The sequence below is a fragment of the Gaoshiqia sediminis genome (assembly GCF_025907915.1).
GTDB classification, from domain to species: Bacteria; Bacteroidota; Bacteroidia; order Bacteroidales; family Prolixibacteraceae; genus Gaoshiqia; species Gaoshiqia sediminis.
Map to the genome: position 1 here is coordinate 345,633 of NZ_JAPAAF010000001.1, position 57,671 is coordinate 403,303.

General features: G+C 44.6%; 53 protein-coding genes and 2 tRNA genes (2 of these 55 cut by a window edge). 12 read left to right on the plus strand and 43 right to left on the minus strand.

The features are described from left to right. The 12 genes from N2K84_RS01400 to N2K84_RS01455 all read right to left on the minus strand — a co-directional run. A protein-coding gene (locus N2K84_RS01400; RefSeq protein WP_282589971.1) for a YWFCY domain-containing protein crosses the window boundary here: on the minus strand, positions 1 to 1,194 show its 5' portion. It extends 879 nt beyond the left edge of the window; 1,194 of the gene's 2,073 nt are visible here — the first part of the coding sequence; its start codon is at positions 1,192 to 1,194; its stop codon lies beyond the left edge, outside the window. A gap of 11 nt (positions 1,195 to 1,205) precedes the next feature. After that, a complete protein-coding gene (locus N2K84_RS01405) occupies positions 1,206 to 2,015 on the minus strand; it encodes a DUF4138 domain-containing protein (RefSeq protein WP_282589972.1) in 810 nt (269 codons plus the stop codon). A 5-nt stretch (positions 2,016 to 2,020) separates the two neighbouring features. After that, positions 2,021 to 3,181 carry a conjugative transposon protein TraM gene (gene traM / locus N2K84_RS01410; protein ID WP_282589973.1) on the minus strand — a complete coding sequence of 387 codons (1,161 nt, stop codon included), beginning with the start codon at positions 3,179 to 3,181 and terminating at the stop codon, positions 2,021 to 2,023. Further along, positions 3,147 to 3,500: a hypothetical protein gene (locus N2K84_RS01415; RefSeq protein ID WP_282589974.1), complete on the minus strand. Its 354-nt coding sequence runs from the start codon at positions 3,498 to 3,500 to the stop codon at positions 3,147 to 3,149. The genes traM and N2K84_RS01415 overlap by 35 nt, the downstream gene beginning before the upstream one ends. An 18-nt stretch (positions 3,501 to 3,518) precedes the next feature. After that, positions 3,519 to 4,145 carry a conjugative transposon protein TraK gene (gene traK, locus N2K84_RS01420; protein WP_282589975.1) on the minus strand — a complete coding sequence of 209 codons (627 nt, stop codon included), beginning with the start codon at positions 4,143 to 4,145 and terminating at the stop codon, positions 3,519 to 3,521. Between the two features lie 86 nt (positions 4,146 to 4,231). Next, positions 4,232 to 5,182, minus strand: a complete 951-nt coding sequence (locus N2K84_RS01425; RefSeq protein ID WP_282589976.1) for a TraJ family protein — start codon at positions 5,180 to 5,182, stop codon at positions 4,232 to 4,234. Between the two features lie 12 nt (positions 5,183 to 5,194). Beyond that, positions 5,195 to 5,920, minus strand: coding sequence for a hypothetical protein (locus N2K84_RS01430; RefSeq protein WP_282589977.1), 726 nt, complete (start codon positions 5,918 to 5,920; stop codon positions 5,195 to 5,197). A 22-nt stretch (positions 5,921 to 5,942) separates the two neighbouring features. Beyond that, positions 5,943 to 6,599: a hypothetical protein gene (locus N2K84_RS01435; RefSeq protein ID WP_282589978.1), complete on the minus strand. Its 657-nt coding sequence runs from the start codon at positions 6,597 to 6,599 to the stop codon at positions 5,943 to 5,945. Positions 6,600 to 6,699: 100 nt separating this feature from the next. Beyond that, positions 6,700 to 9,129 (minus strand): TraG family conjugative transposon ATPase, encoded by a 2,430-nt coding sequence (locus N2K84_RS01440; RefSeq protein WP_282589979.1) that lies wholly within the window; start codon positions 9,127 to 9,129, stop codon positions 6,700 to 6,702. A gap of 65 nt (positions 9,130 to 9,194) precedes the next feature. Next, positions 9,195 to 9,500, minus strand: a complete 306-nt coding sequence (locus N2K84_RS01445; RefSeq protein ID WP_282589980.1) for a DUF4133 domain-containing protein — start codon at positions 9,498 to 9,500, stop codon at positions 9,195 to 9,197. Beyond that, on the minus strand, positions 9,500 to 9,814 hold the full coding sequence (locus N2K84_RS01450) for a DUF4134 domain-containing protein (RefSeq protein ID WP_053183468.1): 315 nt from the start codon (positions 9,812 to 9,814) through the stop codon (positions 9,500 to 9,502). The genes N2K84_RS01445 and N2K84_RS01450 overlap by 1 nt, the downstream gene beginning before the upstream one ends. 20 nt (positions 9,815 to 9,834) lie before the next feature. Further along, positions 9,835 to 10,197 (minus strand): hypothetical protein, encoded by a 363-nt coding sequence (locus N2K84_RS01455; protein WP_282589981.1) that lies wholly within the window; start codon positions 10,195 to 10,197, stop codon positions 9,835 to 9,837. A 470-nt stretch (positions 10,198 to 10,667) separates the two neighbouring features. Between N2K84_RS01455 and N2K84_RS01460 the strand changes: the two genes are divergently transcribed. Beyond that, entirely contained in the window at positions 10,668 to 10,907 is a 240-nt protein-coding gene (locus N2K84_RS01460; protein ID WP_282589982.1) for a hypothetical protein, read from the plus strand. Between the two features lie 208 nt (positions 10,908 to 11,115). Here the strand turns inward: N2K84_RS01460 and N2K84_RS01465 are convergent, their stop codons facing one another. From N2K84_RS01465 to N2K84_RS01555, 19 genes are all read right to left on the minus strand, one after another. Next, on the minus strand, positions 11,116 to 11,793 hold the full coding sequence (locus N2K84_RS01465) for a P-loop NTPase family protein (RefSeq protein WP_282589983.1): 678 nt from the start codon (positions 11,791 to 11,793) through the stop codon (positions 11,116 to 11,118). Further along, positions 11,765 to 12,250, minus strand: a complete 486-nt coding sequence (locus N2K84_RS01470; RefSeq protein WP_282589984.1) for a hypothetical protein — start codon at positions 12,248 to 12,250, stop codon at positions 11,765 to 11,767. The genes N2K84_RS01465 and N2K84_RS01470 overlap by 29 nt, the downstream gene beginning before the upstream one ends. Further along, on the minus strand, positions 12,247 to 12,543 hold the full coding sequence (locus N2K84_RS01475; protein WP_282589985.1) for a helix-turn-helix domain-containing protein: 297 nt from the start codon (positions 12,541 to 12,543) through the stop codon (positions 12,247 to 12,249). Before N2K84_RS01475 ends, N2K84_RS01470 begins: the two co-directional genes overlap by 4 nt. Before the next feature lie 116 nt (positions 12,544 to 12,659). Then, positions 12,660 to 12,902, minus strand: a complete 243-nt coding sequence (locus N2K84_RS01480; RefSeq protein WP_282589986.1) for a hypothetical protein — start codon at positions 12,900 to 12,902, stop codon at positions 12,660 to 12,662. Between the two features lie 315 nt (positions 12,903 to 13,217). After that, positions 13,218 to 14,045, minus strand: coding sequence for an RteC domain-containing protein (locus N2K84_RS01485; RefSeq protein ID WP_282589987.1), 828 nt, complete (start codon positions 14,043 to 14,045; stop codon positions 13,218 to 13,220). Between the two features lie 534 nt (positions 14,046 to 14,579). Further along, positions 14,580 to 14,771 (minus strand): hypothetical protein, encoded by a 192-nt coding sequence (locus tag N2K84_RS01490; RefSeq protein WP_282589988.1) that lies wholly within the window; start codon positions 14,769 to 14,771, stop codon positions 14,580 to 14,582. A gap of 148 nt (positions 14,772 to 14,919) precedes the next feature. Beyond that, entirely contained in the window at positions 14,920 to 16,875 is a 1,956-nt protein-coding gene (locus N2K84_RS01495; protein ID WP_282589989.1) for a glycoside hydrolase family 127 protein, read from the minus strand. 42 nt (positions 16,876 to 16,917) lie between these two features. Continuing rightward, on the minus strand, positions 16,918 to 19,719 hold the full coding sequence (locus tag N2K84_RS01500; protein WP_282589990.1) for a DUF5695 domain-containing protein: 2,802 nt from the start codon (positions 19,717 to 19,719) through the stop codon (positions 16,918 to 16,920). Positions 19,720 to 19,840: 121 nt separating this feature from the next. Continuing rightward, positions 19,841 to 21,739 (minus strand): beta-L-arabinofuranosidase domain-containing protein, encoded by a 1,899-nt coding sequence (locus N2K84_RS01505; RefSeq protein ID WP_282589991.1) that lies wholly within the window; start codon positions 21,737 to 21,739, stop codon positions 19,841 to 19,843. Positions 21,740 to 22,058: 319 nt separating this feature from the next. Further along, the gene (locus N2K84_RS01510; RefSeq protein ID WP_282589992.1) at positions 22,059 to 23,678 is read right to left on the minus strand and encodes a RagB/SusD family nutrient uptake outer membrane protein; all 1,620 of its coding nucleotides are present in this window, start codon (positions 23,676 to 23,678) and stop codon (positions 22,059 to 22,061) included. 22 nt (positions 23,679 to 23,700) lie between these two features. Further along, entirely contained in the window at positions 23,701 to 26,895 is a 3,195-nt protein-coding gene (locus N2K84_RS01515; RefSeq protein ID WP_282589993.1) for a TonB-dependent receptor, read from the minus strand. Positions 26,896 to 27,124: 229 nt separating this feature from the next. Further along, positions 27,125 to 28,132, minus strand: a complete 1,008-nt coding sequence (locus N2K84_RS01520; protein ID WP_282589994.1) for a FecR family protein — start codon at positions 28,130 to 28,132, stop codon at positions 27,125 to 27,127. Positions 28,133 to 28,234: 102 nt separating this feature from the next. Further along, entirely contained in the window at positions 28,235 to 28,894 is a 660-nt protein-coding gene (locus tag N2K84_RS01525) for an RNA polymerase sigma-70 factor (RefSeq protein WP_282589995.1), read from the minus strand. A 111-nt stretch (positions 28,895 to 29,005) separates the two neighbouring features. Next, positions 29,006 to 30,223 carry a site-specific integrase gene (locus N2K84_RS01530; RefSeq protein ID WP_282589996.1) on the minus strand — a complete coding sequence of 406 codons (1,218 nt, stop codon included), beginning with the start codon at positions 30,221 to 30,223 and terminating at the stop codon, positions 29,006 to 29,008. Between the two features lie 310 nt (positions 30,224 to 30,533). Beyond that, a tRNA-Pro gene (locus N2K84_RS01535) sits at positions 30,534 to 30,608 on the minus strand. Between the two features lie 13 nt (positions 30,609 to 30,621). Beyond that, positions 30,622 to 30,708 (minus strand) — tRNA-Ser (locus N2K84_RS01540). Between the two features lie 555 nt (positions 30,709 to 31,263). After that, positions 31,264 to 32,871, minus strand: coding sequence for an apolipoprotein N-acyltransferase (lnt, locus tag N2K84_RS01545; protein ID WP_282589997.1), 1,608 nt, complete (start codon positions 32,869 to 32,871; stop codon positions 31,264 to 31,266). Continuing rightward, entirely contained in the window at positions 32,868 to 33,806 is a 939-nt protein-coding gene (locus N2K84_RS01550) for a bifunctional metallophosphatase/5'-nucleotidase (RefSeq protein ID WP_282589998.1), read from the minus strand. The genes lnt and N2K84_RS01550 overlap by 4 nt, the downstream gene beginning before the upstream one ends. Beyond that, complete coding sequence (locus N2K84_RS01555; protein WP_282589999.1) at positions 33,784 to 34,539, minus strand: 5'-nucleotidase C-terminal domain-containing protein; 756 nt, start codon at positions 34,537 to 34,539, stop codon at positions 33,784 to 33,786. The genes N2K84_RS01550 and N2K84_RS01555 overlap by 23 nt, the downstream gene beginning before the upstream one ends. A gap of 116 nt (positions 34,540 to 34,655) precedes the next feature. Here N2K84_RS01555 and N2K84_RS01560 point away from each other — a divergent pair, with 116 nt between their 5' ends. Together N2K84_RS01560 and N2K84_RS01565 are read left to right on the plus strand one after the other, a co-directional pair. Continuing rightward, positions 34,656 to 35,717 (plus strand): N-acetylmuramoyl-L-alanine amidase family protein, encoded by a 1,062-nt coding sequence (locus N2K84_RS01560; RefSeq protein ID WP_282590000.1) that lies wholly within the window; start codon positions 34,656 to 34,658, stop codon positions 35,715 to 35,717. Beyond that, complete coding sequence (locus N2K84_RS01565) at positions 35,717 to 36,121, plus strand: thiol-disulfide oxidoreductase DCC family protein (protein WP_282590001.1); 405 nt, start codon at positions 35,717 to 35,719, stop codon at positions 36,119 to 36,121. Before N2K84_RS01560 ends, N2K84_RS01565 begins: the two co-directional genes overlap by 1 nt. Here the strand turns inward: N2K84_RS01565 and N2K84_RS01570 are convergent. The 8 genes from N2K84_RS01570 to N2K84_RS01605 form a co-directional block, all read right to left on the minus strand. Continuing rightward, positions 36,118 to 36,660 carry a DUF4924 family protein gene (locus tag N2K84_RS01570; protein WP_282590002.1) on the minus strand — a complete coding sequence of 181 codons (543 nt, stop codon included), beginning with the start codon at positions 36,658 to 36,660 and terminating at the stop codon, positions 36,118 to 36,120. The genes N2K84_RS01565 and N2K84_RS01570 overlap by 4 nt on opposite strands. Positions 36,661 to 36,662: 2 nt before the next feature. Beyond that, a complete protein-coding gene (locus tag N2K84_RS01575; protein ID WP_282590003.1) occupies positions 36,663 to 37,043 on the minus strand; it encodes an RNA-binding S4 domain-containing protein in 381 nt (126 codons plus the stop codon). A 1-nt stretch (position 37,044) separates the two neighbouring features. Then, positions 37,045 to 37,611 carry an aminoacyl-tRNA hydrolase gene (gene pth, locus N2K84_RS01580; RefSeq protein WP_282590004.1) on the minus strand — a complete coding sequence of 189 codons (567 nt, stop codon included), beginning with the start codon at positions 37,609 to 37,611 and terminating at the stop codon, positions 37,045 to 37,047. A gap of 85 nt (positions 37,612 to 37,696) precedes the next feature. Next, positions 37,697 to 38,272: a 50S ribosomal protein L25/general stress protein Ctc gene (locus N2K84_RS01585; protein ID WP_282590005.1), complete on the minus strand. Its 576-nt coding sequence runs from the start codon at positions 38,270 to 38,272 to the stop codon at positions 37,697 to 37,699. A gap of 112 nt (positions 38,273 to 38,384) precedes the next feature. Continuing rightward, the gene (locus N2K84_RS01590; protein ID WP_282590006.1) at positions 38,385 to 39,323 is read right to left on the minus strand and encodes a ribose-phosphate pyrophosphokinase; all 939 of its coding nucleotides are present in this window, start codon (positions 39,321 to 39,323) and stop codon (positions 38,385 to 38,387) included. 146 nt (positions 39,324 to 39,469) lie between these two features. Then, a complete protein-coding gene (yihA, locus tag N2K84_RS01595) occupies positions 39,470 to 40,042 on the minus strand; it encodes a ribosome biogenesis GTP-binding protein YihA/YsxC (protein ID WP_282590007.1) in 573 nt (190 codons plus the stop codon). A 29-nt stretch (positions 40,043 to 40,071) separates the two neighbouring features. Continuing rightward, positions 40,072 to 41,052, minus strand: a complete 981-nt coding sequence (locus tag N2K84_RS01600) for a type I phosphomannose isomerase catalytic subunit (RefSeq protein ID WP_282590008.1) — start codon at positions 41,050 to 41,052, stop codon at positions 40,072 to 40,074. 15 nt (positions 41,053 to 41,067) lie between these two features. Then, the gene (locus tag N2K84_RS01605) at positions 41,068 to 41,367 is read right to left on the minus strand and encodes a Dabb family protein (RefSeq protein ID WP_282590009.1); all 300 of its coding nucleotides are present in this window, start codon (positions 41,365 to 41,367) and stop codon (positions 41,068 to 41,070) included. 128 nt (positions 41,368 to 41,495) lie between these two features. Here N2K84_RS01605 and udk point away from each other — a divergent pair, with 128 nt between their 5' ends. Next, a complete protein-coding gene (gene udk / locus N2K84_RS01610; RefSeq protein WP_282590010.1) occupies positions 41,496 to 42,101 on the plus strand; it encodes a uridine kinase in 606 nt (201 codons plus the stop codon). A 3-nt stretch (positions 42,102 to 42,104) separates the two neighbouring features. Next, entirely contained in the window at positions 42,105 to 42,827 is a 723-nt protein-coding gene (locus N2K84_RS01615; RefSeq protein WP_282590011.1) for a ribonuclease H-like domain-containing protein, read from the plus strand. A gap of 180 nt (positions 42,828 to 43,007) precedes the next feature. Here N2K84_RS01615 and N2K84_RS01620 read toward each other — a convergent pair whose 3' ends face one another. Then, on the minus strand, positions 43,008 to 43,982 hold the full coding sequence (locus N2K84_RS01620) for a DUF4412 domain-containing protein (protein WP_282590012.1): 975 nt from the start codon (positions 43,980 to 43,982) through the stop codon (positions 43,008 to 43,010). A 212-nt stretch (positions 43,983 to 44,194) separates the two neighbouring features. Then, the gene (locus N2K84_RS01625; RefSeq protein WP_282590013.1) at positions 44,195 to 45,244 is read right to left on the minus strand and encodes a glycoside hydrolase family 127 protein; all 1,050 of its coding nucleotides are present in this window, start codon (positions 45,242 to 45,244) and stop codon (positions 44,195 to 44,197) included. Positions 45,245 to 45,404: 160 nt separating this feature from the next. On the opposite strand from N2K84_RS01625, the gene N2K84_RS01630 reads away from it, so the two are divergent. After that, complete coding sequence (locus N2K84_RS01630; protein ID WP_282590014.1) at positions 45,405 to 46,154, plus strand: MBL fold metallo-hydrolase; 750 nt, start codon at positions 45,405 to 45,407, stop codon at positions 46,152 to 46,154. Positions 46,155 to 46,281: 127 nt separating this feature from the next. Beyond that, on the plus strand, positions 46,282 to 46,650 hold the full coding sequence (locus N2K84_RS01635) for a YccF domain-containing protein (protein WP_282590015.1): 369 nt from the start codon (positions 46,282 to 46,284) through the stop codon (positions 46,648 to 46,650). Between the two features lie 70 nt (positions 46,651 to 46,720). Here the strand turns inward: N2K84_RS01635 and N2K84_RS01640 are convergent, their stop codons facing one another. After that, positions 46,721 to 47,425: a phosphoadenylyl-sulfate reductase gene (locus N2K84_RS01640; RefSeq protein WP_282590016.1), complete on the minus strand. Its 705-nt coding sequence runs from the start codon at positions 47,423 to 47,425 to the stop codon at positions 46,721 to 46,723. 241 nt (positions 47,426 to 47,666) lie between these two features. Here N2K84_RS01640 and N2K84_RS01645 point away from each other — a divergent pair, with 241 nt between their 5' ends. The 4 genes from N2K84_RS01645 to N2K84_RS01660 all read left to right on the plus strand — a co-directional run bounded on the left by N2K84_RS01645 (position 47,667) and on the right by N2K84_RS01660 (position 53,996). Beyond that, complete coding sequence (locus tag N2K84_RS01645; protein WP_282590017.1) at positions 47,667 to 49,049, plus strand: methyltransferase RsmF C-terminal domain-like protein; 1,383 nt, start codon at positions 47,667 to 47,669, stop codon at positions 49,047 to 49,049. 211 nt (positions 49,050 to 49,260) lie between these two features. Further along, on the plus strand, positions 49,261 to 50,460 hold the full coding sequence (locus tag N2K84_RS01650; protein WP_282590018.1) for a saccharopine dehydrogenase family protein: 1,200 nt from the start codon (positions 49,261 to 49,263) through the stop codon (positions 50,458 to 50,460). A gap of 288 nt (positions 50,461 to 50,748) precedes the next feature. Further along, complete coding sequence (locus tag N2K84_RS01655) at positions 50,749 to 51,819, plus strand: substrate-binding domain-containing protein (RefSeq protein WP_282590019.1); 1,071 nt, start codon at positions 50,749 to 50,751, stop codon at positions 51,817 to 51,819. 11 nt (positions 51,820 to 51,830) lie between these two features. Beyond that, complete coding sequence (locus tag N2K84_RS01660; RefSeq protein WP_282590020.1) at positions 51,831 to 53,996, plus strand: glycoside hydrolase family 3 N-terminal domain-containing protein; 2,166 nt, start codon at positions 51,831 to 51,833, stop codon at positions 53,994 to 53,996. Between the two features lie 264 nt (positions 53,997 to 54,260). On the opposite strand, the gene gluP is transcribed toward N2K84_RS01660, so the two are convergent. Then, complete coding sequence (gluP, locus tag N2K84_RS01665) at positions 54,261 to 55,460, minus strand: glucose/galactose MFS transporter (RefSeq protein ID WP_282590021.1); 1,200 nt, start codon at positions 55,458 to 55,460, stop codon at positions 54,261 to 54,263. A 286-nt stretch (positions 55,461 to 55,746) separates the two neighbouring features. Here gluP and nagB point away from each other — a divergent pair, with 286 nt between their 5' ends. Beyond that, positions 55,747 to 57,671 carry the 5' portion of a glucosamine-6-phosphate deaminase gene (nagB, locus tag N2K84_RS01670; RefSeq protein WP_282590022.1) on the plus strand. The gene runs 22 nt beyond the window's last position, so only the first 1,925 of its 1,947 coding nucleotides appear in the window; its start codon is at positions 55,747 to 55,749; its stop codon lies beyond the right edge, outside the window.

A 57,671-nucleotide genomic window follows, 5' to 3' on the forward strand; every position in this document is an offset into this window, starting at 1 on the left:
GATCCAGTAGATTTCCCGGCTGATGATCTTGGAGATGGCAATTTTCAGGCTTCCCAGCTGTCCTTCCAATTGTTCATTGGCCTTGCGCTGGTAGGCACTGATAAAGGGATTGATGATGCCAACCACATCTTTCTCCTGGCTGAGCACTTCAAACAAATCGTCATAGTCCAGTTGCAAAAGCTCAATGGCATGGGGAAGGGTGCAGTACTTTCCCCCTTTGTACTTTTTCAAAAACCAGATCACGGCGGCAAAAAAGGACACGGCGCTTTCCGAAAAGAACTCGCCCTGTTTTTTGATCCATTCCCTGTTCAGGTTGTAAAGCACGGTGCGGGAAGATTCAAAGGCATCAATCGGGCTTTCCATCAGCTCAGGAGCCAACGGATTACAACGAAACGATTTCCGGATATCATCAAAATTGATCACATAAAACCGGGTGTTTTCCATCAGGCTGCCTTTCTTCTTTGCCGTTAGAAAGTGGTTGTAAGCCACCAATGACAAGTCCGGATATTTGAAATCATACACGCACAGGGAGAAGCCTTTTTGAAGGTGCTGTTTGATAAAGGGCAAAACTACCGAGTAGGATTTCCCGGATCCCGGAGTACCAATGACCATTGTTCCCCGGAACGGATTGACTAGATTGATCCAGCCCTGATGCTCTTTCCCTTTTTGCATGTAGCGGGTTGGCAGGTTAATGGCGTATTCATTGGTTTTTAGAATCTCTTCCTGCGGAAAGTTTTCGTTTTCCAGGTTGAACCGGTCTTTCATCAAATTGACCGTGATCAGCTTGGAGACATTGTCAAAGCCGATATTCAGGGTGACAAAGCCAATAAATGTTGAACCCAAGTATGCGAGATCATAACGGTCCAGCAGGAGCAAACTTCCCCAGTAAAGGGTGAGTCCAACAATTACCTGGACCACAATATTGGAAACCTTCAGCTCCCGGTCTTTGTGTGCTTTGGTGCCCACGCAGGTGATCATCAGAAACAACAGGCAAAAGGTTTTCGAGAGGTAGGTATCAGAAAGGAAGTCCAGTTGGCCCAACTTTTGAAACAAGCCCTCAAACTCGGGAATATACCAACCCTGAACAGCAAAGAAGTCGATCCGGCTTAGGTACAGCGAAGCGATCAGCAACAAATAGCTGATAAACCGGAAGCTTTCATGCAATCGAACCAAGTCCTGCCGTTCGTAACTCATCCTGTCCTTATTTAGTTTGAAATTAATTCTTTGGCTTTCAGAATATCCTTGTTCCCGATCTCCAAAGTCAGCCTGCGACCCGTATTTCCCAGTGCCTTTTCAAGCATATCCAGGCGGAGAACACGTTTGTCGGGTAAAACCAGGTTGGGCAGTACAAACACTTCCCGAACAGTGGTGTAACCGGGAATAACTTTGATGTCATGGTGCCGGTAGCTTGGCTCTACCTGGTACTCCTGGGTGTTGGTGGCTTTAAACTGCCGCTTATCATCAATCCACCAGTGAAAGCTTTCTACCCGGTAAGCCAGGTTGGTTTTATTGGTGATCCGTACTTCAAAAAAGAGGAAGCCGTTTTTCTGGGTGATCGTCTTAAGCTGAACCTTGATCCCGTCTTTCTTCTGCCTGACACCCCGCACCAGGCTTTTTCGTTTCAACAGGATCTGTTCGCTTAGCTCTTTCAGCACGTAATCAGGCATCAGGCCGGATGATGGCCCGCCCGCTTTTTCAGAATGAAAAGCGTCCAGATGGTAGGTAATTTCTTTTGAATCCTGAAAATGCAGGATCAGGGAGTAAATCCGGCCGGCACAAACAACCGTCAGGGAAGATTCCTTTTCAAACGATCCGGTAGCTTTGATACGGACCAGGTTAGGCAGTTTCGGAACGACTTCTGCCAGAACAAGTGACGGATCACCCACTTGCAGGTAGGAAGCTTTATCCGGGCAAACCAGGTGTGTGGCTTTGCTTTCACTGATCGGTAAATAGTTTTGAGCGAAAAGAGATAAATTCAGAATCAATATTGAAATGATGACTAAAAAAATCTTCATGGCTATTACTTTTGATTGATTAGATAGACAAGGGTATTTTTCTTGATGGTCACCTTTTTTAGGCGAACCATTTTAAACAGGGATTGGACAGTCCGGTCGGCTGCCCGGACTCCGGCGTAGGTCAGCGGATCAGGGGTGACTCCAAACAGGGAAGAAGTATTGGTTGAGCCGCCCACTTCTTTGGCCACTTTCCGGGTGGCATTATCGGGAACATACAATCCGGCGAGACCATCCAGGTCATGAATCATTAGATCAACCGGCAAAAAATCTTCATCTGTTGGCAACTGGCTCACCCGAATATGCAGCCGTTCATTTTTGATCTGGCAAATCCCGTAAATAAAAGAGTTCTTTTGGATGACTTTTCCGCCGACCTGGCAATCTTCCAGCAAACGCATTTTTATCCGGTTACCATCCAAAACAGTCGTGGTTTCATACACTTCGGCTTTGATCAACGGGCTGGCTGACACTTTCCCGTCAAAACTTGGTGAGCGATTCTTTTCCAAACTAAAACTGATTGACTTTTTAGCTTCAAGTTCCTTTGGTTTTTGGCTCGTCTGGTTCAGGTAGAACTTTAAAGAATCGTTTTGACGGCTTAGGGCAATGTTTTCATCGAACACCTGATCCAGTTCTTCAATACCAGTTTTCTGCAAGGTAACCGCTTGTTCGGGCTTTGGCTTGGTGACAGTTTTTGCTGCTATGCCTTTTTGATCCTTCGGGTTATTCAGGTTATTTCCCTCCATCTCTTTTCGAACCTGCGCCTCCTTGTCTTTGATATGTGCTAAAAGGTTATTGGACACATTGGCATTGATTCCATCTGTTTGTGAGTCTTCTAAAACTGTTGCAGAATCGTCAGAAGTTATGATATTCACATCCGTATTTTTGGGCGGATGATCTCCCATAACATGATAGTCTTGCGTCGAAACAACCCGGCTTTGACTGTTTTGGTAGGCTTCCATCTTGTCAAAGATTTCGATGGACTTCTCAGCTTCAGGCAGCTCATAATTGGCCCCATTCTTTTTGCCCGGGTTCACTTTTTCGGATGTTTCCTGACCCGCCTTTTTGCCCCCACCCAGGATGTAAAAGATCAGCACCACAAATGGAAGTAGGGCCAGCGGAAGGATCAAAAGGGCCTTATTCTTCTTCAGGAACGTGTGGTTTGTCTTCATGAACTCGGCGTTTTAAAAGGTTTTCGAAAGAATCCACGGGCATTTCAAAGGGAGAGGCAAGCGGCTTTTCCTGCACTGGCTGATCGGCGCTTAATGCCGGACTATTCAATTTTTCATGATTGAACTTCGCATCCGGAAACAGGATAAAAGACAACGCAAAGGATAGAAACAGGAATCCTAAGAAAAACAGCCACTTGGTTTTTCGTTTGACCGGACTCAGGTTCTCATCCTGTTCATCCATCCGGTTGATCCAGCGGGTAAAACGGCTGACATCTTTAAACCGCGGGGCTTTGATTTTGTCGTTATAAGAAGGTTTCATGGCCAGTGGTATAAAAGATTAAAATGATTTTCGTTTGATGGTTTCCATATCGATATTGTCAATAATCCGCCAGCCTTCGATCAAAAAACCGTGCGGGTTGTGGTCCGTCCGGGAAATATTTCTAAGCTGTCCGGTTGTTTGCAGGTTGCGGACAGTGATGTTCGAAGTGCGGACAATCTTCTGCTTCCCGAAATACTGAAACCGGTAGGGATAGGATGAAAAATCCAGCTTGATGGAATCGGTCATCACCGTCATGCTGATGTCTGAAGCAATCACCTGGTTATAGAGGTTGTTCTCCTTGAACGACTGGTATTGTTCCATCGCCGAGCGGTCTGCCAGGTAGAGTGCTTCCCGGATATTGTTTTCGATGTACTGCTTGTCCGGTTCCAGGGTAAAAAACAGCTCATGGAACCGTTTTACATGGTCACGCGCTTCAGCATCCCGGTTTTCAGTAATATCTTCCCGAAGCGCAACCAGCAAAGATTTGCCATTATCCAGCACATAGATCTTTTGCCGGGACTGATCGGAAAGTTTCACCGACAAGAAAAACACATACCCACTTAGTCCGGTCAATCCAATACTGACGGCCAAAAGCACATAAACCATAAAGCGGAATTTTCGTTGGATGTCAAAGGTCTTTTTCATTGTTTTTGATGACTGTTGATTATTTTTTTGCTTTTTTTAATTTGAATATTGATCATTGTGTATTCAATATTGGACATTCCTTACCGTCATTTCATAGCTCCTTTGGTGGCCGCCATAATGGCTGCTGTCCTGACCAATCTTCCTCCTCCGGAACCGGTCCCGGATGCCTGCACGATCCACGAAGCAATTTTCGGCACCATCGCCATCCCGATAATCCCGCAAACCGGCACCACCAGGTTGGAGACAAAAAACAAGGAAGGCTGGTAAAACAGCATCGAATGGATGAGGGCAATCTCCTGGTCCAGCACATAGATCAGCACTTCCTGCACCAGGGAAAGGATAATCAAAGCAATCGGCAGGTAAAGGTTGACGTTGATAAACCGGGCAATCCAACCCAGGTAATTGTCCTGGAAACCGTCAAAAATGGACAGGGTAAAAACCAGCGGACCGAAGATCACCAAAAGCACACAAAAAACCGTTCGAAGAAAAGCGATCAGATAAACCAGCACTTCAAACAGGGATTCCAGCAGTTGGCGTACCGCATCCATGATGTAGAAATTGATCTGGTGCTGCAAAGCCCTGCCGGAAATAATGTTGTAGGTCGTCAGCAAAAGGTTGATTCCTTTGTCCCAAAGGGCGGCTTCTTTTTCCGGGTTTTCATAAAACAGGGGCATATCAACTGCCAGCACCGCGTCCCGCTTTTCTTCCAGCTTTTCGGCCACCAGGTGTTTTTTATTGGCATAGATGGCTTCGGAAAGGTGGGTCAGTCCTTTGGTGGGCACCATCAGCAGATTGACAAAGGGCCCCCAGAAGGTGATCACCAGCACCAGGGCGAAGGGGCGTAGCAACGGAAGCAGGAAAACCGGATTGTCGGCGATCAACTGCTCATAGATCCGTTTGGAGATGTAAAAGAAAGCGGCAATACCGCCAATCGCCCGGGCCATGTCCACCAGCATCCCTGCATTGTCAATCCCGGCCTGGACCATCGTATCGGTAAAGGCAAAAAATCCGTCGGTTGTAATGACTTGTAACAGCATTTTTAAGTGGTTTTAATGGGTTAGAAAGGCGTAATTGCCGGTTACCGGGTTTCCAAAAACATTCAGGTGACAAAGTTTGCGGAAGGTATAATCTGTTTCCCCGGTCAGGTGGTTTAATTCCGAGTGGATGCCGGCAAAAGATTCCAGCTTGGCGCCGTGATCACTTTCCAACAGGTTGACCATCAAAAAACGCATTAAAAGCTCATCGGCTTCATTTTGCAGGACCTGTTTTACTTTACCGGAGTTTTCCAGCTTATCAAAACTTACAATCTTTTGGTAAAGAGAGATAAACCGCTCTGCCAGCCCATAGATATCCGGTAGTTCATCTTTTCGGGCGTTTAAAAATTTTTCCTCAATCACTTTTTGTAGCTGCCTGTTGTCTTTGATCCGGCTGGTTTGATCGTGCCGGCCTTCCATTTGGTGTCGTTCCATCAGCCGGGCTGCAATACGGAGCAGGCCGGTTTTGGTCTCTCCGGCATATTCGCTTTCGTCAGAGACAGGCAAGGCCCCGACTTCGATATAATAATGGGTGGGCCAGGAGCGGATAAAATAGTGCGGTGAGGGGATCAGCCATCCTTTAAAAGCGACGAAGCTTAACGGGTAATCGCCGTTCATTTCCGGGTAATACCCGTGCCAGGGTTTGACATCCAATAACTGTGCAATGGACTTTTTTACGGCAACTGTTGTGGTCGTTGCAACACTCAGGCTGATTCCAAGAAGTAATATGGAAATTTTCATGGCTTTTTGTTTTTGATGATTGTCAATGGTAAAGGCTATAGTATAAAGCAAAACTTTCCAGCCTGCCGCTTTCATGGCTTTTCAGGTAAGAGGCGTAAAGCAGTTTGTTGTACAGGTAACAGATCGTCCCGTAATGGCGGCGGACATCTTCATAAATCCCGTTGATCGTATCATACCGCTGCTTGTCATCCATCAAAAAAAGGTTGTCTTTCAGAATGGTATTCAATACCGTATTGGTTAGCTGGCGGCTGTCATCCAAAATCAGGTCAAAAGACTGCACGATCACCGCCGCCTGCTGGGTGGTGAAGTTTTCATCCTGCACCAGCTTTGGGACTTTTTCGGTGTAGATTTCCATGATCCTGGAAAGCAGATCGCGGGTTTGCTGGATGCGTTTGTAGTCCTTGATCAGGCCGCTGACTTTCTCCAGGCTTTCCAGCATCTTTTGGTCGATGCCCAGCAGTTCGCCGGTCAGCCCCTTGATGTCTCCGTTCAGCGCTTCAATCAGAATGTTGTACCAGTTGATTTTCGACAGGATGCCTTTTTCTTCTGTCCACAGGGCCTCCCGCTGGATTCCTGCCCCCACATCGGTCACCGGTGCCTGGCTAAAAGCCTGTTTTTGAAAGAGGGCTACCGTGATAAAAAACAGTAGCAAAACTGATCTCTTGATTTTTGTTTTCATTGCTTTGTCTATTTATTATTTATCATTGAGTTCCCTAATCCCCCTTCTTCGGAGAGCTTGTCCCGGGTAACCGGGAGGCCAGGGGAGGCTTTTCGTCTCTTTATTCCCCTCCTTCGGAGGGGTTAGGGGAGGCCTTCTTTTTCTTTAGGATCATCTCCTTTTCCCGCTGTTCCGTGGTGTAACAGTCGTATTCCTGTTTGCTGACCTCCAGTGCAAATACCCTGGAATAACTTCCCAGGCTGATAAAAACCTCCTTCAGTTTCCGGTCCGAAGGCAGGTTTTTGTTGATTGAAAGGACCTGTTCTTTTTGGAATTCCGACAAGCCCAAGGTCTGGCTGATCTGCTCAAACTTGTTTTTAAACTTGCCCATATCCAGCAGGATCCGGGTATCAGCATTGTTGATAATGGCATCGCGGATCACCGGTGAGGAGATCACATCGTCCACCTCCTGGGTCACCACCATCGCTTCGCCAAAAAACTTGCGGATGGTCTTGAAAAAATACTTTAAGTAGCCGGCCATCTGCGGGGTAGCAATGGCTTTCCAGGCTTCCTCAATCGCCAACAGTTTACGGACACCCTTTAACTTTCTCATTTTCTGAATAAAAATGTCCATGATAATGAGCGTGGCGACCGGGAAGATGATTGGATGATCTTTGATCGCATCGAGTTCTATGACGATAAACGGGCAGCGGAAAAACTCATCGGTATTCATCTCCCGGTTGAGCAGGTAATCATATTCCCCGCCCCGGTAGTATTTCGAGAGGATAAAGAAAAACTCCGGGCAGTTAAAGTCCAGGGACTGCCCCTTGACCAGGTTTGGGATAAACTCCCTGCAAAACTCATAGTAGCCGTTAAAGGATCGTTCTGTTCCGTCTGTTTTGAAGAACTCTGAAAGCGAGCGGGCAATCACGTCCTTTTCCATTTCTGACAGGTTTTCTTTGTAGATGGTATAGATCACCGACAGGATGGTCTGGCGTTGTTCCACATCCGGTTCACCTTCCTGCATAAAAGGGTTAAAAGAGATGGGATTTTCTTCTGTAAACTCCACCATCATCGCCCCTCCCCTGTCTTTCAGCCGTTCTTTTAAGTAACGGGTCAGCAGTTCATAACTCCGGCCCACATCCAACAGCACGATATGGCAGTTTTCACTTTCGGCGTATTGCCGTAAAAGGTGGTTGGTAAAAAACGACTTTCCCGAGCCTGATCCACCGATAACGAGCTTATTGCGGTTATGGATCAGGTGTTTTTCCATCGGCTCATCAGACAGGTCAATTTTTACCGGGCAGCCTTCCAGCCGGTTGGAAAGGCGGATGGTAAAACCGGATTCTGAGTTTCGGACCGGTCCTTCAAAATTTGTCAGGCAGCAGGCCTGCGGCACCTGGGTAATGAAAGCTTCCGTTTCCGGCAGTTGGGTGGAAAACGGCACACAGGCAAAAAACAACAGCGGCAAATCAAAGGTGTGCTGGTACGCAAAACAGTTCATCAACGAAAAAGCAGAAGCCGCTTCGCTTTTGTGCTGCTTAAGCTGTGAGATGGACCCGTCAAAGAGCATCAGGTTAAAGTGGGTTTTCACGATCTTTTCCCCGGTGGTTTGCACCGTGTCCAGAAAATCGCTGATCAGCCCGGCATTCACCTTGTTTTCCGAAGAAAAGCGGGAAAGGCTGTAAATGCGTTTGTAGCTGTTTTCCAAAAAAGCTTTGGTTTGCTGCTGGTCCGGCACATAGATAAACTGGTTGACTATATGCGAAAACGGCAGGTTGTAAGTGACCGGGTAAACCATCGACACAGGAAGGCCGGTAGTTGGGTGTTCACCTGCCGGCCTGAGTTCAGAGGGCAAATGCGAATAATCGCTTAAGCTCAGGATCTCCACAAACCGGTCCATCACCCTAAGGCGGTCCCGAAAGTCAATGCCTCCCAGTACCGGACGGTCTTTGTGAAAGTTCAGGGTCAGGTAACGTTCAATCAGCCCGGGAGAGTTTTCATCGCCGATAGCCTCTGATTGGGTCACCGGTTTACAGGATATCCCGCTTTGGGTGAAAAGCGCGGTGAGGTTGGCCTGTACTTCTTTGAGCTTTTCCGTAAGCCGGGCTTCCTGCCGGGAGGCTTTTTTTGAAAAGATCAACGCTGAGCTAAGGTAGTTTTTCAAAAGCCCGGTGTTCAGCAAACTGGCATACAGGTAAGATTCGTGTTTTAAAAAGGGCCTTCCTTTAAAGTGGTCCAGGTAACATGCTGTCAGGCCCGGAGCTTCTTCATTTTGTTTTCCGTTTACGGTTCCCCCGTCTTTGCCGGCTTTTTCAGAAAAATGTTCCACAAAAAAGAAGTCCTGTTTGTGCAAAAGGGTATTTACCGGTAGCAGGTTCACGGCCCGCTGAAAGGTATCGTGCAGCATGTAGAGCTGTTCGCGGCTTAAAGAAAGCAGTTCGGGAAGGCGGAGTTTCAGCCCGAAACCCATATCCAGGTTGTTGGATACGAGCAAATCGCCGTTAAAGCCCAAAACGGGCAGGGCCTGTTCGATTGGTTTGACGTTCATGGGGCTAATCATTGTTTGCAGGTTTAATCATTGTTTGCCGGGTTAATCATGACTGTTGGTTTTTGTCATCGCTGTTGAGTCTGACAGATTCTTTTTTTAAGCAGGATAAACTGCGGGAGCTTTTTAGCCGTCTGCTTTTTGTCCCAGCCTGCCGGTCCGTACTTTTTCTGGATATGGCTGACCCGGTAGAGCCAGGCAAAAAAGGATGGTACACAGACCAAAACGGCTGTAAATGTTCCAATGAGGATATATATGCCCACAAAGAGGAGGAAAGCAGCCAGTATTCCGTAGAGTGCCTGGAAAACCAAAGGGCCGGAAAGCCCTTTGATATACAGCTTGGTATCAACCTTTTGCAATTTGTAAGTTTCCATCAGGCAAAAAAGGCTTTGATGACCACACCAACCAGGATCAGAAACAGGCAGGCACCGAACCAGCCCATAATGGCTTTTTGGGTATCCTGGTCTCCGCTTTGCCACTTAATGTACACCCGGACGCCACCAATCAGCCCGACCACAGCGCCGATGGCAATGATCAGGTTGGAAACCGGGTCCACGTAAGAACTGACCTCGGCAGTTGCCTGGTCAATACCGGCAGAACTCTGGGCTAAAGCCCGTGAAACCCACAAGAAGATTAGAGCAGCAATCGCGGCTGCTTTGGAAAAGAATCGTTGAACTTTTGTTTTCATAGCTTTTAAAAATTGAAGGATTATTGTTGAAACTGGATTTGTTCCATTACTGATTTCGGAATAGGATTCTTGGAATTCTGAAGCCGTTCAAGACTGTAACCGTCATCCACGCCTATTTCTTCATAAAAGGAAACGGGCAAAACAACAGCCCCAAAAGGGACCAGGGGTACCATCTCCGAAGGCAAGTCCCGAGATGAAACACCCACTGCTTTCAGCTCTTCCAGCTGGCGGGTCCCGGCGAAGTCGTCTTCAAACAAGGTTTTTTGATTTGCTCTCTTGTTGTTGAATAAAAACAGCAAAAACAGGGAGAAGTACCACAACGAAAGGAGAAGCAGGATCGCCCGGATAAACTGTCCCCAACTGATTTGATCGAGTCCAAACATACCTATTCATTTTATTTGTTCTTGGCAAGATGACTGATGGATGACCTGACAAAGCGGTCAATACCAGAAGTCATCGCTGCAAAAGTGCATGATCGGAAAAGAAAAATTTGCCCACCTTAACGGAGGTGGGTATTTATATGGTTAAGTAGATGGCTGGGGCCAATAATGTTGTTTCATTTGATTTGTCGTGCTTTGAAGAGAGCGATCACTCACAAGCTTCATTCATCATTTTAAATAGGCTAATTTGTGGGAATTTGATCGGTAGATTTTTTTCAAAAAACAAAAGAAAAAACAGGCAAAAAAGAAAAGAAAAACCATTTGGAAGCTGGTCGGGGCGAAAATGCAAGGCTGGACCCAAACTGATATTTTCCTAACAATCATCTTTGGCTATTAATGGGTCCACTTGCCCTGGCCTTGCATTTTAACTCTGGGTCGGAATGTGCGGAGACCGGCTAAATTGGTTTTCTTTTTTGATTTTTGACGGAAATAATCTCAAGCTGAAATTTTTGGGTGTGGGCGGGCTCAGGCAAGTGTCGCCCGGGGGTGGAGCGAAGCGGAACAAACGGGGCGACTCTTGCCGTGCGGTGCAGCCCGGCTTCGGAGCGAAGCCAAGCGAAAAAGCGACTGGTTTCGTACGCGGTAGCGAACGGATAAAGGAAGCGGTTGAGCGAGGCGGAACGATGGTGCCGGGGCACGGGGATAACCTGTAAAAAAACTGCCCTAAACCGAAAAATCAGGAATCAAACCTAATCAAACCCGAAAGTTGCCTGCGAAGGGATAGCGGAACGGTTAGTCAGGCCTCTGGCCTGGTGCCGTCCGCGGAAACGAAGCAGGTGTCTTTCTTTTTCAACCGAGGCTTGTGAGCGTAGTGCGGAGCATACGGAGCGAACAGGCCGCAGGATCACCTACCAAATCATATCAATAGCGTTTGTCTTTGGCATCCTTATCAAAAGCCACCAGGTTAAACATTTCCCTCATCCTTGAGCGTATCCGGTTACCGTACCGGTCTTCCAGTTCCGGGGCGGAAAGATTGGTGGTGGCATGGGTTAGCACCCCACAGGAAACAAACAGGTCGTAGCGGTTAAGCAAGATCTCGGCCATTACATTGCACTGCGTACCGAAATACTTTTGAACGTTGTCCACGCCCAGGTCGTCGAAACACCAAACCTGAGGAATTATTCCGCCATTCAGATTTCGAACCGAACCTTTGCTGTAGCGGTTAAACACCGAGTAGCCGTCCTTTTCCAGCTCAAAACTGATCTCCCGGGCCGCTTTGATCCGGTACTGCTTTTCCGGCGGAAAAAAGTAGTTGACCAGGCTCATCAGCTGCGATTTTCCTGCCCCGACGGGACCGATCAGAAGGATTCCCTTGCGAAGGCAGATCCCGGATTTCGTACAACTTTCCTGGTCGTTAATGGCATAAACCAGCAATTTGTAGATCAGCGCATGATCCTCCGGGTAAATGCGAAAATGATCCCCAAACAGGATTTTTCCCTGTTTTTCCATCCACTTCAGGCTCAACTGAAAATTGAAATGGAACAATCCATCTTTAAATTCAGCCACTTCGTCAAAGGGGCTCCGAATAGTCCTTGTCATTGTTGACGTGGTAGTGGTTAAACCTGTTAATTTTTCTTCTTTCTCCATTTTGAAAAATTTGATCGGGTGACTTGTTTCCTGTTTTTCTATTTATCCTTTTAATAAGTGTATCACCTCCGGTATCACTTGCAGTATCATTACCAGTACGACTACCGGTATTACTTCCTGTATCAAATCTGATACAGCTAACTTCGCTTCCGCAGTGTCGGTTTGCTGCTGGAAAATACCGGATGTACCTCCATCGATCAAGTTCTTTGATGCATTTGGCGTAAGTATTCACGGATCCGATTCTGGATAGTATCATCAGTTCCGTACGGTTGATGGGAAACTTTCCGGCAAAACGGTTCATGTTCCAGAGTTGAAAAACAGCCAGGTACAAACTGATGTGATAGGCCGTCAGTCTTCCGTCGCCCGAAACCCGTTCGAAAAAACCGTTCAGGTGTTTGATGTAGTTCATCTGAAAGAACTGAAAGAGGATTGGTTCTTCGTTTGGTTCTCTTCCAGCATTTTGCGTATATCTGCATAATCATAGAAGATCATTCCCCCTATCTTGGTGAAAGGCAGGCTTCCATTGACACGCATCTGTTGAAGTTTACCGGATGAAACCCCGAGAAGCTCCTTAACTTCATAGGATTTAAGCCATCGTTTCGTGGGTTCTCCGTGGTGTTCCTTTAGCATTCTTTTGAATTCCCGGAGCAGTTCGACTTTGAATTCCCGGAGATCGTCAGTTGTAACAATTTCTGCAGGCATAACAATTTAATTTTGAATGGTTGATTTTGAAATTGCTTCAAAATTGCAACCATTCAAACAAAACTGTTGCCCACGTTAGAGGAGGTGGTGATTTATATAGTAAAATATGAGCTGGCTTATAAAAAGTTTGCTTTCCGTGTTTTTATAAGTTCCTGCATACAGGCATGGTGAAAATGGCGCATATCATCCAGTTTTTCTTGTGGAATCACTTCGATTTGTTCAATTTGTTTGCGTTCGTTTTTCATTTCGTAGTAAGGGATGAACGGGCATTCGGCAACGGGTTCCCCAAACGGGCATTTCGACATGGCGTTGACCAGGTCAGCATTCTGGCGGATTTTCGTGGTGTAAAGTGATGACATTGTGTTAATTTTGTATGTGAGGTATTAAAATTCCGTGTAAAAAAGAGGCGTGAGTAATCACCCACTGCCTCTGGAGACCGCCAAGCCCCACGCAACATATGAGTGACACCCACGCCAAAGGCGCGAGCGTCATACTCATTATTCATGTTGCGTTTGATATTTGGCGGTTTTCGAGACAAGAATAAAAAGCTAACGCTTTCTGTATTTTCGGTCATCTGGATCTCTATCCGGATGGTATTCTAGTTATTCTATTTTTAACAAAGATAGTAAACATACCTTAACAGTTTAGTGGTACTATAATTTTAGCACCATGATTCATTTCAATTTATTATTTATTCTCCGTTTTAATATCTCCACCAATCGAGAAAGATATTTAACCGGATTTTTTCTTCTGACCAATCTTTCCTGTGTTTTATAAACTTCTTTTTGCAATTCGATGTTAAATGCCCATTCAAAGGCTTTGGCAAGCTCAACAATGGTCGCTTTTCCATGATTCACGGAGCCCTCTAGATAAATGGCGTAGATTAATTCATATAAATCGATCGTATGTCCAGTCCAATTTAGATTCAATTCCGATAAGCTTTTTTTGTCGGGATAATCCAACTTTTCCATTTCTTTAGTGATGTAATCTATCAGCATTTCATTAGCCATGATGTTCGAAAACGTATGATCCTTCCATGCAAAAAATTCCTCATCCATCAAGGCCTGAGAATCCTTAAGTTCCACCGGAATATCCTCATTGTTCCGGGTGAAGTACCTCTCATCCAAATGACTATGCCCACACCGGTAATATTGTACTTTCACCTGATGTAATTTCATGTACTTCCGGAGTTTCTTCAACTCATTCGCAAAATGCTTTTTTACTCCCTTTTTATCTTTACCTGGACGGTTACTTTCCAGATCGAAGATCCTTTGAAAGTACAGCAACTTGCTAAAAACCGATGGCTTGATTTTTTTGAAAAACTGGATTTCCGATTCTTTGTCGGAAAAACCTTCACTTTCCACCAGTTCACGCAGGATGTCCAACGCTACTTTACAATGACCGATTGCCCGGTCTGAATATTGAAGGATGTTCTCTGAAACATCGCTTGTTGTTGCCAATTCGGCTTCCAAATCAACAACAATTTGTTCGAACTTTGTCATGGGTAAATAGAACTGTTTATCAATTAGTTTGAATCGAATTAATACGCAAATCAGTTTTTTCCACCCTTAAGCACACAAGCACATTATGCTTTATAGTCCCATTTCATATTCGAATAATATTTGAAAATGCAAAATTACCTTAAAAGCAACCCACCATCTCCACCAGCAATGTAATCTCTCTTATCGAATACACTTCCAAGAGTTAGTTGATTTTCCTAACCGGTATTCCTGCGGTTGGTATTACTTTATTATCAATAAGCACATCAGTATTATCAGGAAGTTCCATCTCGTAATCGTCGTCAGTCTAATGTAGTATTCTGATCGTACAAAATGACCGATATTCTCATTTGGTATTCTTCACAACTTCCCTCAAAATTTATTTCTCACTTAATAGTCTGACTCCGAGTATAGATTTCTGGCATTCCAGTCTGCTAAGAGTTGGCGCAACACCATCAGAACCAACAATCCATAGTGATAATGCGCATAACCATAAATGGGGCACGACTGCGATAAATGCAGGTAACCTGGCTTCTGTCACAAACGTGCCGATCCGGGAAACGACTGCGAAATGATCATTCTCCTGTCTACTTGCCCCTGCTGTAATTCCATTACATAATACAGGGGCATGATTGGTCGGAAATAGTCATTGCCCATGTCAATAATCCGCGAGTACTCTCCCACACGATAGCCTTTGGAACCAATTCCTTCGTGTTCGCCATACATCAAGTGACGGGAGCATGTTCAGCATTGATATTAAATTTCTCAAATCTTTCATATTACAATTGCTGACATTCATATGTATAACATTATTTCATCCTCAAAAAGATAAAAATCTAGATGCCGAACAGCGAAGATCCTTATAAAGTATTCTTGACTAATGTTTTTCCGGCAACCATATCTTCATTTTATTTGCTCTCCGGTTGTTCCATACATAATATGGAATTGCCGTGAATACTTTCCCTCTTTCGTCGGATGCAGTAATCACCTCGACGCCTCCCAAAAAGTCTGTTACAAATGAATTTGCGAAAGATGTTTCAGGAGTCACTGTTAGCTGATCCACATCGGCATTGTCGGCTCCTTCGACACAATAGACGATTGGTCCGCGTTCAAACGCTACCTTGCCTTTGTTATCTGCAACCATCGGGTTCGCCTTTACACGTCGAATATCCATTGGCAATTCATAGTCAATCACATCGCCCTTCTTCCAGCTGCGGGTAATCACCGCGTATCCTTTTTCTGTCGTGTATTCAGCTGGTTCTCCGTTCACCCGAACAATCACCGGATTGGTCGTTGTTGCGTCGTATCTATACAAATCACTTGGCACAGGTTGATTTACAGCCCAGCCGGGGATACGAAGAAAAACAGCCAGTTCTGATTCCTTCTCAGGCGACACTTCCACTTTCACTTTACCTTCCCATGGGAATTTTGTTTCTTGTCTCACAGCCACTTTGTTTCCATTGACCTCGATATCGGAAGAGCTTTGTACAAACAGGTTCACATAGATCTTGTTATCGGTTTGTGCAAACACATAACCGGGAACGGAAGGCATAAAGCGACACAGGTTGGTTGGACAACAGGAACAGTCAAACCAGGGTTCGCGAATTAAGCTTCCGCCGCTATTGAAATGATAATGCATGTCGCATTCCAGCGGGTTGGGATAGAAAAAGTTTTTACCATCCAGGGCGACACCGGAGATTACACCGTTGTAAAGACTACGCTCCAGCACGTCGATGTACTTGGAGTCGCCGTGAAGCAGAAACATCCGGTAGTTCCAGTACACGTTGGCTATAGCCGCGCAGGTTTCATTGTATGCTGTCAGATTCGGCAATTCATAGTTTTCGCCAAATGCCTCGCCTTCATGACGAGCTCCTATTCCACCGGTCAGGTACATTTTCTTCGAAACAATATTGTCCCAGATCTTGTCTACGGCGGATTGATAAGCATCATCATTATATAAGGCTGCCACATCGGTCATCCCGGCATACATATAGGCTGCACGCACCGCATGCCCGACTGCCTCATCCTGCTCCACAACGGGCTTGTGGTCCTGGGTGTAAGCCTTGTAACTGGCCCGGTGAGTGCTGTCGCCTCTCATATCCAGGAAATGGCGGGACAGCTTCAGGTAGTCTTCATTTTTCGTAATCAGGTACAACTTAATCAGGCCGGTTTCCACAATTTGGTGGCCCGGAACCTCGTAAGGGAGTTGATTGTTAAACACATCAACCAAAAGATCGGCATTCTTTGTCGCAATATCCAACAGGTTCGTTTTACCTGTCGCGTGGTAGTGCGCAGCCGCCGCTTCGTACATGTGTCCTGCATTGTACAACTCATGACTCCAGGCCAGGTTTTCCCATCTTCCTCCCGGAGGACACCACTCTGCAGGAGAATCCTGTGGATTGATTGTTTTCCAGGTGGTCAGATACCCATCCGCCTCTTGCCCGATGGCAATACGGCCGATTACCGAATCAACATAAGCATCCAGCTTGGGATCGGGTGTTGTGGTCAGTGAGTAAGAAGCGCCTTCAATGATTTTATAAACATCGGAATCATCAAAAGGCATTTCTCCCTTAACCGGACCCTCCATTTTTCCTCCGGCAATCAGAAAGTTATCCATCCGCCCCATTTCTTCGCACTTGGCAAACGAGGCCGGAATGGTCACTGTCCGGTTGGTTTCAATCTTTGGAGCCCAGAAGTGATCAGTAACCTTTACCTGATTAAAGGGGACACCTTGAATCGCATAGTCTGCTGTAGCCAGCCCGGTGGATTGCTCCTTTTGCGAACAACCTGCGGCAAATGCCAGAGCCAGCAAAAAAACAATAAACGTTCTCATTTTCGTTATCATGTTATTATCGGTTTTAGATTTTAAACGTTACTATTTAAATTGAATTGTTACCTCTTCTTGCTCTTTGATCACCGGCAAATCAGCCTCCCAGCCTGTTGATGCTTTCCGAACGGAAACAACTTTTCCGGCTACGGTAAGGCTTTTCGGAATGTTCTTGTCGGAGCGAATTTTCAGCAAGGTACTATGGCTTAAACCGGAATCTTCACCCAAAGCCTGTGGTGTTCGATTTTCAAGCTTGAAGGTTAACTTCTTTCCATCTGAGGAAATGACAACCGGACTCTCTTTTAAGAATCCATCCTGTACCAAGCTGATATGATACCGGCAGTCGTCAACAAGATAGCTAAATTGTTGACGAACACCGTCCCGGGGAATTACTTCAACAGAAACTTTATCTTGCTTCAGCTCCCCGCCATATGCGTGAAGTCCAAACACTGAATCCTTGACCACTAACGTGCGGGCGGTATGAAACGCCGCCCCATACCCCAGGTCAATCTCTCCATCGTAGTGCCAGACGCCGCGGACTTCATGTTTTCGGAGCCAGGTATCGCCATTCTTGGCACTAATAAAAGCCCATCCGGTTGCTCCGTCCTTTCCTTTGCCGGGATACCAGTAACCGTAGCCCGATGCTTGGTCGCCGGTATTCATCAAGGACCATGAACTTAAATAGGAATTGTAGCCCAACTCCAGCCAGTCGGTGTTATCAGAATAATACAAGCCATATTCAAGCACGGACCAGCCGCCCATCATGGTCATGTAAGTCATTTCGTGCGTGTGCTTGGGAGAAGCACAGTCGGCGCCGGCCTGGTAATATTTTGGAGCCAACCAACCTCGTACCGATAAACCTGCATAGTGCTGACGGTCCATGAATTTTTCAGCATCTTCTTTGGTGACCGAGGGATGCGAGTACCACACTTTTTTATTTTTATCGTACCACAGCTTGTTGTCCGGTTTCATCGGATTTTCAACCGCATATTTGGCCAAGGCAAAAGACGACTCAAAGGCGGTCCGGTCAAAGCTGTATTCCGACCGATAGGGGTACTCATCATCGTAGATGAAATATTTAGCCTTCTTTTCCCATTCCTTTCGCAAAAAGTCCGCATCAGCCTGCCTTCCATGTTTCTCCAATTCCGACATCACCTCCAGGATTATCCACTCATTGTAGATTCCCCACTTATAGGTGTCGAACCAGGACCAGATTTCATACGGGTACTTGTAATAAGCGACTGCTGTTTGGAAAGCCCTTTCGAGGTATTCATTGGCATCCAGATAGTGTGTCCACTGCGGTGCTTCTTTTGCAATTTCGTACATGTGATAATACAGCTTGATGATATGCGGATAATCGTAAGCACGCCAAGTCTGCATGACTTTATCATCATTGGGGAAAAGCATGGCATGCAAAGCAGAATCGCGTGAGACATACCAATTCGGAACGCCGTAAACGCCATACGGATAAGGTTTTTCTTCATCGGTACGCTGCAACTTGCCCCATACAAAATTCTCGATGTAGTATTCCAGCGAAGCAATTTCGGCAGAATCGGGATAAACCACATTTTTTGCGGCGACATAGGGAGCCTTTGACAAACCGGGGTCGTCACATGCAAGCACATAGGCATACCATCCGTCGAATCCATCCGAATCTTCAGGCCCCCGAAGTTTGCCGTATTTCATATCATAAACCGAATAGAGACCATCCCACCATTTTCCCGGTGCTTTATGCTGCTGGTGATTAACGATAAACGAACTTCGTTTTTTGATCAAGGTTTCAATTGGTTCAGTTGAAAAGAACTCCATCACCGTTTGTTCACCGCTGCTGTACCAAACTGTAATCAGGTTTTCCCCTAATCGGTCAAAATGAATATCATAAAGTTGGGCACCGTTGGGGGCTGTGCCTAATGATTTAATCTCGGTCTGATTCGGAAACTCAGCGATCAAAGAGTCTATTTTCCCTTGCAATCGGATCGCAACTGTTGTGGAAAGATCACGAGGTACCGTATAGCCAGGAGCTGCACGGACATCGAGCGAACCGTTTTGATAAAGAGCATCTCTCATATCCTCATAACGAGGAACCGATGTCAACAAAAATTCAAATACGACACGATTTCCACGCTGACCGGCAGGCGCCAATTGGTGCGTTGTGTGAGGCAAACGCCAATTCCCCTCAGTCTTCGGCCCGGTGCGCCCGGAATAGATATACGTATTTAAGGTTTGATTAGAATAATCAAAAAACTCCAGCGGTGTGTTTTCCCCTGTCAACATCAGGTAAAAAGGACCTTCACCCGACGGTTTGGAAAAGCTCACAAAGGAGGAATTTAAGGAAATGCTCTGCTTTTGAATATAACTGTCTTCAAAAATTATTTTGGGTGTGGTATTCTCGTGTCTGCGATCGGGGGAATTCCATCTTACAGGCAGCACCACATCCCCCAACTCGATCTCCCGCTTTCCCGTATTGGTAAGCTCCACGCGCAAATGCAGGCCATCATCTTTCAAATTGAAGGACCTTTTCATGCAAAGCGGCATTTCAAATAACGAATCAGTAAATAAGACAGTTTGCTCATCTATTTTCGAAAAGCGGGTGTTGGCTGTAATCAAACTCACCCAGTCTTCTTCATTCACCCGATATTGAACTTCGATATTCCCCCAATCGTCTCCCTGTGAAAACAAATCAGCGGAGTCGGACAAGGCGCGAAATGCCGATACGCCGGACCTGGAAAATACGGCTTGAAATTTTGTGTTTTTTAATTCCGGAGATTGGCCCTCAGCCCCGAAGGGATTGAGTATCGCTAATCCTATTAGCAAAAAACAGGTCGAAATTAGTTTTATTGGTTTGATCATTTTTCGTGAATATTTTGTTTCGGCGACGGAATCAAGTCACCCTTTAAAAAACTGCTGTTTAATAAAGGATGACCATCATTTTTCCGTGTGCTATTCTACCCTTTGTTTTACTGCAGAAAGCCTATTTGATACTCGTGTCATACAACCATATTCCGTACGAGAATGCATTGGAATGTTCGTCCGGCTTTGGAGCCCCCTCGCGATACCATTGCCCGATATTGGCAAAAGGTGTAAGAATAATGTTCACTTCGTTTCCTTTATAAAGGGCCTTTGTTTCGTAAACGGGACCAAGCATTTGCTCATCAGGCTTGTCGGTAACGGTTGGGCTTACCGACGTATCGACCCGGATATCTTTGTCCAGATCCACATTGTCAGCTCCAAGCTGGCTGTTCCAGACCATATCCAAAGCATAAACAATCGGCCCGCGAACAAAAGCCGACGGCACCTTATCCGTCGGTGTTTCTTGGTACATGTGTTCGCCACCTGGCAAATAAGACAAGGTATATTCGCTGTGATTAGGCCTTGTTACCCATTGTTCTTCCATCGGAAACGTTATTTCAACCTGATCCCCTTGTTTCCATTCCCGGGCTAACTGAAGATAGGTGCCCGAGTTAACGCCACTCGTTTCCTCTCCGTTCACAGACACCATCGGTTCTTTGCACCAGGATGGGATTCTCAGAAATAGATCTTTCTGAACAGGTTTTTCGGAAGTAATTGTCAGTTGGATATTTTCCGATTCCGGATACTTCGTTTGTATCGAGAATTTCAGTTCTTCACTGTTATAATCAGATGGCAAATATTGATTGACATAGAAATTTTGCTCTTTTTCAGCATACAGGAATGTAGGAATAAGTGAAATGATCCGGTGCCCGCTGGCGGTACAACAGTCGGGACCATGAAAAAAACCATCCGGTTTCGTTCCGTTTGGAGCCGTGTGGTATCGGCAAATACCAACATCAGCAGCCTGTGCTGCAAACACGTGGTTAATCATCAGGCGTTCGATGGCGTCGGCATACTTTACATCGCCGGTAAGTTCCAACAACATTTGAGTGAGTTGCATCCACGACATGGTGGCACAGGTTTCAACAATATTTCCCGAAAGTGGCTTTACATAGCCATGCTCGTAGTGTTCAGCCACACTCACCCCACCGGTAATATACATTTGACGTTTGCTGATATCATCCCAAGCCCCCATTACTTTACGAAGCAACGATTTATCGCCGGTAATACGGTAAAGTCTTAAAAATCCCATGAAATTCATGTGGAAAGTATGAGAATGCACATAGGGTTGCAACTCGTCAACACCAAGCGTGCCGTCAGCAACTGAATCTAACCTGGAGAATGAATCCCAGCCGCTCCATTTGTCAATATTACTCACAACCCATTCGCTCCAATCCAGGTATTTTTTCTTTCCGGTTATTTCGTACAGTCGGGCAACAGGATCAGCCAACAAAGTTCCTTCCCACGAATAGTGCACGCTATGCCCCGCGAACTGCGATTTTCCGTCTAACTTTTTATGTTTGTTCTCCGGGGATCTTAAATCCGATGGCCAAAACTCCAGTTTTCCGGGACCAAAATATTGTAAAAAATAATCGGCAAGTTTTTCAACAGCAGTCAATGCTTTCTCATTGCCGGTTTCTTCATAAACCGTCATAAACGCGTGGAAGACGAAATACAATTCATAGGGGTCCATCCCCCGGATTGGTCGTTCCGGCGAGCGAAAACTTTTAGCCGTCGCACCCACGTAGCCGCTTTCTTCCTGCGAGTCGATGATACGATCCAAAATCGTTTTCGCTTTTGCCAACAATTCTTCATCATCGGCCTGAATTGCCGACAGATAAGCAGATTCGATCCATTTCCCATGCTGTTCTGCTTTTGTCCAATCCCAGTCGGTGTGCTCTCTTTTCACAATGAAATCAACATACTTATCTATGGGGAAATTCTTCAAATAGTTGTTTCGGTTCACCTCCATGCGATAACCAAAAAAACCGGAAATGTTTTTTATTGAGGATACTTGCACGGGGGTTTGTTTTAACCCAATCTGTTGGTGTTCTTTTGTTTCAACTGACGAACACGCAGAGAGATGGAGGCATATGAATGCAAAAAATATACTGAAGTATTTCATTTTTTAATGATTTAATTCTATAACGTTTTCTGTTTAAAGACTTTGTTCCAGTAAACTGGATAAATGAAGTAACGACGTAACATACAATCAATTATTCATCTACTCACGGAATAAAAACGAAGGCAAAGAAACGTCCGATCATCTATTCTTTAGAATGCAGACCCGACAAAAAAAGATCGGATCTGCAATTTCTACCAATTGAAATTGAAACACATCAATAGTTCGGATTTTGAACTAGTTTTGGATTTGACGTAATCACACTTTCCGGAATTGGGAATAAAGTTCGGTAATCGCCATTAGGCTCGTGAGACAACCAGCTCTTCGTCGTAAAGATGCCGAAACGAATCATGTTTCTTCTGGTGTATCCTTCCCAGGCAAATTCCCAGTTCCATTCGTCGAACATCCGGCCAAACTGAACAGGTGCTTGGTCACCCGGATCGGTGATCATGTAGTTTTCCACAACTCCCCATTCGAAGGAAGAATCTTCTTTCAATTGTTCATCCGTTACCGTAGCTTTCGATGGATCATCTTTAAAAGCTCGTTGTCTAACTTCGGTAACTAAATCTCCTGCTCCGGGCTGATTGGTTCTCAACAAACATTCGGCTTTCATCAGCAAGACCTCTGCATAACGAAACAAAGGAATATCACTATCAGCGCTCCATTGCGATCCCATTGGCACTTCATATTTGCCCATCCTGTAACCTTCCATCTCATTGGTGTACCTTCCATTCGGAAGTTCTTTCGAGAAAATTAACGGCTCACCAGCCAGATCATATACACCGTATAATGGATTCCCGTCAGCATCAAACTGTTGTCCCATCAGCCATGAATCTTCCAGACGTATATCACCTTCCTGATAGGTGTTGATGAACTGAGTCACTCCTTTGGGACCACCAGCAGCATTCGGTGGATAAACAGTTTTGTATTTCTTTTGAAGCTCCGAATGCCATGAGTTCATAAACAAGAAGTTCCCCACAATACCCCTGTAGAAATCGTAGGGAATTGTAAATAGAACTTCTTTGGACGATTCAGCACCTGCAGTCAGGAATGGGTCTTTATAGTCGGGGGCCAGGGCGCATTTGCCGCTGTTAATAATGTCGTTACACTGCGCAATACACTCATTCCAACGAGCAGTACCCGTGTAAACTTCAGCATTCAAATAAACATTGGCCAATAAGGTTTTTGCGGCCCATTTATTGAATCTACCATAGAGTTCTGCACCTTGTACTTCACTTAAGTCCGGGATTGCTTCGGTTAATTCAGTTACAATAAAATCGTAGATTTCCTGTCTTGTACTATTTTCGGGTAGCTCCTGTGAGGTGGTTATCACCAAAGGTGCATCACCGAAGTTATCACAAATCATCCAATAATAATAGGCCCTAAGTGCTCTAAGCTCTGCAATTGCCATTTGCTTTTCCGCTGCTGAGGGAGCAGGAATAATGTCGTTCTCTAACCGGCTTATGGCACTATTACAAAGAATCGCTCCCCTATAATTTTTGTCCCACAACATCCCTATCTGCATGGATTCAGAGTTCCAGCTATGAAACATTAGACTCTTGAAAATACCTCCGTCGTCCCACCCGGTTACATTAGCAGGTAAGGCAATACAGCAAGCCGTGAGTTCCTGAGTTTGCCAGCGCCCAAAGACATCGCTATCATAAATAGGAGCATATGCACCAACAATATTTGGGGCAAAGTCATTGACAGAGTAATTGTAAGTTTGTTCGGTAACACTTGAATAGACAACTTCATCTAGGTTGTTGTTACAGCCAGCAATACCGAGCATGATAGTGGCCAGAAACAGATATATCGTGTAAAATCTAAAACTCTTCATAATCTTTCGAATTTAAAGTTGATTAAAAATTCAGGTTAAGTCCCAGTGTGAAAGTCCGGGCTGAAGGATACCGGTATCTGTCATCATTGCCAGGTGCTAATCCTTGAACATTTACCTCAGGATCGATACCTGTATAGTTTGTAATTACTGCCAAATTAGAAACGCTACCGTAAATCCGCATGCTTTTAACCCATTTATTTGACTTCAGATTAGGTGAAAACCCAACAGTGACATTATCAATTTTCCAGTAATCACCATCCTGAACAAAATAGCTTACATATTGTAGTTCCTGGTCGTCGGCAAGAGGGCGTTTGCCGTAAATGTCATCATAAGCTTTTTCCATGATATTCCCTCCCCCTATATTGACGGGCACTGCAAAGTTCATTTCTGCCATGTTTAAGATTTGAAAGCCAAATGCCCCTCTCATTGTGATTCCCAAATCAAATTGTTTGTAAACGATTGAGTTATTCCAATTCAAGTATGCTTTTGGTAAACCGTTCCCAAGAATCTTCTTGTCTGTTGGCTGTTGTTCCGCAATCGGTTTGGGATTGCCATCTTCTCCTTCTATTATCCAATGACCGTTTTCATCAATATCAATCGATTTGTAGCCATAGAAATTTCCAATAGGTTCTCCTTCTTGTATCCGGTGAGTTGTTTGTTGAATTGGAGCAAGTGTATGTCCAGCATTAGCAAATCCGCTTGAAACATATTTATCATTGGATAGCGATAATAACTTACTTTTATTCGTTGAAAAATTAAAATTTGAACTCCATGTGATTTCATCTCGCTTTACCGGAAAAAAATTCAGTGAAACCTCAATACCTTTGTTTCTGATTGAACCAGCATTGGCGGTTATGGAAGAATATAAATATGGAGGAACAGGAACGGTATAGTTCCAAATCAGATCTTTGGTATCACGATTATAGACATCAATGCTGCCGGATATGCGATCATTCAACAAGCCAAAGTCCAATCCGATATTCGTTTCTTCTTTTTTCTCCCATCGCAAATCCGGATTTGGGTTTGATCCCGGACGAAGAAGATTCACCCATTCTCCACCATAATAGCCAAAACCGCCGAAATTAATTGTGTTCAATGACAAATAGGGGCTTCCTGGTTCTGTTCCGGTTATACCGAATCCAGCTCTCAACTTCAGTGCACTTACAAAGCCTACAGCTTGCATAAAAGGTTCTTCTTTAATAGTCCAGCCAACCGTAACTGCAGGAAAGGTACCCCACTTATTATCGGCACCGAACTTTGAAGACCCTTCGTGTCTCACACTTGCTGACGCATAGTATTTCCCTTTATAGTTATAATTTAAGCGCCCAAAATAGCCCACCAACTTATACTCGCTTTGGTAAGTCGACTGAGAAGCTGTTCCGTCAGTTAAAGCTGCTCCCAAGCCCATATTGTTATAACCATAATCATCGCTCGGAAAATCATAATTGCTCATGGATGCGGATTGATAATTGGTTTGATTCCAACTGTGTCCTGCCAGGACTGTAATGTTGTGTGCATTGTTTACAACTTTACTGTATTGTGCTGTTAACTCCATCAAATCGTTTTGACTTCGGTCAGTAGATCGGGAGGCGTATCCATTTCTACCTTGAATAACCGTTGACCTGTGTTGCTTAGTTTCATAATACCCGCCAAAATGGTTGTATGTCTCACGTGATGCGAGATACTTTATATCTAGGCCCGCGATAGGATTGAACGTTACGGCAGAATACATTCTCAGGTTGGTAATGTTGTTCTCGCCTTCAGTCTCATTAAGAAGCGCTAATGGGTTTTCGTACATCTCCCGGGCGCTTTCGGTCCATTTACCATCTGCATCTTTTATTGGAGTCGTGGGATTGTAGATTATTGCGCTTTGATACACGCCATTGTTATAAGGTATTCCATATTCCCGATGATAACCACTTACACTTGCATCGATTTTCAGTTTATTGTCGAACATGCGGTGAATGACATTCAGGCGCGGAAAGATCATGTCGACCTTTGAACGTTTCACAATCCCCTCATTCGAGGTGTAATCAAAACTCGCAATGTAGCTCGTTCTACTGGATCCACCTCTTAGGTTGACACTATAGGTTTGGCTGAAGGGTGTTTGTAATATTTCATCGACCCAATCAACGTTTGCCCCCTGATCAAGCCCAGGTTTACCCATGGCGATTTTTTCACGGTATTGCTCAGCCGTCATCATTGGTAGTTTTTTTACAATCTGTTGAGTTGACAGGTAGGCATTTATTTCAATTGATGGTTCTATTTCTCCCTTACTCTTTTTTGTTGTAATCAATATTACACCATTAGTTCCCCGTGTACCATAAATAGCAGCTGCAGAACCGTCCTTTAACACGTCAATCCGTTCAATATCATTTGGTGATACTGTATTCAGACCACCCGGGATACCATCGATTAAAATCAGAGGGCTTGTCCCTGAGCTAAGTGTTGTCACACCACGTAATATGATTTGAGAAGTAGATAAAGGATTCGCATCAGGCGTTATAACCGCTAAGCCCGCAACCTGCCCTCTAATAAGTTGTGCAGCATCCGGGGTCGGGATCTTAATGAAGTTTTCAGATGTAACACTCGATATTGCACTAGTAACATCCTCTCTGCGTTGCGTACCATATCCAATCGCCACGACCTCTTCAATACCCAAGGTTTCTTCAGCCATAATTATATTGATGCTAGTTTTTCCTGAAACAAGGATTTCCTGTGATTTCATACCTACAAACGAAAATACCAGTGTGGCATCACTGGATACACTGGCCAGGGTGTAATTCCCATCTGAATCAGTAATCGTTCCTTGTGTGGTACCCTTCAGCACCACGGTAACACCAGGAAGCGCAACTCCAGAGGAGTCAGTTACGCGGCCAGAGACCGTGATTTCTTGTTGAACAGCACTTTTCGTTAAATCTGTCGAGATCGCTATTTGCCTTTTATCGATTTTATATGCGACATTTGTCCCTTCAAAAATCTTGTCAAGTATTTCAGGAATCGACTCATTTTCAACCTCTATACTCACCACTTTTTCGACATCAACCGCTTTGGCGTTATAGATAAAATAAAAGGCGGTCTGATTTTCAATCTGTCCTAACACACTCCTTATGGATGTATTTTTCAGGTTTAGGCTCAGACGGGTTTGCTGAGCGTGTGCGTTTGTAGCAAAAATTTGGACTACACTTACCAGGATTGCAAACAATGTTAGTTTCATCGTTTTTAACAGTTTCGATCTCCACAAAAGCTTAGCCGCGGAAATCCATGAATAATGATTTTTTTTCATAAATTTGTAATGATTTGAGTTTTGTAATTCAAATTGTTATGTGCACAAAGTTTAAGGAGCTAAAGCACATAAGAAACAGAGAAGGAGGTGTTGGTAGCATCTCCTTTTTTCATCATCGTGTTATTTCATAAGCGTTTGTATTAGGTTATTACAAATATTTCTAGTAGAGCTTTATTATCGTTTTATTGGCGTTATCTTTACTCAGGCTATAGTTAACGTGACAAGTGTATTCAATGTAATCCAGAACTTCAACCAGATTCTCGTCTTGGAATGTTGCATTAAACGCAGGGTCATAAATGGTAGAATCTTCAACGATGAAATCTGCGTTAAACTTTCTTTCCAATATCTTAATGACTTCATCCATTGGTGTATCTTTAAAAACTAACAATCCATTTTTCCAAGCGGTATAATCTCCTATGGATGTTTTTTTCACCCTGACCTCTTTTATCGCTGTGTCATATTCGGCTATTTCTCCAGGCTCCAGTTTATAACTGAAGGATTTGCTTTTTTCATGTTGCAATTCAACTGCTCCTGTTTCTAGGGCAACGGTTATCTTCTGGTCATCCGGGTAAGCGCTGACATTAAACTTAGTTCCCAAAACCTTCACTTTAAAATCATTAACACTAACCGTTAATGGGATTTCTTTATTCCTTTTGATGTCAAAATAGGCTTCTCCTATTAAGGATACATCACGATTGTCCCGAGAGTAGTTGTTGTTGTATGTTAACGTACTTCCTGAGTTTAACACTACAACTGAGCTGTCCGGTAAAATCACTTCAGCGATCTGTTTATACTTGGCAACTACTGATGTGTATTTTAAGTCGGTCTCATTGCTAAATTGATTTTTCAGGTAGAATGCTAACGGTAGTGTACACAAAAACAATAGCAGAACAGCGGCGTATTTTATAAGAAGATTTGTTTTTAACCGGAATGTTTTACTTCTCGGATTTAGTCTTGCTTGTAGCTTTTTGTATGAATTTTCAATCTTGTATTCCGGCATATCCTTGGATGATGCCAGAAAGGCCCATGCTGCTTTTGCCTTGTTATATATCTTTTCACTTTCCGGATCCTTTTCGATCTCTGACAACAATTCTTCTTCACGTCCTGGCTCAATACAGCCTGCGGCAAGATTGATTATGTCCTCATTATTTTTCACATTTCGTTCCATACACTTATTATTTGCACGAAATTGAATTTACCCTATATGAAATTTCAAAAAAAGTTTGAATAAAAATGTAAAAACCAGTTTATTATTCTCAAAAACAGAATGTTATGAAATAAAAATATAGGTCACCAATGGGAGGTAATCTTTTAATGTCGATTTAAATATTTTCAGGCTTCTGGTTATATGCCCTTCTACAGCTTTGGTAGTAATATTGAGTTCTTCTGCGATTTCCCTGTTTTTCATTCCTTCGAATCGGCTCAGCATAAATACTTTTTTGCACTGAGGAGGTAAATCTTCCAACGTTTTATCGATGATTTGCTCAATCTCGTTAAAAACCAGAACGGAAGTGTCAATTGCATCTAAAGCTTTTAGATTTTGGTTCAATTCATTCGGAGCGGCTAAGCCCGAGGTGAATAGTTTTTGTCTGTAACGTTGATCCCGAAGCCGGTATAAACAATTGTTCCTTGCAACAGAATATAAATAAGAACTGACATTCATATCCTCCTTTAGGGTTTGCCGTTTCTCCCAAAACGTTGCAAATGTATCCTGCACAATATTCTCCGCGATGTCATCTATGCGAATGAACTCGTAAATAAAATAATACAATCTCGGAAAATACTTATTGTAGAGAACTTTGAAGGCAACATCGTCGCCATTCATAATTTTCTTTACAAGTTGTGCTTCGGGTTCAGTCATTTCAATTAATTCCAGGTGTGACAAAACTAACAAAAAAACAAAACTTAGTCTAATCAATCCATTCGGCAAAAAATCTCATTTTTTGTTCAGATACTCTGCCTTCTTTGTCATGGATGCCGAAACGTAATTGATCCGGTTTAATAGAGCCAATATGCCTGAGCGGAGTAATAGCAAAATTTGTTATCTCAGCTTCAACTTGAGCTTTCCCATATCTTCGCTAATCTTTTTCTCCAACACTTTGGCATAGATTTGTGTCGTTGAAATGCTTTTATGTCCCAACACCTGACTAACTGTTTCAATAGGAACGCCGTTACTCAAAGTTACTGTTGTGGCAAAAGTGTGACGGGCCAAATGAAAAGTCAGATTCTTTTTAATACCGCATAAATCCGCAATCTCTTTCAGATAACAGTTCAGCTTTTGATTTGAGATTAACGGGAATATCTTCTCCCTGCTGATTGATTTGGGATGTTTCTTACACTTGTTAGCAATTTCCAGTGCTTTGGGTAGGAGCGGTATTCTCAGCTTCGTATCTGTTTTTTGCCTTTTTGAAAAGATCCAATATTGGCCATCTATTCCCAAACTGATTTCATCCGGACATAGATTAATGGCATCGATATAAGAAAGGCCGGTGTAGCAACTGAAAACAAAAACATCCCTCACAATTTGTAACCGTTCGACTTTGAGCTTTTTGTTTTCAATGGCATGGAGTTCTTTTTCCGTTAGAAACCCACGGTCAACTTTGCGAAAGCTCAGTTTATAGGAATCAAATGGATTCTGAGTTATCCAGCCCAGGCGAAACCCGAGGTTAGTCATTTTGCGAAATCGTTCCTGGTGTTTCATCACCCCGTTGTTCCCAATAGGCTTCTGGTGATCCAATGGCTGATAATTTCTCAGGAAATATTCAAAATCAGTAATAAACTTGTAGTTGACCTGTACCAGATAAATATCCGAAGCCTTGAATTTCTGTTTCAGAAACCGCTCCAGGTATCTTTTTGTCGTGTAATAATTCTTCATCGTCCCGGGGGAAAGGACACTGGCTTGCGTGGTATTGTGATAATCCACCAGTTCGATCAGTGTATGTTCGTCAGAATCACCCAGGAAAAGCGCCTTAATATTTTCCGGGGTAATCTTCTCTTTGTTGATCTGCAACTCCCGGTAAGCATCGGTCAGTTGCGAACGGACATGCTCCAAATAACTGTTAAACTTTTTGGCTTCCGGACTAAAGCCCTTTGCCATTCCGCGGGCTTTATTCCATTCTTCAACTACAATGGTTTTCTTCAGGGAAATCTCAATCCGGCGGGTCTCTACGGTAATTCTGGCATAAACGAGCGCCTTGTCTTTGTCCTTCTTACCAGTCCGGATAATAAACTGGATACCAAAGGTGTGGGTTGTTTTCATATCATTCAATTTTTATCAGTTTAATCTGTTTTAACTGCTTCAGTTGAAAAACAAGGTCAAAAGACTCACCGGAACTCACCAAAACCGGTCAATAAGTATAGCCCATAATCACAAATATGACCTTTGTTAACAACTGAAAAACAAACGATTAATCCTTTCTGGTGAGTTCGAAGTTAAATAAAAAAAAGACTCACCGTTTAACTCACCTGAATTGTGATATTTTCTGATATGAATTGATCTGACAAAAATCAAAAAAGCCTGTAAATCATACAATTTACAGGCTTTTAACTTCTTTTGATTTCCCAATCTGTCGGGATACCAGGATTCGAACCTGGGACCCCCTGCTCCCAAAGCAGGTGCGCTAGCCGGACTGCGCTACATCCCGATAATATTTTCTGCGGAGAGAGGGGGATTCGAACCCCCGGTACGGTTACCCGTACGGCAGTTTAGCAAACTGCTGGTTTCAGCCACTCACCCATCTCTCCTTTCAAGCAGCTTTAATCTCTCACTTCATTCTATCATGCTTGGGCTGTGCTTTTCAGCCCCTTTGAACGTGCGTGCAAATATAGAACTACTTTTTACTTCCACAAAATTATTAAGGTAAAAAATAAAGGATTTTAAGCTGCTGACAAATGATGCGCTGAGTGTCAGTCAGAAAGAGTTCTGGATGAAAATCATGTCCTTTTTACGGTAATTGATATGGGAAAGTTGTGGCATTACAGGGTGCTGGTTCAGATGTCTTTCTAAATCAGTAACATATTGTCGAATGTTATAAAAACGTTGATTTTGCTTGGAAGGTAGCGATTTCGACCCTATCTTTGAATCAGAAATCGTTCTAACAAAGATATGATCCGCATTAATTCAAAATTGGCAAATTCAACAGTTTACATTAAACCGAGAAAGCTTTAGGAATGTAAAGACAGGCCTTGTAGTCCGGCGAATGCCGGATGAGTGGTTCGCTACCGATGGAAGTCTGACCGTTTCGGCACTCAAATCCTGTAATTCAGGGATTTTGCGCAATCGAATTAGTGCGGATTTTCTTATTTTTTCAATTTCCCCATTCGCAGGTTTGCCAACAGAAGAAGCAGTAGCAATACAGACAAAAATGAGCTTATTCGGGCAATATAATCCCCAAAACGAACATAAAAAGTCAATTGGTTGTTTAGGTTCAGTGTCCCACGGAGGGCAGTTCTTTCCCACCAGCTCGTTTGTTGAATGATTTCTCCTCGTTGGTTAATAAAAGCTGATATTCCGGTGTTGGCCGACCGGGCGATGCCCCGGCGCGTTTCGATAGCCCTCAATCGCGCAAATGATAAGTGCTGTCGGTGACCCGGTGTGTTCTTCCACCAGCCGTCATTGGTGATGATAACAATTAAGCCCGCTCCTTTTTTTGTGAATTCGGTGACGTATGCTCCAAAAACTGACTCAAAACAAATAATGGGCGCTACCTGGTCACCTTCAGCTGATTTAAAATTGGTTGGCTCAGGCTGTGTGCCCAAGCTGCCGGTGGTTCCACCCAGATCGATTATATAGTTTTCCAGAAAGGTCAGATATTTCGCGAACGGCATTTTTTCGACTCCGCTTACCAATATACTTTTATGATAGGTTTGAATACTATCACCTTGATTAATTAGCAAGGCTGCATTATAAAGATCATAATATTGCACGGAATCATTCTCAAATTTTCGGGCAGTGGGCGGTATTTTATCAACGGGATCAAAAATCTTCCGGGTGGTAGCACCCATGATATAGTTTAGGTGAGGGGAGTGTTGTGTTCGTTGACGAAGCGGATTGATATAGGGATGATGGAGTATTTTGTCATTTTCATCCAAAAGGTGAAGAGCAGTTTCAGGGCCGACCACGTATTCTGTCGAAGCGGTTGTGAGCGAATCGGCCAAATTTACAAGCAAAGAAAGTTGCTTCTCCTGGCTCATCCCTGAGAATTTCTCCAGATATGGGTCGATGTTGGGCTGAAGGATAACAATTTCGCAACCACGGCCAGTCTCCCGATAATCATGGTATTGCCTCATCGAATAAATAATGGGAAGGGCCATTGCGATAGTCAGCCATGTTAGTTGCGGAATAACCCATTTAAATCCTTTCACCGAAATATATTTGTAAACTTGAAAAAACAATAGGTTCATAATCAGGATCCAAAGTGTTCCTCCAAAAACACCCGTATATTCGTACCATTGTATCAGTTTCACCTGGTTAGCAAATCCGTTCCCCAAGCTAAGCCAGGGCCAGGCAATTTCCCAGTTGAAGTGAAGGTATTCAAATGAAATCCAGAAAGTTACCAGCGAAAGGTTGGCTGTTCGTATATGGAAGCGTCGCTTCATGAGGTGAAAAAGCCACCAAACACCGGCCATAAAAGTGGCATTCAGAAAGACAATCAAGACGCCTCCTGCGAGTGTGGAATGAACAATCCACCAAGTGCTGAGAGCATTCCACAGCCAGAAACTCAGATAAGCATACCCGAAAAAGGCAATGCTGCTTTCGGTTTTGCGTTGTTGAAAGATGTGATCTTCAACGATCATTAAGGGCAGAAATGCCACAAATAAAATCCATCCGGGCATAAATCCGAGCCAAGGCAATGCCAGCAAAATGGCTGAAAAAGCTGCTAGGAGAATCAATTGGCTGTTTTTCATGAAACGATGTGCAGGTTTTGCGAATAGGCGATTGGCGTATTTTTTTCCACCTTGTCAAGAATGAAATCGATCCGGCCAGCCATAAGACCGCCCCAGCCAGCTTGGTTGACTATGATCCTTTTCCCATCAGCATTTTTCATTTCCAGGGGGGCTTCTAAAAATGTATGGGTATGTCCGCCAATAATCAGGTCAGTGAAATGGGTTTCGCCTGCCAGTACCGTATCCGAAATCTTATTGTTCCGATAGCTCAGTCCCAGGTGCGAAAGGCAAATGACCAGATCGCATTTCTTTTCGTTTTTCAGGAACGACTCCATTTGGATGGTCGTTTTTACCGGGTCGAGATAAAGAGTGTCGCCATAGTTTTTCTTGCTGACCAATCCTTCCAACTCAATGCCCAATCCATACAAGCCAACTTTAATCCCTCTTTTGTGGAAAACTGCATATTTGGGGAAACGGTCATAAAGGGAAGTCTGCGAAAAATCGTAATTGCTCGAAATCAGCGGGAACCGCGCGAAATCGATCACATTGCTGATTCCATCCAACCCATTGTCGAACTCGTGGTTGCCTATTGTTGAGGCGTCATAACCCATTTCCGACATCACTTTCAATATCAATTCGCCGTTGTAAAAGTTGAAGTAGGGCGTACCCTGAAACATGTCGCCGGCATCAAGCAGCAACACATTTTCGTTTTCCTGTCTGATTTGTTTGACCAGACCGGAAAGACGCGCCATTCCGCCTTGCCCGGCATAGGAAGGATCGGTGTCGGGGAAAGGGTCGATATGGCAGTGGATATCGTTGGTGTGAACGATGCTTAGGCGGATCAAATCCTCTGCGGCCAATAATCGTTCGGGCAGGTTCATGAACGCTAATCCGGCAGACGCCCCGGCCAGTTGCCTGATAAATTTCCTTCGGCTATTCATAGTAGATCCTCCCATCCAGTTTGGGTGAAATTGTTCGTCCCGTCTGATATTCGTTTCGCATGTGGTCAATAAAACAGTCCCGCAGTTTTATTCCGGTTTGAATATATTTTTTGCGATTCAGCAACATCGTCATCCCGTCGCCGCCCTCGGCCACATAATTATTGGTTACAACCCAGTAAAGGGCAGTATGGTTCAGTGGGTTTCCATCAATTTCGAAGGTGCCAATTTTATTGTCTTGGATGCCTAATTTTATTCCCGAAACGCAATCACCTCCATTTGAGATCAGGCGCACTGCAAATTCATACAAATCGGCCCCGGTGAGTTGAATCAGCACCATCTCATTTTCGAAAGGCATCAATTCAAATATTTTACCGACGGTAATTTCACCCTTCGGAAGCTGGGTGCGCAACCCTCCATAATTCAAATAAGCCAAGTCCGGCAAAGGCTGAAGCGGGTGCTTGTATGCGTACCGGCTACCTTCCTCTAATAGCAAATCGGCCAGGTAATTGGTCAACAGGCTTTCCGGTTTCCCTTTTACCAGTTCAACTGTGCTGATGGCAATAATTTCCTGCATATCTGTTTCCAGGTTTTGTTTGTAGGGTGCAACCAGTTGTACGATGGTTGAGTCGATGGTTGAAATGTTTTCATAATTCGGGATGTTCTGCATATGGATATCCTGAATAATCAGGGTACTTTTGCAGGATAGCAACCCAAAAATAAAGGCAATCAGAAGGAATGAATTTTTCATCCGTTATTTGTTTTTCAATATTTGTTGATAGTTTTATGCCCAAGGACTATAACCAGGGTTAAAATTAAATAAACATTGCAGGTGCACTTTCGTTTTTTATTTAAAATTAATTTTCGATGAAAAGTTTAAAGGTAAAGATACTTAGCCGTCAATTATATAGATTTTTCGCCATTGTTATATTGGCAACTGTTTTTTCTCCCTCACTTCGGGCGCAGGATTATTTAACAACGAAGGCCGAAAAAGGGGAGGGAATTTATAGTTTATTGAAACGGTATAATTTACCCCCTGAGAAATACCTGAAAGAATTTATTGAGCTTAATCAGTCGAAATTGGGAAGAGACAACAGCTTGTATGACGGTCAAACTTACCGGCTTCCGGCCGTGAATAAAACAGATGCACCTGTGCCGGGCGTATCTGCAGCACCAGTTGCACCTGCATCCGGTGGAACCATCTATCCGATTTTTGGCGAAAAATATGAGCTTGTTGTTCCGGTAAGCGCCCAGTTGAATGGGGCCGTTTTTTACCTTGTTAGCGGTCATGGTGGCCCGGATCCGGGGGCTGTGGCCCATTATGACAACCATATTTTGTGTGAGGATGAATATGCATACGATGTGACCCTGCGTTTGGCACGCTCCCTGATTGAACGGGGGGCCTTGGTGTACATGATTACCCGCGACGAAAATGACGGGATTAGGGACGAGAGTTTCTTGAAGGCCGATAATGATGAAAGGTGTTACCCTAATTTGTCAATCCCCAGGAATCAGCTCAACCGTCTTCGCCAACGCAAAGATGCCGTGAACCAGTTGTATGTTCAAAATAAGGGTAAATCCCAGCGGTTGGTAATCATTCATGTCGATTCGCGCAGTAAGCGTGAGAATATTGATGTATTTTTCTATCATGATAAATCAAGCAAAACCGGTAGAAAACTAGCTGTTAACTTGCAACAAACCTTCAAAGAAAAGTATGCCCGCCATCAACCTAACCGGGGATACCATGGCACTGTTTCCGATCGTAATTTGTACGTGCTGAAATATTCCTACCCCCCGGCAGTATTTATTGAGTTGGGGAACATTAACCACCGGCGAGACCAGCAGCGTTTTATGATGGAAAACAACCGGCAGGCCCTGGCCAACTGGCTGGCTGATGGTCTGGTAAAAGACTACCAAAACAACAAATAATGACCTTGCCCGAAGGAAAAGTACTGGTTCTTTTTGACGGATATTGCTATTTATGCAGTTGGGTGGTGCAGAGGGTTTTGAAAGCGGATAAGACAGGGATTTTTCTTTTTGCCCCGATAAATAGCAAGACGGGAGAATTCTGGAAGAAGAAACTGAAAATAAGGACTCAGATGGATTCGGTTATTTTAGTGGAAGCGAATGGATATTTTCTTCGTTCGGAAGCTGCACTCAGAATTGCCGGGCGATTGGGTGGCTTTTGCTGGTTATTGCATATTATCAGGGTATTACCGTTGGGTTGGCGCGATAAATTATACGACTGGGTGGCCCGAAATCGCTTTCGTTGGTTTGGCCGGCGCGAAACGTGTTTCCTGCCTGAAAATGGTGAGCAACACCGCTTTCTTTAAATTTCGAATTCGCCTTCTTCATATTGTCGGTAGCGACCTGCCAGGTGCCCAACCAGTTTGCTGATGTGTGCCACAGCTTGTGTGGTCGACGTACTGATTTCTTTTCCTTGAAGCTTGAGCAGCAGGATGCTGTACAGGGCTTGCAGGGCTACCTGGATGTCATTCGCCTCCATTTCGTTGCTTTTCAGCCTGAACTCGTCGATGATGGGTTTCGCCAGATGGTGCAGCGCCAGATATTTCGAATCGTTTGCTCCTTGCAGTAGCTGCAGGTGAAAACGGTTCAACTCGTCAACCAGGTTTTTGATGAACTGAACATGGCCCTGTTGGGTGACTTGTTCTTTTTGCATCATCAGCACCAGGTTTTTATACCATTGGTAAATTTCCAAACGAGTATCATCATCGGTTTCAAACCTGGAAACGACGGTTTTGCCAATTTTGTCCAGGTCAAAATCAAGTGCCCGGAGCAAATCTTCCACTTGCCAGAGGTAGAGGATGTATTCAGCAATATTTGTTTTTCTTTTTTCCTGAGCTATCAGCATAATCAATCAGTTTCAAAAAAATCGTCCAGGTCGCGGCGTTCTTTCTTGGTCGGCCGGCCGGTACCTCGTTCACGTTTCATCCAGATCATATTCTTCTGAACGTCCAAAATTGCGAGCTCTTCTTTTGGGGTGACATCCAGCAGGTATTCGGAAGCCAGTTGTGCTCCAATCCTTTTTTCGATCAATCCAAGTACTTTGTAGCGATAAGTGACCGGGGATTTTTTTACATGCACAATATCTCCAATTTTCATAACACGCGATGGTTTTACCTGTATGTTGTCGATAACAACCCGGCCTTTCTTGCAGGCTTCGGTGGCAATGCTCCGTGTTTTGAACACGCGTGTTGCCCACAGCCATTTGTCCACTCGCACCTGGTTGTCCATCTTATTTGCGTTTATTGTACTCGTTCATGGTTCGCTCAATGCCAATCGTTCCGTAGCTTTGTATGATTTCGATACAGGTATCGATTTTTTGCGGAAGTTCGGCTGCTTCATCTTTTTCCCATTCGCTAAGTACATAGTTTACCTGCTGCCCGCGTTTGAAATCGTCGCCAATGCCGAAGCGCAGACGCGCAAAATCATTTCGTCCGGTGGTTTCCTGGATGTTTTTCAATCCGTTGTGGCCGGCATCGCCACCTTTTGCCCGTAGCCGCAAGGTGCCAAAAGGCAGGGCCAGGTCGTCGGTGATCACGAGCAGGTTCTCAAACGGAATTTTTTCCTCTTTGAGCCAGTAATTCACTGCCCGGCCACTCAGGTTCATGTACGTGGTCGGTTTTAAAAGAATAAAAGTCCGGGCTTTGAATTTATACTCGGCAACATATCCGTAACGGCGGTCGCTAAAAACAATATTGGACGCATCGGCAAGAGCGTCCAATATTTTAAACCCGATATTGTGCCGGGTATTTTCGTATTCTTTACCCGGATTTCCCAATCCAGTTATCAGATATTTCATTCTAAAATACTTGTATCAGTTTATTGAAAATTGCCAGATACAATTGATCCTTTGGTCTTCCAAAGAAACGCGATAGTAGCAGGGATTATTTTCCGGCAGCATTCATCGCAGCACGTGCAGCTCTTGTTACCATAATGGTGACAACAGGTACTGATTTAGAGTTCATGAACTCCAGGTTTTCAGCTTCTACTTGTCCAACTTTAATGCTCTGTCCCAATTCCAGTTCGTCGATGTTTACTTTGATTGAATCCGGAATGTCTTTTGCCAGGCCTTTCACTTTCAGACGGCGCAGGTTCAATTTCATTTTACCCCCGGCACGCATCCCCTTGGCGTATCCTTCCACTTTCACCGGAACTTCAATCTTCAGTGGTTTTTCTTCGTCAACTTTCAGGAAGTCGATGTGTAGAATTTGCTCGGCAACCGGGTGAAATTGAATGTCCTGCATAATTGCTTTGTGGCTTGTACCTTCAATGTTCAGGTCGATCATATACACGTTTGGCGTGTAAACGATTTTGCGGAACTCGGCTGCATCAGCCTGAAAGTGAACAGGTTCTTCTCCTCCGTAAAGTACGCATGGTACTTTTTCGTCATTCCGTAATTTCTTGGCGTCTTTTTTACCAAGAGCAGCCCGTTGTGAGCCGTTAATTGTTACTGATTTCATCGTTTGAAAATTAAATTATTAATTATGGTACTCAGTCCTCCCTTTTCGGTGAAAGGGCAAACAGCATACATAACCTCATGCCGTCCGGAAAAAGCGGTGCAAAGTTATAAAATTACTTGAAAAATAATGAACTGATCGATTGATTTTTATAGACACGTTGGATGGCCTGCGAAAAAGCATCGGCCACCGAAATGTATTTGATTTTTGAGGATTCCCTTTTGGCTGGTATGGAGTCGGTAAAATACACTTCTTTCAAAGCCGAGTTTTCAATTCGTTCGTATGCCGGTTCGGACAAAAGTCCGTGGGCAGCGAAAGCCCTGACTGAATTGGCTCCTTCTTTGATCATCAAACCGGCAGCTTTTGTAATGGTTCCGGCCGTATCGATCAGGTCATCAACGATGATGACATCTTTGTCGCGTACATCACCAATCAAGGTCATATTGCCTACCACATTGGCTTTTTCACGCGATTTATGGCAGATAACCATGTCGGTGCCTAATAGGCGGGCGTATGTGTTTGCACGTTTCGTGCCGCCAACATCAGGCGAGGCAATGACAATGTCGCGCAGTCCCATTTGCTGGATGAATGGGATGAACAGGGCCGAGGCGTATAGATGATCAACCGGGACATTAAAAAAGCCCTGGATTTGATCGGCATGCAGGTCCATGGTGATGACTCGGTCAACACCGGCAGCTGAAAGCAGATCGGCCATCAGTTTTGCACCAATCGAAACGCGTGGCTTGTCTTTTCGGTCCTGGCGGGCAAATCCGAAATAGGGAATTACTGCGATCGTTTTGTAGGCCGAGGCACGTTTGGAGGCATCAATCATCAGTAAAAGTTCCAGTAAATTGTCGCCGGGAGGGAAAGTGGATTGAACGATAAACACATGCGATCCGCGGATCGTTTCTTCATAACAAGGTTCAAACTCACCATCGGCAAAAACCGGGCAGGAAGATTTTCCCAGTTCAACACCTACGCTTTCACAAATTTTTTCGGTTAAATACGTGGTGGCTGTTCCAGTGAAAATCTTTAAAGGGGCTTTCGTTCCCATATTTTCTTTTTAAAATTTAGTTCCTTGGAATTGTCCGCAAAGGTAAAAAAATCTTTAAGATATCTTGAAAATAATATGCCCAAGTTCTCGCTTTTTGAGAAGTTCGGACGTTAACGTGTCAGTGCAATCCGTTGATTTGTAGTTGGCTAGTTGTCAGGTAAGTGAGCGTCGGCGATGAAGGTCAGGATTTCTTCTTTCCCCAGGCCGGTTTCTGCACTACTTACCAAAACGGGAGGCAGTTCGGCCCACTGTTTTTTTAGTTCCTTTTTGTAGTGTGCCACGGCGCTGGCCAGTTTTGTCTTTCCGAGTTTGTCGGCCTTGGTGAAAACGAGCGCGAATGGAACCTGTTTTTCGCCCAGCCAGGAGATAAAATCTAGGTCGATGGCCTGAGGTTCCAGTCGCGAATCAATTAAAACGAAGAGGCAATACAGGTTTTCCCGTTGCAGAATGTAATCCACAATGTAGGCCTGGAACTTGTTACGGGCTTTTTTGGAAACCTTGGCATAGCCGTAGCCGGGCAAATCTACCAAATACCAACTGTCGTTGATGATGAAGTGGTTGATAAGTTGCGTTTTGCCCGGCCGCGATGATGTTTTTGCCAGCTTTTTCTGATTGGTCAGCATGTTGATCAGTGAAGACTTGCCCACGTTCGAACGGCCGATAAATGCGTACTCGGGCCGATCCGGCGCCGGGCATTTTTTTACATTGGTATTACTCATTAAAAACTGGGCAGTCTTGATCTCCATCATTATACATGTACCTCCAGTAATTTTACTTTTCCGGTAAGTGGTTTTAATTGAAATTGATTGACTGATGCCGGTATCAGGATTGTTTCCCCTTTTTTGACCTTTTCGGTTGCTCCCGGGCTGCTGATTTCGTATTCGCCTTCCACGCAAATATAAATCACAAACGAATCCAACCCGTAAATATCTTTTTCCAGTGCAGCGTCAAACTCGAGGATGTTCGTGGTGAAATAATCGCATTTAACTACCTCGCTGCTCTCGTTCAGCGTGGTTTGGTAATTGGTTTTGTAGCTGTCGTGGTAGGTAAAGTCGATCGCATCCAGTGCCAGTTCGGTGTGCAGGTCGCGTTCGTTTCCGTTTGCATCTTTCCGGTCGTAATCGTATATGCGGTAAGTCACATCAGACGTTTGCTGAATTTCGGCCACCACAATTCCTTTCCCGATTGCGTGAACACGTCCCGCAGGCATGAAAAACACATCGCCAGCCTCTACTTCCACAAAGTTGAGGATATCCATCAATTCTTTGTTTTTCAGTTTTTTTAGGTAGGTTTCCTTGTCGATTTTACAGTTGAATCCCGAGTTGAGCCGTGCACCCTGGTCGGCCTGTAAAACGTACCACATTTCTGTTTTTCCGAATGCTTGGTGGCGCTTTTTCGAAAGTTCGTCATCGGGATGTACTTGTACGGAAAGATCGTCGTTGGCATCGATGAACTTGATCAGCAGCGGGAATTCAATACTGAACCTTTCGTAAACTTTGTCGCCGACCAGCTCACCCATGTACACCTCAATTAGCTCCTCTAGTGTGTTGCCGGCCAAATAGCCGTTGCTGACAACCGAAATGTTTCCTTGCACTCCCGATATTTCCCAGCTTTCGCCACAGTTTGGGAGGTTGCCGAAGTCTTTTCCCAGTTCGGTCTTAATTTTTTGTCCGCCCCAGATCTTGTCCATAAAAATAGGGGTAAACTTTAAGGGATATAAATTCATCATAAAAATGGGGACAGTTTAAAATTCGAAGTCAACCGCAGCGCGGGAAATAGTGGTGTCGCGAACCAGCTTGGTTACTTTCAGGTGTTCGGGATGAATCTGGTATGCGGCAAGGTCGCCTGCATTTTCAAAATGCGAAATCAGGCAAATATCAAAAGACTTTGCATCCAGCTCATAATTTAAGCCGACTTCCAGATATTTCAATTCCCGTATTTTATCTTTCAACCCTTCCAGCGCCGATTTAATTTGTGCCAACACTTCGCGTTTTTCAGCCTCTGGATATTCTTTCAGTTTAAAAAGAACAACATGGTTAAGCATAATTTTGTATGTTTTAGGTTATTTTTTCTGCTGCGAAGTTAATACATTCCGAGCTGTGTTCCATAATTTTCCGGTCGATTAGTAAAAATACAAGTGGCTTGTTTATCTTTGACTGATAAAAAGGAATCATGATCATTATAGGCATTGCCGGAGGCACAGGTTCCGGAAAGACAACCGTTGTAAACAAAATTCTGGACCGATTCTCCAAAGAGGAGGTCGCTGTTTTGTCGCAGGATTCGTATTACAAGGACAATCGTCACTTGCCTGAAGAAGAACGTACAAAACTGAATTTTGATCATCCCGATTCGATTGAGTTTAGTTTGTTAATTGACCATTTAAACCAATTAAAGCGGGGGGAATCGATCGAAGAGCCAAGCTACTCGTACCTAACGTGTACCCGGTCGGGCCAAACCACAACTGTTTTGCCCAAGCCAGTTATTATTGTGGAAGGTATTTTGGTGTTGTGCAATACTGAATTGCGTAAACTGATGGACATAAAAGTGTTCGTGGATTGCGACTCGGATGTGCGCCTATCAAGGGTGATCCAGCGCGATATGGTGGAGCGGGGACGCGATGTGTATCAAGTGCTGGCGCGATACGAAAAAACGGTCCGTCCCAGTCACCTGCAATTTATTGAGCCCACCAAACGTTTTGCCGACATTATTGTGCCCGAGGGCGGTAACAACCGCGTGGCGATTCAAATACTGACCCAATTCATCAAACAAAACCTGTAACTTATGCTATATAACCTGAACATTGAGGATGTCCTGTTCCTGGATATTGAAACGGTTCCGCAACAACCGACTTTTCACGAGCTGCCCGAGAATTTTCAGAAACTGTGGACACAGAAATCGGCTTATTTTCGAGCTGAGGGGCAAGGCCCGGAAGATGTTTATGAACGGGCAGGTATTTATGCCGAGTTTGGCCGCATTATTTGTATTTCCTCCGGGGTTGTTGTGCAAAAAGGTGGCGAGCGCTTTTTTCGGGTGAAGTCGTTTCACGATGATGACGAAACGAAGCTACTTGCTTCGTTCAATAACATGTTGAACAAATTCACTAACCACCCCGGTAAATGCCTTTGTGCGCACAACGGACAGGAATTTGACTATCCTTACATTGCCCGTCGTACGTTGATCAACGGGTTACGGCTTCCAAAAATACTGGATTTGGCCGGTATGAAACCCTGGGACGTGAAGGACAAACTTATGGACACGCTGCAACTCTGGAAATTTGGCGACTATAAGAACTATACTTCGTTGAGTTTGCTTTGTGCTGCTTTTAACATTCCAACGCCCAAAGATGATATTGATGGCAGCCAGGTGGCCGGTGTGTATTATGGGGAAGGAGATCTGGACCGGATTGTTCGCTACTGCGAAAAGGACACCCTTGCTGTGGCCAACCTTTTGCTGCGCTACAAAGGCGAGGCCATTATCGGCATGGAAAACATGGAGGTGGTCTGAGGCTTTTTTGAGTGGAAGAAAGCCGCGTCAAAAGCATTGGGAAAAAACAGAAAAATCATCCTGAGTGAATGTGGACTAACTGTTTGATGGAAGTACCGGACCACCTGCCAGGGAAGGCCGAGGTCCGGGATGACTAATTGGGCAGCAGCTTTTAACACAGCTTTCTATTTGTTTTTGATACTATTCCTGGTTCATGTCGGGTATTTTCATTGAGCCCAGATTGGTGATCTGGTACCCGCTGAGATCAAATTTTTTATTGGCATTTTGATCAATGTCGGTAACCTTCATGATATTGCGTTCTTTTGTTTCCTTGTTAATGGCTTCTGATTCCATGATAAACCCCCAGGGCATTCCGTGCGAATAGGCTGCCGATTTGAAAATGGAACTCATCCAGTCGCGTGTAGCCATGTTCACGTCTTTGCTCATCCAAAAGGTTGCTTCCGTATCTTCTTCCGGGTTATCATATTTGTATTCTTCGCATTTGTAGCCTTCGATGGTTTTGGTGCGTCCGGTTTTTTTCAAATAAGGGTTCATGTTGATGTTTTCGATCGATGCTTCATCCAGACCTTCAGATGCTTCATAGTCAGCTTCATTTAATTCGCTGATATCGAATCCGTAAACGATGCCGGTTTTTTTGCCATCTTCTTCTGAAAGCATAATCATAGCTTTGTTCTTCAAATCCATGATAAAGGTTCCCTTTCCCTTTGTGCCGATGTCACCCGACACAAACTCATAGGCAAAGTTTTTCATCGATGGGCTTACGTAAGTAATGAAATCGCCATCACTCTCTTTCTCGCCGTTCCCTTTGTAGCTCTCAATGTGCATCTGGATTTTTGAGTCGAAGGAATATGCATTGTCAACGGGCACTGGTTCGCCTGACATGCCGAGGCCTTTCATGAATTTGCCCATGCGTTCCTGTTGCCGCTTTTCGTCTGATTCGGGTTTACTGGCCGAGTCGCCTTCAAACACTTTGTCCAGGCTTTTATCAACTTCGTTGTCCACTTTTTCATCCACACGTTCTTCTACTTTATTGCTGATTTTATCCTGTACTTTTTTCCCAAGTTTGTTTAAAATATTTTGCGAATTGGCCTCGGCGGGAAAAAGTATTACCGCGCCAAATAGAATCATTAGCAGCGTGATTTTTTTTCGTTTCATGAGAATCGTGCTTTAAATTTTGTTGATGTTAACTCCTTTTAATAGCTCTTTCGAAAAATTTACCCTCTTCGTTGGGATTGGTTTTTCCTGTTTATGGTATGTTTTTAGAGCTTCTTTTATCGCAACTTCATAATAAACAAGGGCAAGTTACAACAAAGGGTAAATTTCAGTCAAGAGTCGTCACTCCCAAAAATCAAGTTTGTTTGGTTAATTTACAGCGTTTTAATCCATGCGGTGCGTGTTCTGCCTTCTTGCTCTTCTGAAAAATACGGTTGAAGCACCAATGTCTTTTGAGGGATGCCGCTGAAGGTAAAGGTGGGCATTTTACCGGGAGGCGAGACATACCGGAGATATTTTACAGGATCGGTTCCTGAAAAAACGAGACTATCGTTTTGCATGTCGGAATAGGCCAGCAGGAGAGGCCCGTAGGTGAAAGCAAAGTTTCCTTGCCCGTTGCTAACCGTATCCGGGCGCATGCCCAAAACGATCTCCATTTCATCTCCGTTTTTCCATTTTTTGGCAATCTCGGTGTATGTTCCCGGAATTACATTGTATTTTACGCCCTTCACGGTTACCGAAGCGCGATCGGCCCAGTGGGGGATGCGCACAAACAGATCGAGGTAGCGGGTGTCCTGCAGTTCTATTTTCAGAACGATACTGCCATCAAAAGGATAATTTGTGTCCTGAATAATCCGGACCTTTCCGCCGGTGGTATGCTCATATTCCATGTACGAACTGCTGAAAAAATTGACGTAGATACGGTCGTACAAGTTCGTGTAGCAAAATGATTTGATCATGCTTTCGGTCATAATTTCCGGCACGGCGATATTGTAGGCCATTCTTTCCAGTTCGTCGGCATAGACCACTTCTCCTGAATATTTCAGCAGGCTGTCGTTCAGGGCGATCCAGTTGCGGGCATCGTCAATTGATAAATTTTCCAGCTGGCGGGTGATTTTTTCTTGTTGTTTTGTCCACGCACGACGAAACTCATTTTCAGCTTCTTCCCCTGTTTTTTCATACTTCATTTCTTCGGAAAGCGCTCTTAGATGCTGCAGACTTTCGGCAAAAACTGCTTCGCGGTTTGCCAACGATGAATTTATCAGGGAGTAATCAGTTAATTGTTCGGCAATTATTCCGCCCAGTGCTATTTGTTCGTCTTTAAGGGCTTTCGAAGTTTCCGTCGGCTCGGGGGCCGTGCGATAGCGGCAGGAAGAAAATAAACTGAAAGCAACCAAGGTCAAAAGAATCGGGGTGCGGATCATAACTGACAATTTTTCCTAAAAGAACAGCCCAAAAGCACTTCGGGTTCATCATGATAAATTTTCCAGGCAATCATTTTTGCATGGTAATATATGAGGCACCTGTTGAAATCATTCAAAAAAGCTTTTTTAAGTACATTGGAAATTTAATATCTTAGTCGCCATGAGTGGAAAAAAAAATTCATATCGTAACTGGTTTGTTTGTACCCTGATGTTGTTGCTGTTCACGGTCGCTGAATCGTCGGCCCAATATTACAAGCAAGTTGATAGCCTGTACACTTCAAAAGGGGCGGTTGAAATACAAGTAATTGGCCACTGCTTTTATTATTTCAAGTTTAACCGGCTGAATATATACGTCGATCCCATTCCTAATGTTGGCGATGTCAGCAAACTACCCAAGGCCGATTTGATTTTAATTACCCATGATCACCGTGACCATTTGAGCATCAGTGTTATCGAAACGCTTTCGAAACCCGGCACAAAGGTCATCGCCTCCAAATCCTGTATCAAAAAGATGGATTTTGGCCAGTTCTTAGAGAATGGGCAGCAGACTACTTTCAACGATATTTATATCAAGGCGGTGCCCGCCTATAATGTGGTGAACCTCCGGCCCGACAATGTTCCGTATCATCCCAAAGGCGAAGGGAATGGCTATTTTCTGGTGTTTGGCGACAAAACCATTTACATTGCTGGCGATACCGAATATATCGATGAAATGCGTTTTTTTATGAAGCCTGATGTGGCCTTCATTCCTATGATGCTGCCTTTTACGATGGGCGAGGATATGTTTGTGCAGGTGGTGAAAAAACTGAAGCCAAAGGTTGTGTACCCGGTTCATTATAATACCGATTTAAATGAATTGACAGAAAAGCTCTCCGTGGCAGCTCCGGGTGTGGAAGTTCGGATTCGATAGAAATACGGGCGCTGAGAAGCTGATTTGTTCGCTTTACCCCTGAATCAGGTTGGTTTACCGAAAACTGACCAATTGGGTGGACTGTTTTATCTACTTTCGTCTAGAAATCACTTAACATTTGGAAACGATGAGCACTCTTGGAAACATTATTTGGGTTGTTTTTGGCGGCTTTCTTATTTTTTTGGAATACCTGGTTGCCGGCTTGTTGCTATGCCTGACCATTGTCGGCATTCCTTTTGGTTTGCAGGCGATTAAGTTGTCGCTGATGGCCTTGTGGCCTTTTGGAAAGCGTATCGAATACATGGATTATGCCCCGGGGTGCCTGTCCACTATTCTGAATATTATCTGGTTACTGATTGGCGGTATTTGGATTGCCCTTTCTCACCTGGTGCTGGGCTTGTTGTTTGCCATCACCATTATTGGAATCCCCTTTGCCAAACAGCATTTTAAGCTGGTGAGTTTGGCGCTCACCCCGTTTGGAAGAAGGGTTGTTTAAGAGTCGCAGTTTAGTCAGATACAAGCAGGGTGCTTGTACCCTGAAAACTGAGACTGCGACTGTCTTCTTTTTAATGCTTGTGCAGGCCGCACTCTTTTTTCGAGTTGTCTTCCCACCACCAGCGTCCGGCGCGGAAATCTTCACCCGGCTGAATGGCGCGGGTACAGGGAGCACAGCCAATGCTCACAAAACCGCGGTCGTGCAACACATTATACGGCACATGATTTTCGAGCACATATTTGCGGCAATCTTCCAGTTCCCAATGCAGCAGCGGGTTGTATTTTACCAACGAAAAGCCGGAATCCCAGTTGAAGAATTCCAGTCCTTCGCGGTTTTGTGATTGTGAAGCACGCAAACCGGTAATCCAGCATTCCATGCCAGCCAGTGCCCGCCCAAGCGGTTCCACTTTGCGGATGTGGCAGCACATTTTGCGGTTTTCAACCGAGGCATAAAAACTGTTGGGGCCTTTTTCTGCCACAAATTTTTCCAACTGTTCATTTTTGGGAAAATAGGGATGAATAGGCTTGCTGTATTTTTCGAGCGTTCGGCTATAAACTTTGTAAGTTTCTTCAAACAGGCGGCCAGTATCCAGGGTAACCACTTTTATTGACAGGTCGTGTTTGAAAATCATATCGGTGATGACTTGGTCTTCAACGCCAAAGCTGGTCGTGAAGACAATCTTTTCTTCAAAGCGTTCGGCCAGCGCCTTAAGCGTTTCAACGGTTTCTTTTTCGTTGAACTCGTTATTTAGTTGTTTTGCCAATTTTTCGCTCATGATTCGATCTCCTTTATGCTGAAATGTTCAGCCTCAAAAATAACTATTTTATCAATTTTTGATACCTTTTTTACAGGTTGCTCAACCGAAAGCCTCCTGGAACACTGCAAAGAAAAACGTTTTAACCGTTTCGGCGATACGCATTTATACACATAAACAAAGTGAACCTGTATGTGCTGACTATTTTCCGGTTTTTGAGAACTATGTGTGGCTTAGGGGCAAAAAGTCTTAATTTTGGGGCATGACAGCACAAAAAAACACCTGGCCGGCAGCGTTTACCGAACGCATCAGGAAACAATTTCCCGATACAGCCGGGCAATTTATTGAGTTTCTTGATCAGGATGTCAACGTAAGCATCCGGTTGAATGCAGATAAAATGAACCTTCAGCCCCGATTAGCGGAAATTCCGTGGTGCACAACGGGGTACTTCCTACCCGAACGTCCGGTGTTTGCGCTCGACCCGCTGTGGCACGCAGGGGCTTACTATGTGCAGGAAGCCAGTTCGATGTTCCTGGAACAGGTTTTCGGGCAAATCCGGTTGGATCATCCAAAGTTGGTTTTGGATTTGTGTGCTGCCCCGGGTGGAAAGTCAACTCATTTAAATAGTCTATTGGGGCAAGCTGATCTCTTGGTTGCCAATGAAGTGATCCGCGCACGGGTGCCGGTGCTGATCGAAAACCTGACCAAGTGGGGCCACACCAATTTTTTGGTTAGCAACAGCGATCCCCGTCAGTTTGGCGAATTAGGAGCGTTATTTGACGTGCTGGTCATCGATGCGCCCTGTTCGGGTGAAGGGCTGTTCCGCCGCGATCCGGAGGCCGCACTGGAGTGGTCACCCGAAAATGCCAACCTTTGCGCCGTGCGGCAACGCCGTATTTTGGCCGAAAGCTGGAGCTGCGTGAAAGGCGGCGGCTACCTGGTTTACAGCACCTGCACCTTCAACCCGGCCGAAAACGAGGAAAACCTGAGTTGGTTGAAAAAACAGGGAGGTTTTACCAGTATCCGCATTCCGCTTCGGCCTGACTGGAATATTGAGGAGATGGAACAGGATGGCATCTGGGGGTATCGTTTTCTTCCGCACAAAGTGCAGGGTGAGGGATTTTTTGTGGCCTTGCTCCGGAAAACAGAAGAAACGAATCCGGTTCGTTTTCCGCGGAAGTATAAAACGTTGCTGCAAAAACCGGTCGCTCTCCCGCAAAACTGGGTACTCTCCCCGGAAACAAAGAAATTCTTCCAGCATCAGGACCGACTGAAGTTTATACCGGCCGATTGGGAACCGGAAATACTATTTCTTTTTGAAAAAATAAACCTGGTAAAAGCCGGAACAACGCTAGGATTGGTGAAAAAGAAAGACATCCTCCCCGAGCACGAATTGTCCATGTGCCTGGATTTAAATGGTGCCGTTTTTCATCCGGTTGAGCTTTCGCTGGAAGGGGCTTTGAAGTATTTGGGACGGGAACAATTTAATTTGAGTTTAGAGGGAAATGATTGGCACTTGGCTAGCTTTCGGGGCATCCCGCTCGGGTTTCTAAAAAACCTGGGAACACGCTTCAATAATTATTACCCGAAGGAATGGCGCCTAAGGATGCAGGATCGGAAAGCTGTGCAACTTTGGTACGATTGATTGCGATGTTGGGCACTTTATTTTTCGTATTGGAACGACTTTACCGGGAAATTGAGAATCGGGTGGCGTGATTTGAGTGTAAGGTATTTGTTGTCAGGTAATTAGTGTGTATTCTTTTTTTGAAAATTCAGGCGAAAAATATTTTAAGACTATGAAAAATTTATTTCCTTTGGCTCTTGTTAGATAACCTTATTAACTGTAATAAAAGTAAATGGGAAAAGTATTAATCATTGGTGCAGGAGGAGTGGGAACAGTTGTTGCCCACAAAATGGCTGCATTGCCGGAAGTATTTTCAGAAATTATGTTGGCCAGCCGCACCAAAGCTAAATGCGACGAAATTGCCAACAAAATTGGTGGTAACCGGATTAAAACAGCCCAAGTGGATGCTGAAAATGTACCGCAACTGGTAGAGCTGATCCGCAATTTTAAGCCCGACCTGGTTGTGAATGTGGCCTTGCCGTATCAGGATCTGCCTATCATGGACGCTTGTTTGGAAACCGAAACCAGTTACCTGGACACGGCCAACTATGAACCCAAAGACGAAGCCAAATTTGAATACAAATGGCAGTGGGCATACCAAAATCGTTTCAAAGAGGCCGGTATTACTGCTATTTTAGGCTGTGGCTTCGACCCGGGGGTAACCAGTATTTATACTGCCTATGCCGCCAAACACCATTTTGATGAAATTCAGTACCTGGACATTGTTGACTGCAATGCGGGTGATCATGGCAAAGCGTTTGCCACGAATTTCAACCCCGAAATTAATATCCGCGAAGTAACCCAAAAAGGGAAATACTGGAAAGACGGCAAATGGGTGGAAACAGAACCGCACGAAATTCATAAACCATTGAACTACCCGGAAATAGGGCCGAAAGAGTCGTACCTTATTTATCACGAAGAATTGGAGTCTCTGGTGAAAAATTTCCCCACCATCAGGCAAGCCCGTTTCTGGATGACCTTCGGACAGGAATACCTGACACACCTGCGTGTTATTCAGAATATTGGCATGGCCGGTATTGAGCCTGTTATGTACGAAGGCCGTGAGATTGTTCCCATCCAGTTTCTGAAGGCGGTACTTCCGAACCCGGGCGACCTGGGCGCGAACTACAAAGGCTGGACTTCAATCGGGTGCCGCATCAAAGGCTTAAAAGACGGACAGGAAAAAACTTACTACGTATATAACAATTGCAGCCACGAAGTAGCTTACAAGGAAACAGGCACGCAGGCAGTTAGTTATACCACCGGTGTACCGGCCATGATTGGCGCTATGATGTACCTGAAAAGCTTGTGGAAAAAGCCAGGCGTATTCAACGTTGAGGAGTTTAATCCCGATCCGTTTATGGATGCCCTGAACCAGCACGGTTTGCCTTGGCACGAAATCCATGGCAGTGATCTGGAAATGGAATATTAATCCATGTAATCATAAAAACAAAAACCCGGTTGATGCCGGGTTTTTTTGTGCTATTTTGAAGGCATGGATTGATCTTCGATTAGTTGAAATTTGTTATTTTTTTCGCTTGCCCCTCCTTGTTTGTTCAATTTTATAGATGATGTGATCACACATTTCTTTCAAAGTTTGAATCTTTATTGTAGGTTTGTGTGCGGACACATTGTAGAAAGAAAAGCCAAATTATGTGAATCTTTCAATTTGAAATAGCTCAGTTTTCTGTTGATTGGTTATTTTTGAAATAAAAATCTCATGGCTGAATTTAAGAACATTAGGATAAAAGATATTGCCGAAATGGCCGGTGTTTCGGTGGCCACGGTTGACCGGGTGTTGCACAAACGAGGAAAAATTTCGGAGAAGGCCCTCAAAAAGGTGATGGATGCTCTGGAAAAAACAGGCTACAAACCAAATTTGATTGCCAGTACCCTGGGATCGAACAAAGTGTATAGAATAGCCGCTATGATTCCTGATCCTGCTTTGGATGATTACTGGAACCAGTCGGGTGCCGGAATATTTAAGGCGAAGGAAGATTGGTCGCAATATAATGTTCGAATCGAGTCCTTTTATTTTAACCTGTACGAGAAAAGCTCCTTTAAACAGGTAGCCGAGAAAGTACTTCAATTTCAGCCCGACAGTATTTTGCTGGCGCCCATTTTTTATCATGAGGCACTTGATTTTTTCGATGTGCTGAAAGAAAAAGGCATACCGTATATTTTATTCAATACCAATATCCCGGAAGCCGAGCCGATCAGTTTTATCGGGCAAGACCTGTATCAAAGCGGGCGTGTAGGGGCCGAAATGCTGGCAACAAAAATGAAGGCGCCCGGAAATATTGCTGTGCTGCATATTTACGAGGACATCCAGAATGCAGTGCATCTCAAGGAGAAAGAACGAGGGTTTCGTGACTATTTTTCGGATAACCGGCTAGAGGAATTTAATATTCAGAGCTATGATTTCGGAAGTTACTTGGTGGCCGAGTTCGACCGTGAAGTGTTGAATGTGCTGAACCGTGATTCCATATCCGGAATTTTTGTGTCCACATCGAAAGGATCTTATCTGGCAGCGGCCGTTTTGGATAAATACGGTAAAAAAGATTTGGTGCTGGTTGGGTATGATTTGCTGAAGGACAACATTCATTATATGTACGATGGTGTGATTAATTTCTTGATTAATCAAAATCCTAAAAAGCAGGCATTTTTAGGTGTCAGCTATCTGGTTAATTATCTATTGTTTAAAAAGCAGCCACCGGTGACAGAACTGTTCCCACTCGAAGTTATTACGCGGGAAAATATAAAATCGTACCTGTATTCGGGACTGCACTAATCTCAAATTTTATGGATCGGACTTTTTTCCCCAAGTGTATTTTGTTGCTTGCATTATTTCTTGCCGTTCAACTTGAATCCCAGTCGGGAACGCGAGATTTTCGGAATGCAAAAAAAACAGTTGATGAACGTGCTCAGGATTTACTGGACGAGCTCTCAACTGAAGAGAAAATATCGTTGTTGGGATACAGCAATCAGGGGATTCCGCGTTTGGGGATACCTGCCTACAATTGGTGGAATGAGTCTCTGCATGGCGTTGCACGTGCCGGAGAAGCTACCGTTTTTCCGCAGGCAATAGCATTAGCGGCTACCTTCGATGATCAGTTGATCCATGAAGTTGCTGACGTGATCTCGACGGAGGCACGTGCAAAATATAACTTGGCCATTGCAAAAGAGCGCCGGATACAATATATGGGTTTGACGTTTTGGTCGCCCAATGTGAATATTTTTCGGGATCCGCGCTGGGGGCGGGGACAGGAGACCTATGGCGAAGATCCTTATCTGACTTCCCGCATGGGTGTGGCATATCTGAAAGGTATTCAGGGAAATGACCCGAATTACCTGAAAGCTTCAGCTTGCGCGAAACATTTTGCTGCACACAGCGGACCCGAATATAACCGGCATTTTTTCAATGCTTTGGTTTCTGAAAAAGACTTGAGAGAAACCTATCTGGTAGCTTTTAAAGCCATGGTTGATGCGGGTGTGGAGTCGGTGATGTGTGGTTACAACCGCCTGAACGATGAACCTTGCTGTACCAGTCCAACCCTGATTGCCGACATTCTGAGAGGCGAATGGAACTTTCAGGGGCATGTGGTTACCGACTGCTGGGCACTGGAGGATATTTGGTTGAGGCATAAAGCGCTGCCAAATTCGGTTATAGTTGCAGCCGAAGCGGTGAAAGCCGGTATAAATCTGGATTGTTCCAATCTGTTACAGGACGATTTGACGAAAGCTCTGGAGGAAAAACTAATTACGGTTGACGATATTGATAAGGCCCTTGCTCCTGCTTTGACAACTCAGTTTAAATTGGGCTTTTTTGATCCCGAAGAGAAGAATCCGTTTCGAAATCTTGGAGAAAAAGATGTTCGTAATGCCAATCATGTGACGCTGGCACGGCAAGCGGCAGCCCAAAGCATGGTGCTTTTGAAAAACGAAGGCAACTTGCTGCCGCTTAATCGCGAAGATTACGGCAGTTTATTGGTGACCGGGGCAAATTCCGGGAGCCTGGACGCACTCGTGGGTAATTATCACGGCGTTTCGTCCGAGCTGGTTACCTTTGTTGAAGGTATTTCCAGGGCTGCCGGACCAGCTGTTGCCGTTCAATACGATTTGGGCTTCAACGATGTGGATACGGTGCGTTTTGGAGGTGTCTGGGCTTCGGGAATGAGTGATGCAACCATTGTGGTCATTGGCTTGACACCGGTCATGGAAGGCGAGGAAGGCGATGCATTTCTGGCTGAAAATGGCGGCGATAAGAAGCATCTTGACATCCCGGCAGCACATGTTGCTTTTTTGAAAAAATTACGTGAATCACATAACCGGCCAATCATCACCGTGGTTACCGGCGGAAGTGCGGTTAATATCGCTCAAATTGAACCTTACTCGGATGCCATCATGCTGGCTTGGTATCCCGGAGAACAGGGGGGGAATGCGTTTGCCGATATTTTATTTGGCGATTTCTCTCCATCCGGTCGTTTGCCGCTCACTTTTTATAAATCGCTTGATCAGCTTCCTGATTATGAAAATTATGACATGGCAGGGCGTACCTATCGATATTTCGACGGTGAAGTGCAGTATCCGTTTGGTTTTGGTTTGAGCTATGTCGATTTCAATTATAGTTGGACGCAAAAACCAGCTTCTTCCTGTAAATTGGGCGATACGGTGCGTTTTCAGGTTGAAGTTGAGAGTACCGGTAGCCTCGCTGCTTTGGAAGTTGTTCAGGTCTATGTTTCCTATCCTGCGGTTGACGGCATGCCGCGTAGAGAATTGAAGCAGTTTGCAAAGGTGGAGGTTGGTGCAGGTGGTAAAAGTTTGATTGATTTTTCGATTCCGGTATGGGATTTGGCCAAGTGGGACGAATCCTGCAGCGACTGGAAAGTTTATGAAGGTGAATATCACGTTTTTGTGGGAGGCGATTCTGCCCGCGAAAAGCTTTCAGCTGCTTTTGTGGTCGAATAAGATTTTGCCTGTAAAAAAAGGAAGGCTGTCCAAAAAGTCTTGAGTTGAGTCATCCCGAACTTGTTTCGGGATCTCATCGTTCTAATAATCAGACCCTGAAATAAATTCAGGGTGACGCCAACCGCAAACTTTAGAGCTTTTTAGACAGCTTCTTCCTTTTTAAATGCCTGTCATTACGTTTGTTAATGTTAAGGATCGCTATTGTCGTTATTCCTTTTGAGGTGCTTTTTGCCTTTGACTTTTTACTTTTGTCTTTCTCAATAATCATCTTACCTTGTGTCCTTTCAGGGCATAAAACAGAATGTATAAGAAGCATGGAACACACAGCCAGTAAGCTTGTTGCGGACCAATAGCATCTTTTAGGAAGCCGTAAGCGGTTGGTATTATGGCGCCGCCCACAATGGCAATAACCAGCAGCGACGAACCTGCTTTGGTGAAACGGCCTAAATCGGTCATAGCAAGGGGCCACAAGGCAGGCCACATCAGCGAGCACCCCAAGGCCATAAATAAAATGAACCAAATAGATATATCCGCCGGGGTGAAGACAACCATGAATGAACCAAAAATGGCCAGGATGGAACAGATCAGCAACGCGTTTGCCTGCGAGATGTATTTCGGGATAAAAATAATCCCGCAGATGTAACCGATCACCATGCCTGCGGGGGCAATCCAGGCGTAAAGTTCGGCATTGGGTAGGCCAATGCTTTCTGCATAGTCCACCAGCGTCCCGAGCGAAACAGTTTCGACGCCCACATAGAGGAACAACGCCAGTACGCCCAGCAGCAAGTGCGGAAATTGCCAGATTGATGTCTTATTTGCAGCATAGGCGCATTCGGCTGCGCTTTCCTCATCCTCGCCAACAGCCTTAACTTCGGGAAGTGGCGAAAAATACGATAAAACACCCAGCAGTAAGAATACGCCGATAATCATGTAAAAGGGGATATTGATATCCTGAAGTTGTACGTCTTCAACACTTTTCCCAATAATCAACGCCAGGAACAATGGCGCTACCGGCCAGGCCAGTTTATTGGCTATGCCCATAAAGCTAATCCTTTTGGCCGCACTCTCCATAGGGCCCAGAATGGTGATGTAGGGGTTGACCGAGGCTTGCAGAAAAGCATTTCCCATTCCCGAAACAAAAGAGGCCAACAAGAATAGCGGCAGACTTTCCGATTTTGCAGAGGGTATAAACAGGTAAAAGCCTGTGGCAAACATCAGAAACGAGAGCATCATGGTGTTTTTGTAGCCGATTTTGCCGATTACCAGTGAAGCCGGATAACCGAAAATCAGAAAGGCAGAGAACGTGGCTGCCAGAATCAGATAGGATTCACCCGAGGACACATGCAGCGAATTTTTCAGCAAGGGGATCAAATAACTATTGATGCCAAGTGCAAAACCGATTGCAAAAAACATTATTCCGATGACTATCATGGGAACCAGGAAGTAGTTTCTTTTTGAATCCATAATATTATAGTTTGAGGTTATGATTTCAACGTTTATTTTGAGGGTGGCGATTGCTGCTTTCAACGTATCTGGGACCGTTTTGTGTCTGATCCGTAAGCATAGCTTTTCCCGGAATGAGGGCAAGATAGTTAAAAAATGTGCGCGGGCACGCTAATAAACGTTAATTTTGTGTGTGCGGACACATTTTTTTGATTGAACCCACTTTTTTTGGAAAAAATATCACTAGTTTTGACAAGTTCTAAATAATAATCTTATCCCGGAGGCGCGGGATTTAAACTGGTAAAATATGGTCAAAACGCTGAATTACATTGAGAAAACGATTGAAAAACTTCCTGTTTATGTGTTGGAAAACAAACAGGAAGGAGCGCGGATTATTGCGGGGATTATAGCCGGTGTAATCAAAGAGAAGCAGGCGCGTGGCGAAATGGCAGTCCTTGGGCTCGCAACAGGTTCGTCTCCGGTAAAAGTTTATCGCGAACTGGTTCGTCTGCACCACGAAGAGGAATTAAGCTTTAAAAATGTAATCACCTTCAACCTCGACGAATATTTCCCGATGAGCCCGGACAGCCATAAAAGCTATGTCCACTTTATGTATAAACACCTGTTCAATCATATTGATATTGATCCTGCCAATGTTCATATTCCGGATGGAACCTTGAAAATTGACCAGGTAGCTGAGTTTTGTAACGCATATGAAGATAAAATCAGGGCTTGTGGCGGGATTGATATTCAATTGCTGGGCATCGGCCGGTCCGGGCATATCGGTTTTAATGAACCAGGGGCCACGGTAAACTCTCAGACACGCTTGGTGAAGCTTGATCCGATTACAATTGCAGATGCGATCAAGGATTTTGGCAGCGAGGAGGCGGTGCCCCACCGCGCAATTACGATGGGGATTGATACCATTTTGAGTGCCCGTAAAATTGTACTGGCCGGATGGGGAAAATCAAAGTCGCCGATTTTGAAGAAGATGATTGAGGGGCCGGTTACTCCGGAGGTGCCTGCATCTTTTCTGCAAATGCACGAGGATGTGACGGTCTATCTGGATGAAGCAGCTACCAGCGAGTTTACCCGCACAAAAGCTCCCTGGTTGGTTGGGGTGTGCGATTGGACGCCTAAAATGGTGAAACGTGCCGTGATCTGGCTGAGCCAAAAATTGGACAAACCCATTCTGAAACTGACGGACGAAGACTATAAACATGCGGGTTTGCGCGATTTATTAGCAAGTTATGGTGGAGCCTATGATTTGAATATTAAGGTGTTCGGGCAAATAAGAGACACCATTACCGGATGGCCGGGCGGCAAGCCGGGTGCTACGGAGAAAACCCGTCCGGAACGGCCTGAACCGGCTGTTAAACGATCGCTGATTTTTAGTCCGCACCCCGATGATGATGTGATTTCGATGGGAGGGACCTTAATCCGTTTGGCAGACCAGGGACACGATGTGCATGTGGCGTACCAAACCTCGGGAAACATTGCTGTATTTGACGACGACGCCATTCGTTTCTCTCAGTTTGCAGTTGACCTTCTCCGAAGCCAAAAGATTGATTGCCAGGAGCTGGGAAACGCAAATGCAGAGTTGAAGGATTTTTTGACAAATAAAAAGCCGGGACAGGTGGACACACCTTATGTGAAAACGGTTAAAGGCTTGATCCGTGCCGGAGAGGCTGCTGCCGGGTGTCGGTTCAGCGGGGTGAAGGAAGAAAATGTACACTTTCTGAATCTCCCCTTTTATGAAACAGGTCAGGTCGAGAAAAGTCCGGCATCGGATGCCGACGTACAAATTATTATTGATTTGTTGCGAAAGATTCAGCCTCACCAGATTTTTGCAGCCGGCGATCTGCAGGATCCGCACGGAACACACGAGGTTTGCCTTCAAATTATTTTTAAAGCTATTCGGTTTATCCGTGCTGCCGGCGATGCCTGGTTGAACGATTGCTATGTTTGGCTGTACCGTGGCGCCTGGCAGGAATGGGACGTGGAAGATATCGAAATGGCGGTGCCCATCAGTCCTTCCGAATTGATGCGTAAACGCAAGGCAATCTTTAAGCACCAATCGCAAAAGGATGAACCTGTGTTTCCGGGTGAAGATAAACGTGAATTCTGGCAACGTGCCGAAGCTCGAAACCGTGAAACGGCAAAAATATACGACCAGCTCGGATTGACGGAATATGAAGCAATTGAAGCTTTTGTGCGTTATCCGTTCGATGA

Bases quoted from the DNA above. Each gene is read 5' to 3' on its own strand.
- N2K84_RS01405 (WP_282589972.1), bottom strand. From the start codon at position 2,015: ATGAAGATTTTTTTAGTCATCATTTCAATATTGATTCTGAATTTATCT.
- traM (WP_282589973.1), bottom strand. From the start codon at position 3,181: ATGAAGACAAACCACACGTTCCTGAAGAAGAATAAGGCCCTTTTGATC.
- N2K84_RS01415 (WP_282589974.1), bottom strand. From the start codon at position 3,500: ATGAAACCTTCTTATAACGACAAAATCAAAGCCCCGCGGTTTAAAGAT.
- traK (WP_282589975.1), bottom strand. From the start codon at position 4,145: ATGAAAAAGACCTTTGACATCCAACGAAAATTCCGCTTTATGGTTTAT.
- N2K84_RS01425 (WP_282589976.1), bottom strand. From the start codon at position 5,182: ATGCTGTTACAAGTCATTACAACCGACGGATTTTTTGCCTTTACCGAT.
- N2K84_RS01430 (WP_282589977.1), bottom strand. From the start codon at position 5,920: ATGAAAATTTCCATATTACTTCTTGGAATCAGCCTGAGTGTTGCAACG.
- N2K84_RS01435 (WP_282589978.1), bottom strand. From the start codon at position 6,599: ATGAAAACAAAAATCAAGAGATCAGTTTTGCTACTGTTTTTTATCACG.
- N2K84_RS01440 (WP_282589979.1), bottom strand. From the start codon at position 9,129: ATGAACGTCAAACCAATCGAACAGGCCCTGCCCGTTTTGGGCTTTAAC.
- N2K84_RS01445 (WP_282589980.1), bottom strand. From the start codon at position 9,500: ATGGAAACTTACAAATTGCAAAAGGTTGATACCAAGCTGTATATCAAA.
- N2K84_RS01450 (WP_053183468.1), bottom strand. From the start codon at position 9,814: ATGAAAACAAAAGTTCAACGATTCTTTTCCAAAGCAGCCGCGATTGCT.
- N2K84_RS01455 (WP_282589981.1), bottom strand. From the start codon at position 10,197: ATGTTTGGACTCGATCAAATCAGTTGGGGACAGTTTATCCGGGCGATC.
- N2K84_RS01465 (WP_282589983.1), bottom strand. From the start codon at position 11,793: ATGACAAGGACTATTCGGAGCCCCTTTGACGAAGTGGCTGAATTTAAA.
- N2K84_RS01470 (WP_282589984.1), bottom strand. From the start codon at position 12,250: ATGAACTACATCAAACACCTGAACGGTTTTTTCGAACGGGTTTCGGGC.
- N2K84_RS01475 (WP_282589985.1), bottom strand. From the start codon at position 12,543: ATGCCTGCAGAAATTGTTACAACTGACGATCTCCGGGAATTCAAAGTC.
- N2K84_RS01480 (WP_282589986.1), bottom strand. From the start codon at position 12,902: ATGTCATCACTTTACACCACGAAAATCCGCCAGAATGCTGACCTGGTC.
- N2K84_RS01485 (WP_282589987.1), bottom strand. From the start codon at position 14,045: ATGACAAAGTTCGAACAAATTGTTGTTGATTTGGAAGCCGAATTGGCA.
- N2K84_RS01495 (WP_282589989.1), bottom strand. From the start codon at position 16,875: ATGAGAACGTTTATTGTTTTTTTGCTGGCTCTGGCATTTGCCGCAGGT.
- N2K84_RS01500 (WP_282589990.1), bottom strand. From the start codon at position 19,719: ATGATCAAACCAATAAAACTAATTTCGACCTGTTTTTTGCTAATAGGA.
- N2K84_RS01510 (WP_282589992.1), bottom strand. From the start codon at position 23,678: ATGAAGAGTTTTAGATTTTACACGATATATCTGTTTCTGGCCACTATC.
- N2K84_RS01515 (WP_282589993.1), bottom strand. From the start codon at position 26,895: ATGAAACTAACATTGTTTGCAATCCTGGTAAGTGTAGTCCAAATTTTT.
- N2K84_RS01520 (WP_282589994.1), bottom strand. From the start codon at position 28,132: ATGGAACGAAATGTGAAAAATAATGAGGACATAATCAATCTTGCCGCA.
- N2K84_RS01530 (WP_282589996.1), bottom strand. From the start codon at position 30,223: ATGAAAACAACCCACACCTTTGGTATCCAGTTTATTATCCGGACTGGT.
- lnt (WP_282589997.1), bottom strand. From the start codon at position 32,871: ATGAAAAACAGCCAATTGATTCTCCTAGCAGCTTTTTCAGCCATTTTG.
- N2K84_RS01550 (WP_282589998.1), bottom strand. From the start codon at position 33,806: ATGGGAGGATCTACTATGAATAGCCGAAGGAAATTTATCAGGCAACTG.
- N2K84_RS01555 (WP_282589999.1), bottom strand. From the start codon at position 34,539: ATGAAAAATTCATTCCTTCTGATTGCCTTTATTTTTGGGTTGCTATCC.
- N2K84_RS01560 (WP_282590000.1), top strand. From the start codon at position 34,656: ATGAAAAGTTTAAAGGTAAAGATACTTAGCCGTCAATTATATAGATTT.
- N2K84_RS01565 (WP_282590001.1), top strand. From the start codon at position 35,717: ATGACCTTGCCCGAAGGAAAAGTACTGGTTCTTTTTGACGGATATTGC.
- N2K84_RS01570 (WP_282590002.1), bottom strand. From the start codon at position 36,660: ATGCTGATAGCTCAGGAAAAAAGAAAAACAAATATTGCTGAATACATC.
- N2K84_RS01575 (WP_282590003.1), bottom strand. From the start codon at position 37,043: ATGGACAACCAGGTGCGAGTGGACAAATGGCTGTGGGCAACACGCGTG.
- pth (WP_282590004.1), bottom strand. From the start codon at position 37,611: ATGAAATATCTGATAACTGGATTGGGAAATCCGGGTAAAGAATACGAA.
- N2K84_RS01585 (WP_282590005.1), bottom strand. From the start codon at position 38,272: ATGAAATCAGTAACAATTAACGGCTCACAACGGGCTGCTCTTGGTAAA.
- N2K84_RS01590 (WP_282590006.1), bottom strand. From the start codon at position 39,323: ATGGGAACGAAAGCCCCTTTAAAGATTTTCACTGGAACAGCCACCACG.
- yihA (WP_282590007.1), bottom strand. From the start codon at position 40,042: ATGAGTAATACCAATGTAAAAAAATGCCCGGCGCCGGATCGGCCCGAG.
- N2K84_RS01600 (WP_282590008.1), bottom strand. From the start codon at position 41,052: ATGATGAATTTATATCCCTTAAAGTTTACCCCTATTTTTATGGACAAG.
- N2K84_RS01605 (WP_282590009.1), bottom strand. From the start codon at position 41,367: ATGCTTAACCATGTTGTTCTTTTTAAACTGAAAGAATATCCAGAGGCT.
- udk (WP_282590010.1), top strand. From the start codon at position 41,496: ATGATCATTATAGGCATTGCCGGAGGCACAGGTTCCGGAAAGACAACC.
- N2K84_RS01615 (WP_282590011.1), top strand. From the start codon at position 42,105: ATGCTATATAACCTGAACATTGAGGATGTCCTGTTCCTGGATATTGAA.
- N2K84_RS01620 (WP_282590012.1), bottom strand. From the start codon at position 43,982: ATGAAACGAAAAAAAATCACGCTGCTAATGATTCTATTTGGCGCGGTA.
- N2K84_RS01625 (WP_282590013.1), bottom strand. From the start codon at position 45,244: ATGATCCGCACCCCGATTCTTTTGACCTTGGTTGCTTTCAGTTTATTT.
- N2K84_RS01630 (WP_282590014.1), top strand. From the start codon at position 45,405: ATGAGTGGAAAAAAAAATTCATATCGTAACTGGTTTGTTTGTACCCTG.
- N2K84_RS01635 (WP_282590015.1), top strand. From the start codon at position 46,282: ATGAGCACTCTTGGAAACATTATTTGGGTTGTTTTTGGCGGCTTTCTT.
- N2K84_RS01640 (WP_282590016.1), bottom strand. From the start codon at position 47,425: ATGAGCGAAAAATTGGCAAAACAACTAAATAACGAGTTCAACGAAAAA.
- N2K84_RS01645 (WP_282590017.1), top strand. From the start codon at position 47,667: ATGACAGCACAAAAAAACACCTGGCCGGCAGCGTTTACCGAACGCATC.
- N2K84_RS01650 (WP_282590018.1), top strand. From the start codon at position 49,261: ATGGGAAAAGTATTAATCATTGGTGCAGGAGGAGTGGGAACAGTTGTT.
- N2K84_RS01655 (WP_282590019.1), top strand. From the start codon at position 50,749: ATGGCTGAATTTAAGAACATTAGGATAAAAGATATTGCCGAAATGGCC.
- N2K84_RS01660 (WP_282590020.1), top strand. From the start codon at position 51,831: ATGGATCGGACTTTTTTCCCCAAGTGTATTTTGTTGCTTGCATTATTT.
- gluP (WP_282590021.1), bottom strand. From the start codon at position 55,460: ATGGATTCAAAAAGAAACTACTTCCTGGTTCCCATGATAGTCATCGGA.